This is a genomic window from Mesorhizobium sp. P2_E7 (assembly GCF_056403855.1).
The window spans coordinates 111,857-166,652 of sequence record NZ_JBFUER010000001.1; the positions used below are offsets into that span (position 1 = coordinate 111,857).

Consider the following 54,796-nt stretch of genomic DNA (forward strand, 5'->3'; position numbering starts at 1 on the left):
TCCGCGCCAACTGGAGCGGGCAGGCGGCGCCCAACCGGCCGCCGAAAAGCATGGGCCTGTTCGGACCGGTGGCGGATCTCCCGGAATTTCCCGACCATGTCGACCTGATCGAGGTGGCGGACGCCGAGCATCCGTTCCGGCTGACGACATCGCCGGCGCGCAATTTTCTGAATTCGACATTCTCGGAAACACCGGTGTCGCGGGCCAAGGAGAGGCGGCCGGAATTGTTGTTGCATCCGGACGATGCCGCAGCGCTTGGATTGGGCGATGGCGACCGCATCGAGGTCGGCAACCGGCGCGGCGAGGTGGTGCTGCACGCAAAACTGTTCGATGGCCTCAAGCGCGGCGTGGTGATCGCTGAGGGAATCTGGCCAAACAGCGCGCATGAGCGTGGCGAAGGCATCAACGTGCTGACCGGCGCCGATGCGCCGGCGCCCTATGGCGGTGCTGCCTTCCACGACAACAAGGTCTGGCTGCGGCCGGCCGACTAAGATTTATTGTCCCGGCAAGGGCACCGTCAGCCCGACCTTGACGCGGTCCATGGCAACGAAGGTGCGGAATTTTCGCACGTTCTTGCTGTCGAAAAACAGTTTGCGCGTCAGCGCCTCATAGGCGGCCATGTCGGCCACGGTGATGATCAGGATGAAGTCGGCCTCGCCGGTGACGTAGTAGCATTGCTGCACTTCGGGCGCCGCCGCGAATTGCCGCTTGGCCGCGTCGATCAGGTCCGAGCGTTCGCTCTCCAGTTCCACTTCGACGAAGATGGTGATGGGCTGGCCGACCGCCGGCGGATCGACGACAGCGACATTGCCGGCAATGACGCCGTTCTGCTCCATGCGCTTGATACGGCGTTGCACCGCCGGCGCCGACAGGTTGACGGCTTCGCCGATCAGCCGCTGCGGCGTGGTGTTGTCCCGCTGCAGGATGGCCAGGATGGCGAGGTCGAAACTGTCCAGTGAGGGCGATTGAGGCAAAGGCACTTTCCCGGCGAAACAAACTTGCATTTCCAAGCACCAATTACAGCGCATTTTGCGCCTTTGCTGCAATATGATTTCGTCCGATACCAAGGAGGCCGTCCGTGTTCCTGCTCAACAGCAATGCCTTGCACCGCCAGCCGCTCGATCCGATCGATGCCGAAACGCTGGGCCTTGCCGGCGCCGACACGGTCGAACGCTTTCTTTCCCATCGCGACAATCACCGGATAACGCCGCTGCATGCCTTGCCGGCGCTGGCCGGCGAACTCGGGCTCGGCGCCATCCACATCAAGGATGAAGGCTTTCGCCTCGGCCTCGGCAGCTTCAAGGCGCTGGGCGGCGCCTACGCCGTGTTCCGCCTGGTGCTGGAGGAGGCGAGCCGGTCACTCGGCCGCCCCGTCGATGTGGCCGATCTCAATCGGCCCGAAGTCCGCGCGGTCGCTGCCGGCATGACGGTTGCCTGCGCCACCGATGGCAATCACGGCCGGTCGGTTGCGCAAGGAGCGCAGCTCGTCGGCGCCAAGGCGGCGATCTTCGTTCACGCCGGCGTCAGCGAGGAGCGCATCGCCGCAATTGCTCGCTATGGCGCCGAGATGATCCGCGTCGACGGCAATTACGACGACTCGGTGAGGCAGGCAGCTGAGGTTTCCGCCGAGAAAGGCTGGACCGTGGTGTCCGACACCTCGTGGCCGGGCTACGAACGCATCCCCGGTTTGGTCATGCAGGGCTACACCGCGATCGTGCGCGAAGCCTTGCGCCAGTTGCCGCAGCCGCCAACCCATGTGTTCGTGCAGGCCGGTGTCGGCGGCATCGCCGCTGCCGTGGCAGGCCATCTCGCCATCGTGTTGGGCGATGCCAGGCCGACCTTCATCGTCGTCGAACCCGCTCGCGCGGCTTGCGTTGTCGCGGCCGCCCAGGCAGGTCGCGTGGTCAAGGTGGCACACGACCAGCCGACAGTGATGGCGATGCTGGAATGCTATGAGGCCTCGCCGGTCGCCTGGCGCGTGCTGGCGCGTGTTGCCGACGCTTTCATGACTGTGGACGAGGACGAGGCCGTCACGGTGATGCGCCGGCTGGCGCAGCCGGTTGGTGCTGATCCGGCGATCGTTTCCGGCGAAAGCGGCGGCGTCGGTCTTGCCGGGCTGATCCGGGCGATGGCCGACCACAAGGTCGAACTCGGGCTCGACGGCGAATCCCGCGTGCTGCTGATCAACACCGAAGGCGCCACCGACCCGTATCGCTATGCCGAGCTTGTCGGGCAAACCCCTGCCGATGTGTTGGGAGGCAAGCTGATGGCCGAGGCCTTGTCATGATCGGAGTTGATGCACAGCGCCTGCTTGGTCGCATCCAAGAACTCGGTGCCGTCGGCCGTGACGGGGAGGGGCGGCTGATCCGGCTCGCCGCCTCCGACACCGACAGACAGGGCCGCGACCTCTTCGTCGGCTGGCTCAAACAAGCCGGGCTCGATGTCGCCATCGACCGGGTCGGCAATATTTTCGGCATTTGGCAAAGCCCCGACAATGCCGGGCAGGCGCCGCTGCTCATCGGTTCGCACATCGACACCGTCATCGACGCCGGCATCTATGATGGCTGCTATGGCGTGCTCGCCGGGCTGGAGGTGATCGAGACACTGAAGGCTTCGGGCTTTTCGCCCTCTCGCCCGGTTGCGGTCGCCGCTTTCACCAATGAGGAAGGCGTGCGCTACACGCCCGACATGATGGGCTCGCTGGTCCATGCCGGTGGCGCCGGCGCGGACGCGATGTTGGCCGCCATCGGCACGGACGGCAGCATACTCGGCCAGGAACTTTCCCGGATCGGTTATGCCGGCGACCGCGAACCCGGCTTCCTCAAGCCGCACGCCTATCTCGAACTGCATATCGAGCAGGGGCCGGTTCTGGAGCGAGAAGGCGTGCCGATCGGCGCGGTCGAGAATTTGCAAGGCATTTCCTGGCAGCGCATCACCATCGATGGCGCCGCCAACCACGCCGGCACCACGCCGATGTCGATGCGCAGCGATGCCGGCCACGCCGCCGCTCGTATCATCACGTTCATGCATGACCGTGCGAAGGCTTCAAACGGGGCGACCGTGGTTACCGTCGGCACGATGCGCTTCGAGCCCAATGCCATCAACGTCATTCCTGGGCGCGCCGTCTTTACCATCGACCTGCGCGATCCCGACGAACAGCGCCTGCAGGCGCATGAGGCAGCCCTTGCTGCCTATCTCGATGAGCTTGCCGTTGCGGAGAACGTGTCGTTCTCGGTCGAGCAGCTCGCCCGCTTCGAGCCGGTGCTGTTCGATATCGGCATCGTTGAACGGATCGAGGCGGCCGCCAAAAAACGTGGTCTCGGCGTCAGGTGCATGACCTCCGGCGCCGGCCATGATGCGCAGATGATGGCCCGCATCGCGCCGGCGGCAATGATCTTCGTGCCGAGCGCCGGCGGCATCAGCCACAATCCGCGCGAACATACCGACGATGCCGAGCTTGTCGCCGGCGCCAACATCCTGCTTGATGTCGCCAGTGAGCTTGCAAAATAGGTCGAGGGAAAAAGATGGCTGAGCTCGATCGTGACGCGCTGAAGCAGGAGATGACTGGCTGGCGGCGCGACCTGCACGCGCATCCCGAATTCGGTTTCGAGGAAAAGCGCACCGCCGCCTTCGTCGCCGCCAAGCTGCGTGAATTCGGGCTGGACGATGTCACCGAGGGCGTCGGCGGCACCGGCGTCGTCGGCACGCTGAAGCGCGGCAGCGGCAACCGGGCGATTGCGCTCAGGGCCGACATGGACGCGCTGCGCATCACCGAGCAGTCGACGGCTGCCTATCTCTCGCAAAACCCCGGCTTCATGCATGCCTGCGGCCATGACGGCCACACCACCATGCTGCTCGGCGCGGCAAAACTGCTGGCCGCCGAGGGCGGGTTCGACGGCACCGTGCGCTTCATCTTCCAGCCGGCCGAGGAGTGGGGCAAGGGCGCGCTGGCGATGCTCGACGACGGGCTGATGCAGCGCTTTCCCTTCGACGAGATCTTTGGCCTGCACAATATGCCCGGCCTGCCCATCGGACACTTTGAAACCCGCGTCGGTCCGATCATGTCGGCCGAGGACAATTTCGAGATCGTGCTGAAGGGGATTGGCGGCCATGCGGCGCGGCCGCATTCGGGCAATGAGACGCTGGTCGCCGCCTGCGCGCTGGTCACCAATCTGCAGACCATCGTCTCGCGCCGGCTGAGCCCGGCCGACATAGCGGTGGTTTCGGTGACCGAACTGATCACCGACGGCACCCGCAACGCGCTGCCCGGTCTTGCCCGCATTCTCGGTGACGCCCGAAGTTTTCGCCCCGAGGTCAGCGCCGAGATCGAGCGGCAGATGCGGGTCATCACTGCGGGCACGGCTGCCGCCTACAACGTCTCCGCCGAGGTCACCTACAGCAGGGAATTCGTGCCGTTGCAGAATGATGCCGAACTTGTCGACGAGGCCTTTGCCGCCGCAAGGCGCGTGCTGGCCGAAAACGCAGTCGGCGTCGCGGCGGAGCCGATGACCGGCTCGGAGGATTTCGCTCGCTTTCTCGACCACGTGCCGGGCTGTTTCGTCTTCCTCGGCAATGGCGAGGCCTCGGCGCCGTTGCACAATTCCAGCTACGACTTCAACGATGACGGGCTGTTGCATGGCACCAATTTCCACGCCGCCATCGTCAGGCAAAGACTGGGTGGCCAAGCCGGGACGTGATGGCGGCCTGGTAGCGTCTCGACCTTGGCTGCTGGCCCAAGCGGCTGAGGTATCGCCAGCCAGCTCCCGGGTTTAGTGAGATTGCCTGTTGCCGGAGATCGCACGCCAATGGCCAGGGTTTCGCTTCTGGGAATACCGCATGACGACAACTCGTCCTATCTCAAGGGGCCGGCTGCCGCACCGGCTTTGATTCGCCGCGAGCTCGCCAGCGATGCGCACTCCTCATGGAGCGAAACCGGCTTCGATGTGGCGGACAGTTTTCTCGACCATGGCGACATTGATTTTTCTGGCGCCAGCGACCCGTGGGAGCGGATCGAGGCCGAGGTCGGCCGCGCCATGGATGCCGGCCATCCGCTGATCAGCCTCGGCGGTGACCATGCCATCGCCTGGCCGGTGCTGCGCGCCGTGCGCCGCCGCCACCCCAGGCTGACAATCGTCCAGATCGACGCCCATCCCGACATCTACGATGCCTATCAGGGCAACAAGCGCTCGCACACCTCGTCCTTTGCACGCATCCTGGAGGAAGGGCTGGCCGACCGGCTGATCCAGATCGGCTTGCGCACGCTCAACGACGAGCTTCGTGACCAGCTCACACACTTCGGCGTCGAGGTCTTCGAGGCGCGTCATTTCAGCCAGGATCTGCGGCTCGACCTCAGGACGCCGGTCTATCTCTCGGTGGATCTCGACGGCCTCGATCCGGCCTGTGCGCCCGGCGTGTCTCGCACCGCGAACCCGGTGGTCTTACAACCCGGCAAGTGATCAACCTGATCCAGCGAATCGACCAGCCGATCGTCGGTGCCGATGTTGTCGAATACAATGTGAACCAGGACGTCTCCAACCTGACGGCACTGGTTGCCGCCAAGCTGGTCAAGGAAATTGCTGGCATGATGGTCAAGACCAATGGCGCTGCTTGAATCAATCTGGCAAGGCGGCATGCCAGACCATTGTTCGGTAAAGCATTCCCAACGAAAGCGGCCATGCCGCACCCAGTGAAAATAGCCATAGCCGGCGCGCTTGGCCGTATGGGCAGGCAGATGGTGGAAGCCGTCGAGGCCGACCCCAGGCTGGCGCTTGTCGCCCGCTTTCACAGGCCGGGCAGCGCCGGTGAAGGCCTGGTCGAGCGTGACGAGGCGCTGGCGCTTGCCGATGTCGTCATCGACTTCACCACCCCGGCAGCCTCCGTCGAGCTGGCAAAGGCCTGCGCTGCTCGCGGTGGCCCAGCGCTGGTCATCGGCTCGACCGGCTTCGAGCCGGCCGAACTCGCCGCCATCGCTACCGCTTCGAAGTCCGTCGCCATCATGCGCTCCGGCAGCTATTCGCTCGGGCTCAACATGCTGACCGGGCTGGTTGAGCAGGCGGCGCGGTCGCTTGGTCCCGACACCGATATCGAAATCCTCGAAGCGCATCACCGCTTCAAGGTCGACGCTCCGTCGGGCACGGCGCTGATGCTGGGCGAGGCGGCCGCGCGCGGGCGCGGCGTCGGCCTCGACGATGTGGCAAGACGCGCTCGCGACGGCGTCACCGGTCCGCGGCCTGCCGACGAGATCGGCTTTGCCGTGCTGCGCGGCGGCAGCATCGTCGGCGAGCACAGTGTGAGCTTCCTTGCCGAAGGCGAGACGCTCACGCTTTCGCACTCAGCCGGCGACCGCTCGATGTTTGCGCGCGGCGCCATTGCGGCGGCACTTTGGGTGGTGGAACGTCCGCACGGCGAATACGACATGCGCGACGTTCTGGGGTTCGACAGAAGGGCCGGGCACTGACCCTGCCAATCCCTTGCAAGGCTGCGGGTGTCGCTGTTTTCCCGCCATCGACGCACTGTATCGTGATCGATGAACGCTGGCTCAGCGATTGGTCGCGCCATATAGCAAGTGCTATAGCTTAACTATCTGATATCACGATAGAAAATTGCAACCGCCACGTCATTCGGTGGATTTAAAGATCGAACTGAACGGTTCGGTTCACACATTTTAGTGATTGGAAATGGCAGCAAGACAGACCCAGTTCGGGGTGGTCCGAGCGACGCGAATTCCTCCCAAGGCACGCCACTAGACGGACAGGACCAGATATCTGGAGTACTTAAAATGACCAAGATCGCTCTTACCGCTGCTGCCCTCCTCGTTGCCTCCGGCACCGCTTTCGCAAGCAGCGACCACTACGGCTCTGACGGTGTCAACCAGCCTGCTGTGACCGCGTCGACCGCTCCGGCCGGCAACATAGACCACAGCTATACGGCCTCGATCGGCAAGCCGGCCACCTTCGGCGGCTTCACGATCAAGGGCGACTCTAACCAGCCGCAATCCGGCCAGGGCATCTGGGGTCGTTGATTTCCAGCGAGATCTACGACCACAAAGAGCGGTGGGCTTGGCCCGCCGCTCTTGTTTTTTGTGCAGCCGGCTTGGCTTCCGCGCGGTCTGAATCAACTCGGCAGCAATCTATTCTATCTTCTTGTTTGCACGGCATCTTTCTAGGCCAAGCTTGGCGACCTTCGTTCGCGGCCGGCCCGTTTGAGCGCTACTGATACAGGAGGGCGGCGGATTATCTCCCCCCTTGAGGGGGAGATGTCGCCGAAGGCGACAGAGGGGGGCGCTGCGCGTCAAGCGCCAGCATTTTTCGCAAGCGCTACGCCAAATCCTTCGGCCAGATGCAATGCGTCAGCCGGGCTGTGCCGAAGGCGAGGTCTGCCCACTCATCGTCGACGACAAAGCGGGCAAGGGCGCCGGTCGGGAATTTCTCTTCAAGCTTTCTGCGAGCCCCGGCATCCGAACGCGGCCCGGCAAGCCGGTGCGCCAAATCCTCCAGGCCCGGGTTATGGCCAAGCACCAGGAGACAGCCGGCCGATGCGATTGCCTGTTGCACCTCGGCCAGAATGTCTGCGGCAGTGGCTTCGAAGAGAGCCTCGGCAAACTCCGCCGGCACTCTCGCCGGCAGTTCGGCCGAGACCAGCCGCCATGTCTCACGCGTGCGCAGCGCCGGTGACACCAGCGCCAGATTGGGCAGCCAGTCGCGCCTGGCCAACTCGCGCCCCATCCGCGGCGCTGCCTTCAGCCCGCGCGGGGCAAGCGGCCGGTCGAAATCGGCAAGCGCCGGATCGTCCCAGCTCGACTTGGCGTGGCGCAGCAGGAGCAGGTGTTTCATCGGTTATCTCAGGATCAGGGAATGTTGAGCTGGAAATCTTTGCCATATCCGCCACCATACTTGGCGCCGGTAGCGACATCGAAAGCTGCCGACAAAGTGCCGAAGATGAACAGGCCGACGCGCTTCTCGTTTTTGTCCCATTTGACGGCAATATCCGCTTCCGCGATCGCCCAGGCGCCTGATCGAATATGAATCGCGCCGATGATCGTCCCAGCCGCCTGGCCGTTCACTTCGCACAGGTAAAAATACGCTGTGGCGTTTGGCGGTCCATCGGTATCGTCGTATTCAAAGACGCCGGCGAGGTCGCCTTTTCTTCGGATCGCGCTGTCAAAGATATCCAAGGGCTTCAGGTCCCGACCTGCGTCCTGAAATTCTTAAGGCGTGATCCGCGCCAGATGCTCGAGATCGCGTTCCTCGCGCAGCGGATCCGGTGCCATCACCACGGACATTCCGTTGTCGGCGTCGTCGGCGAAATGCGCCAGCACGGTGCGGCCGCCTTCCATGCGCGCCTTGCCGTCGGCGACCAGCCCGAGCGCCAGTGCGTAGAGCCGGTGCTCGGCCTTCAGCACACGGGCGGCAAGCGTGTCCTCATTGTCGCCGACCATCACCGGCACCGCGGCTTGCGCGATGATCGGGCCGTCATCCATCTCGGGCGTGACGAAATGCACCGTGCAGCCATGGATGCGCATGCCGGCGCGCAGGGCGCGCGCATGCGTGTCCAGGCCCTTGAAGGCCGGCAGCAGGGCAGGGTGGATGTTGAGCATGCGTCCTTGCCATTTCTCGACCAGGCCGCGCGAAAGGATGCGCAAATAGCCGGCCAGCGCCACGATCTCGGCATTGAACGCAACCAGCGCGGCATCGATCGCCGCATCATGGGCTTCCTTGCTGGCATGATCGGAGCGCACGATGACCTTGGTCGGGATGCCGCGCGCGGCTGCAATGCCGAGGCCGGCGGCGTTCACCCGGTCGGAAATGACGCCGACGATCTCGGCGGGATAGGCTGGATCGCTCGCCGCCGCGATCAGCGCCGTCATGTTGGAGCCGCGTCCCGAGATCAGAACAACCGCGCGTTTCCTGCTCATAGGCCGATCGAGCCCCGATAAATGACGCCGGCGTCGCGGCGCGGCACGATGCGGCCGATCGGCGTCACCGTCTCGCCGGCCTCCTGCAGCACGGCGGCGACCTGCGCGGCCTGGCCGGAGGCAACGACGAGGATCATGCCGATGCCGCAGTTGAAGGTGCGCATCATCTCTTCCGGCGCCACGCCGCCGGTTTTCGCCAGCCAGGAAAAGACCGGCGGCACGTCGATGGCGTTGAGGTCGAGCTCGGCGGAGAAATCCTTCGGCAGGACACGCGGGATGTTTTCGGGAAAGCCGCCGCCGGTGATATGGGCCAGCGCCTTGATGCCATGCGTGTTGCGGATCGCCTTCAGGATCGACTTCACATAGATGCGCGTCGGCTCGAGCAGTGCCTCTGCCAGCGTCGCCTCATCGTTGAACGGCGCCGGATCGCTCCATGCAAGGCCGCTGATGCCGACAATGCGGCGCACCAGCGAAAAGCCGTTCGAATGCAGGCCCGAGGAAGCCAGACCCAAAAGCACGTCGCCTTCGACGATATCGTCGGTCGGCAGCAGCTGGCCGCGCTCGGCCGCGCCCACGGCAAAACCGGCAAGATCATAATCCTTGTCGTGATACATGCCGGGCATTTCGGCGGTCTCGCCGCCGATCAGCGCGCAACCGGCCTGCCGGCAGCCTATTGCGATGCCACCGACGATCGCCGCCCCCTGGTCGGGGTCGAGCTTGCCGGTGGCGAAATAGTCGAGGAAGAACAGCGGCTCGGCGCCCTGGACGACGATGTCGTTGACGCACATGGCGACGAGGTCGATGCCGATCGTGTCGTGCTTGCCGGCATCGATGGCGATCTTCAGCTTGGTGCCGACGCCGTCATTGGCGGCGACCAGCACCGGGTCTGTGAAACCGGCGGCCTTGAGGTCGAACAGGCCGCCAAAGCCGCCGATCTCGCCATCGGCACCCGGCCGGCGCGTCGCGCGCACCAGCGGCTTGATCTTCTCGACCATGAGGTTGCCGGCATCGATGTCGACGCCCGCCTCGGCATAGGTGAGCCCGTTCTTGCGCTTGGCCTGATCGCCCTTGCTCATCGTCGGCGCATCCCTGTTTCCCTTGCGGGCTCTTCGCATGAATGGTTTCGGGGGGCAAGGAGGGTGACAGCCCAATCTCCCCCCTTGTGGGGGAGATCAGATGCTTCGCCGCCTCGCTACTTGCGCCCACCTGCCATCTCCCGCATCTATCTCCCAACAAGCCAAAGCGGGACACACGATTGACCATCCCCAATCTGATCACCATCCTGCGCTTCCTGCTGGTCCCGGCCGTGGTGCTGGCGATGCTGAACATGCGCTGGGACTGGGCCTTTGCCGGCTTTCTCGTTGCCGGCATTTCCGATGGCGTCGACGGCTTCATCGCCCGCCGCTTCAACCAGCAGTCGAAGCTCGGCGCCTATCTCGATCCGATGGCAGACAAGGTGCTGCTGGTCTCGGTGTTCGTGGTCATGGGCTTCATCGGGCAATTGCCGCTATGGCTGGTGGTGACCATGGTGTCGCGCGATGCGCTGATCATCTGCGCCGTGCTGTTGTCCACCGTCATGGCGCATCCGGTCGAGGTGAAGCCGCTCTATGTGTCGAAGGCCAACACCGCCGCCCAGATCGTGCTGGCGGCCGTGGTGCTGGGTGAACTCGCCCTTGGCCTCCACCTCGACCCGCTCAGGCCCGCCCTCATATTGCTGTCCGGGGTCTTGACCGTGGCTTCGGCCGCGGCCTATCTCGTGGCTTGGCTGAGGCATATGAGCGGCTATGGCGAAGGCTCCACCCCGGGCACCTGATCGAGAATCCATCGAAGTTGCGGCCGAGGCAGCGGCCGCCGGCGAAGCTGCGTCCCTGGCGTTCCGCCGCCAGATCTTTTTCTGGCTGGGCACCGCCGTCTTCCTGGCGCTGTTCCTCTACATCTTCTCCGGCATCCTCTTACCCTTCGTCGCCGGCATGGTGCTGGCCTATTTCCTCGATCCGGTCGCCGACCGGCTGCAGCGCCTCGGCCTCTCCCGGCTGATGGCGACGGTGGTCATCCTCATTACCTTCATCGTCCTGCTGGTGCTGGCCTTCGTCATCCTGGTTCCGGTGCTGGCGACGCAGATGGCCGACTTCGCCGGCAAGCTGCCGGAATATCTGACCCGGCTGCAGTCGTTGATCACCAGCTTCGACCCGAAATGGCTGGAGCAGAAATTCGGCGTCAATGCCAATGGCCTGCGCGACGGGCTGAATTCGCTGCTGACCTCGGGCTTCGGCCTGCTGAGCACCGTCTTCACCTCGATCTGGAGTTCCGGCGTGGCGCTGGTCTCGGTGGTCAGCCTGTTCGTCGTCACCCCGGTCGTTGCCTTCTACATGCTGCTCGACTGGGACCGCATGGTGGCGATCATCGACAGCTGGGTGCCGCGCGACTATGTCGGGACCGTCAGGGCGATCTCCAGGGACATCAACACCGCGACCGCCGGCTTCGTGCGCGGCCAGGGCACGCTGTGCCTGGTGCTGGGCGCCATGTACGCCACCGGCCTGACGCTGACCGGGTTGAATTTCGGCATCCTCATCGGCTTGTTCGCCGGGCTGATCTCCTTCATCCCCTATGTCGGCTCGCTGACCGGCCTGGTGCTGGCCGTCGGCGTCGCCTTCGTCCAGTTCTGGCCGGACTGGACCATGGTGGCGTTGGTGGCTTGCGTGTTCTTCGTCGGCCAGTTCATCGAAGGCAACATCCTGCAGCCCAGGCTGGTCGGAAAAAGCGTCGGCCTGCATCCGGTCTGGCTGATGTTCGCGCTGTTTGCCTTCGGCGCCCTGTTCGGCTTCGTTGGGCTGCTGATTGCCGTGCCGGCCTCAGCGGCGGTTGCCGTGCTGGTGCGCTTTGCCATCGCCCGCTATCTGGAATCGCCGCTCTACAAGGGGCACGCCACTGAGCCCGTCCCGCCGCTGCCCGCCGATCGCGGCGGCGGTCGCCGGACGCGGCGCGGCTGACCGTGGCCGACCAGAGAACCGAACCGCCGCGCCAGCTACCGCTCGATCTCGGCCACGGCACCGGCTATTCGCGCGATGAACTGGTGGTGTCGGCCACCAATCGCGAGGCGGCAGCCCTGGTCGACCGCTGGCCGGAGTGGCCCTCGCCGGTGATCGTGCTTGCCGGCCCGGCCGGTTCCGGCAAAACGCATCTGGGCTCGATCTGGCACGCACGGGCCAACGCCGTGGCGGTCGATGCAAGCCGCATCGGCAATGCCATCGCCGGGCTCGGCGGCAGGCCGGCGCTGATCGACGATGTCGACAAGGCAGCCATCGACGAGGCGGGCTTGTTCCATCTCATCAATGAAGTGCGCGGCGCCGGGTCCACCTTGCTGTTGACGGCGCGGCGTTTTCCCGCTGCCTGGGGTGTAAAATTGCCCGACCTTGCCTCGCGGCTGAAGGCGGCAGCGACCGTCGAGATCCACGAACCCGACGACCTGCTCCTGGCCGGCGTCATCACCAAACTGTTCGCTGACCGCCAGGTCGAGGTCGAACAGCACGTCGTGCAATATCTCGTGCGCCGCATCGAACGCTCGCTGGCCACCGCCATGCGGGTGGTCGAACGGCTCGATCGCACCGCGCTCGAACGCAAGATGCCGATCACCCGTGCGCTGGCCGCTGAGATCGTCAGTGCGATGGACGAGGGGCAGGGCGAGTTGGAGATTTAGCCCTGCAATCCGGCGACGAAGATTGTGTCAACTGGAAAGTGACATCATGTGCCACAATATGATATCAATCCAGTCAATGACATCGGAGAGATATCAATGCCGGCAGTGACCGTTCGAAATCTTCCGGAAGAGACGCATCGCGCCTTGCGTGTGCGGGCGGCCTTGCACGGCCGCAGCACCGAGGCCGAGATTCGCGACATCCTGGAAAAAGCGGTGCGGCCGGATGGGCGTGAGAAACTCGGCTCCGTTCTGGCCGACATTGCCCGCCGCGCCGGGCTGAGCAATGAAGATGTGGAGGCCCTTGAGCAGGCCCGCGACAACGCGCCGGCCGAACCGCTGGGGTTCGAATGATCCTCCTCGATACCAATGTCGTTTCGGAAGCGATGAAGCCCGAACCGCACCAGCTTGTTTTGACCTGGCTCGACAACCAGGCCGCCGAGACGCTGTATCTGTCCAGCGTGACGATCGCCGAAATCTTGTTCGGCATAGAGGCCACGCCCGCCGGTCGTCGCAAGGCTGCGCTCGCTGAAACCTTCGCCGGCGTGTGCGCAGTATTTGACCGCCGTATCCTGCCTTTCGATGCCGAGGCGGCTCGGCACTATGCGGACCTGGCGGTGAAGGCGAGGGCGGCCGGCAAGGGGTTTCCGGTGCCTGACGGCTACATCGCGGCAATCGCATCCGCAAAGGGCTTTCATGTCGCCTCGCGGGATACGGCGCCATTTCATGCGGCCGGCGTGCCTGTCATCGATCCCTGGCAACCGTAACACGGTACGGCAGGACGCAAGGCAACTGTCCCATTTCGGGAAACATATGCTGGCATCTGTCTTGCAGCGCCCAGTTTGCCGGCTGACCCCGGTCCTGATCGCGTTCCTGATCGGGTTGTAGGCTCGCCGGGAGTGATGATTGGGGTTCTCGCCCGGCGAGCTTACCATCACCTGGAGTGGTCGCCTGAGTGTCCTGTAAAAGGGCGCGCGGCTTCTACCCCCACAACGGCGCCAGATACCGGACCAGCAGGTAGACCGCTGTATGCGCCGCCACGTAGCAGGCAGCGACGACGACAAAGAAGGCCATGCTGGCGGGCCACGACCGGGGAGGGCCCTGCCTCTTGCTCGGCCGGTTGTTCCAAATCCACAGGGCAGCACAAATAATGGCCCAGACGACCACGAACGGAATCGCGATGCCGATATAGGCGAAGTAGGCAGGGCCTATCAGCGACAGCCATGCCTCGAGACCAAGCATCCAGAATCTCCCCTTTGCCAAAGTCCAGACCGCCGGCAGCGATGGACGCGAGGGGATTATCCGAGCGGAGCGCCTTGCGTCAAATCTTCAGCACGGGCCGAACGGCCGCTTCTCGATGAGATACCGCAAGCCTTCGGCGACATCCTCCAGCGCTACGACCTTCGCCACGACCGACCAGGCTGCTTGCCAGGCCGACGCGCTTTCGGTGAGCAGCAAAAACCCTTGATGTCCGTGCGGCGCTCAAGATCTTACGCCGACGCCGTCGATGACGGCGCCATGGCCTTCGCTGATACGATTGACCCCCTCTGCCCAAATGCGGATGCCAGATGGTTTCAATGAGGGCTGGATCGCATTCCCGGCCAATGGCGAGAGGATGGGGATGGTCAAAGGCGCCATCAGGCTGGCCGACGTGGTTGCGGGCCCCATTGCCGGTGCGGGCGCCTAGGTCAGCCTAGGCTCCGGCCGACAAACCCGGCCGGAGCATGTCTAAAGCGATCAGATCAACCGCAGACCCTGACCTGCTCGATGACCCTGTGGTGATGGCGCCAATGCTTGACCAGTTCGATGTGGCAGCGGTGATGGCGGTGGTGGCGGCGCCACTGACCGTCATAGCCCTGGTTGTCGCTATACTCATCGTCGTCGTAGATTTTTTGGCGGTCGTGATGGCGGCGAATTCGTATTTGATCATTGTCCGATGAATATTGGTCGCCGTCATCGGACTGGATGATCAGGCTGGTGGCTTGTGTCGGTGCAATCAAAGCTGCCGTTCCGGCAAAAGCGATCATGGAAGCGATTATCAGGGTTTTCACTATGGCTCTCCTTGGGTCGAATAATACTCAACTCGCGGGAGAGCTTCGCGTTCCAATGCAAATTGCAGGGTTCAACCGAAGCGGGCCTGCTGGCTGCGAATGCGTACGGCCACGCGCCGGCTGCAAGGCAGCCATTGGCGACCTTGGCCACAGACAAATCTTGCGGGGGGAGAAAAATGGTCGGAGTGGAGAGATTCGAACTCCCGACCCTCTGGTCCCAAACCAGATGCGCTACCAGGCTGCGCTACACTCCGAGGCCCTGCGGCGTATAAGGTTCCGGGCCCTGCCGCGCAACCCCTAAAACGTCAAACCGGAGTTGGCGGTCTGCGCTCTCGCGCAATCCTGGCAGCGATCGCCTTGGCCTGGATGCGGGCATTGGCGAAGCAGCCGCGGATGCTCGGCCGCATCCCGGTGAACCAAAGGCCCGGCAGCTTCGGGTCCTGGTCGGCGCCGTTGAACAGCGGCACGCCCTTTTCGTCGAGCACGCCGAGCTTGCCCAACATGGTCTCGAGCCCAGTGCGGTAGCCGGTCGCCGCGATCACGATATCTGGCTGGATCGTCGCACCATTGTCGAAAATGATCGAGTCGCGGGTGAATTCCCGCACGGTCGGCAACACGATGATCCGGCCGTCCTTGATGGCGTCGACGGCGCCGTCATCCGTGGCGATGGCGGTATAATCCGACGCCAGCCGGCTTGCCCCGCCCGAAGGCGTCGGCGGCAGGCCGAAGGCGGCGAGGTCACCGAAGACCAGCCGCTGCGTCGCTGCCATCACCGCATCGGCAAGCTTGAACGGCAGCCGCGCCAGCATCGGCGAGAAGCGGTGGACGGCGATCTGGCCGATGCGCTTGGGCAGCAGCGCCGGGCCGTTTCGCGTTGACAGCCAGATCTGCGCCGTATCCACCCGCACCAGATGGTTGAGCGCGTCGAAACCGGAATTGCCGGCGCCGACGACCAGCACTTTCCTGCCGGCATAGTCACTTGCTTCGCCGAACTCTGCCGAATGGATGATGCGCCCGGCAAAGGCCTTCATCCCCTTCCAGGCCGGAATGACGGGCTGCCGGTCGCGCCCGGTGGCGATGACGACATGGCGCGCCAGTCGCGGTCCGGCGCCGGTCCGCACAAGCCAGTGGTCACCGTCGAAGGCGACCTCATCGACCGAGACGCCGAACTCGACCGGCAGCCGGTGCATGGCGCGGAATTCGTTGAGATGGCGGATGACCGCGCTTCGGTGCGGAAAGGCAAGGGTGCCGGCGGGAAACGAAACGCCCGGAAGTGCCGAGAGATCGCGATGCGTGTTGAGGTGAAGCTGTGCGTGGCGCTTGTGCCATGGCTCGGCCAGCCGGGCTTCCTTTTCCAGCACCATCACTGGTACGCCGGCCTTGAGCAGCGCGTGGGCTGCGGTCAGCCCGGCCCCGCCGGCGCCGATGACGATCACGCCGTCGAAAATCGCTTGCTGGCCGGCCTCAGCGTGCAAAATCCCCGCGTCCATGCCTCTATGGGTCGCTATCATGACCATGACTTTTGATGCCACGCCAGTGTATCGGGCCTATGCCGCTTCCGAAGCGGCGCCGTTGCAGGCCGCTTCGGCCTTGCCGTCGGCAGTTTTGCACAGTATTGACTGAAATAAGGCGGCGCTGCCGCCAACGCAGCCACGAGGTGCCCATGTCCGCGCGTATTTTCAGCCCAGCCAAAACCGCGATGCAGTCCGGCAAGGCCAAGACCGGCCATTGGGTGCTGGAATTCGATCCCGCCCAGCGCAAGAAAATCGACCCGCTGATGGGCTACACCACATCGGGCGACATGCTGAGCCAGATCCGGCTCACCTTCGACACCAGGGAAGAGGCGGTGGCCTACGCCGAAAAGCAGGGACTGGCCTTCCGTGTCGAGGAGCCGAAGGAGACCAAGCGTCGGCAGATTTCCTATGCGGAAAATTTCCGCTATGACCGCAGGATTCCCTGGACGCATTGACCGGCATTGCCGGGTAGCGTCCGGCGCAAAGACATCAGCCGGCCAAGATATAAAATGGCTTGTCCGGCCAGCGGTCCCGTAGCTCAGCTGGATAGAGCACCGGCCTTCTAAGCCGATGGTCACAGGTTCGAATCCTGTCGGGATCGCCAATAATTCAACGGCTTAGCTCAGGCGCTGTTCCACCAAATCCCACATCTCACCCTTTGTTTCCGCGGGGCGCGAAGTGGCCGTTGGCGCCATCCCTGGGGTGCCTGAAAAGCAGTTTTGCCGGTAGTAACGTTATGGTCTTGTGGAAAGAACGCGACGCTGGTAGGCTTTGGTCCGAAGTTGGCTAGGACTTTAGTCTGGTTATTTGGCTGGATTTTTGGCTTGTGCCAGCTGGGACTTGGCGCTGGTTTTGTGTATGTCGCCCCGGTTGAGTGGGCATGACGCGACGAAATCATCGCAAAGGTGGGTTTATGGCTCTGCTGGCGCCTTTGCCCCATGGCGCCGGGTGAGCGCAAAAATATGTGGGATCGATGATTTCGAAAAAACTTGCCGCCAATGCGGAAACCGCCGCCGCCTTTCTCAACTTGCTGGGAAATGAGAAGCGGCTTTTGATCATGAACCATCTGGCCGGCGGCGAACTTTCGGTCGGTATCCTTGCCGAGAGAGTTCAACTCAGCCAATCGGCCCTGTCGCAGCATCTTGCCAAGCTCCGCGCCTTCGGCCTTGTCGACACCCGTCGCGACCGCCAAATGGTCTACTATTCCTGCTCGTCCGGTGCGGCGCGCGAACTGCTTGCCATGCTGGATGGCTTCCTGGCGACAGAAAGACCGCTTGCGGGGCCGGGACCGCATTACGTCGCCGAAAGGCTGCGCCGGGCGCGAGCAGCCTGAGGGCAGGCATCGGCCTGGATTGATTGACCCTTATGGCCGGGCTTCATTGTCGCTGACGCGCGAGTCGATGTCGGCGCCATCCCGGCGCTGATCGCCAGTATTTTCCACGTTTTTGCGCCTCTCCAGCGTTGGGTCGTCCATGCTGGCCAGACCGCATGTCGTTGGGCGCCAACATGGGCGCAGCGCCGGTCCGCGCCGAACTTGCGCGATTTCTAATATAAGAGCACAGTTCGAAGCGTCGGGGGGAGAACGGCTCACAAGCAAAAATCGGGAGGAAACCATGAACAGCATGAGCCTCACCACGCTTGAACGCGGCAAGACGACCGTCGACGCTGCGGTCCTTGAAGCGCTTTCGGCACAATTGCGCGGCACACTGCTTCAGGCGGGCGACGCCGCCTACGACGAAGCGCGCACCGTCTGGAATGCCACGATCGACCGGCGCCCCGGTCTCATTGTGTGTTGCGTCGGCGCCTCCGACGTCGTCAGTGCCGTGAATTTCGCGCGGGAAAACAGGCTTCTCGTCTCCGTGCGCGGCGGCGGCCACAACATTGCTGGCAGTGCCGTCTGTGACGGCGGCCTGATGATCGATCTGTCGGCGATGAAGTCGGTGCGGGTCGATGTCGTGGCGCGGCGGGTATGGGTCGGGCCCGGTGCCACGCTCGTCGATGTCGACCGGGAAACGCAGGCTTTTGGCCTGGTGGTGCCGACGGGTATCAACTCGACCACCGGCATATCAGGCTTGACGCTGGGTGGCGGCTTCGGCTGGATCACCCGCAAATTCGGCCTGACCATCGACAATCTTGTTTCAGCCGATGTGGTCACCGCCGATGGCAAGTTGCTGCGCGCCAGCCAGAAGGACAATCCGGACCTGTTCTGGGCGCTGCGTGGCGGCGGCGGTAATTTCGGCATCGTCACGGCGTTCGAGTTCCAACTCCACCAGATGGGTCCGCAGGTTCTGTCGGGGCTCGTCGTCCATCCCTTCGCCGATGCCGAAAACGTGCTGCGGGACTATCGAAAGGCGCTCGAAACCGCGCCCGACGAATTGACCTGCTGGGTGGTCATGCGGCAGGCACCGCCGCTACCGTTCTTGCCGACCGAATGGCATGGCAAGGAGGTGCTGGTTTTGGCCATGTGCTATTGCGGCGACATCCAGGCGGGCGAAAAGGCCACGCAGAAGCTTCGCGCCATCGGCACGCCGATTGCCGATGTCGTCGGCCCCAACCCGTTCACCGGCTGGCAGCAGGCCTTCGACCCGCTGCTGACGCCCGGCGCCCGCAACTACTGGAAGAGCCATGACTTCACGGAGCTTTCCGACAGCGCGATCGAGATCACGACAGCGGCGATATCCCGGCTTCCGGGTCCCGAATGCGAAATATTCTTCGGCCATGTCGGCGGGGCGGCGGGTCGCGTCAAGGCGGATGAAACGGCGTTCCCACAGCGCAACTCGCATTTCGTCATGAACGTCCACGCCCGCTGGCGCGAACCGGCAATGGACAAGGCCTGCATCGACTGGGCCCGCGGCATCTATGAAGCGGCAAGGCCTTATGCCGCCGGCACGGCCTATGTGAACTTCATGCCGGAGGACGAGGTCGACCGGGTCGAAGCGGCCTACGGCGGCAACTATCGCCGGCTGCTGGAGGTCAAGCTGCGCTACGACCCGCAGAACCTGTTCCGTATGAACCAGAATCTGCGGCCGAAGGAAGGCCTGCGCGCCGCTTGAGGCGGCAGCGCGTGATCCCGAACCGGAGATCCGTGCGTGCGAATATCGGAATCGATTTTGCTGCATTGACCTTCGGTTCGGAGCGGGTTGAGGTCGGTATCGGCTAGTCCCATTTGCACCCTCTGGCCGTGGCTTCTGGTTGTCGCCTATGGCGCCGGCCTGGACTGGGTGGCCGGCCTCAAGGCCCGGGTCTCAATACCCCCTGAAGCGCAAAGTCGACCTCAGTGCGATCGACGCTGCACGCTGCCTAATGCGCTGCGATACATTGTCGGTCCCGGCAACGGGCCAACGGTTCCGTAGCGGATTAGAGCACCTGACTTCCGAGCCGATGGTCGCAGGTCCCAATCCTGTCGGATCGTCGACAATTTTAAAGAGATAGTGGAGGCCTGAGTGGGAATTGAACCCACTACGTCGGTTTTGCAGACCGATGCGTCACCGTCCCGCCCTCAGACCATGACGCGTTGTGCATGCACCGCGACATCCAGTCAAGTTGGCCGACCTTCCGCCGGCTGCCGTCAGCCAGGATGTTCGGAACGCGGCTCGCGCTCAGGTGTTTATGAGAGATGACGCCGAAAACTCCGACCATCGCCCGCATCTGGCGCGGCAGGACCTTGCCCGACAAGGCCGATGCTTATGAGCGTTACAATTACGAGGCCGGCATCAAGCCGCTGATCGAGAAGGCGCTTGCCGTCCAGACCTTTCGCGAGGACACGCCGACCCATTCGGAATTTATCACCATTTCCCACTGGGAGAATGTCGAGGCGATGGCGGCGTTCACCGGCGGCGACCCGAGGGATATCCACCATCTCAACCGGGACAAGGAGTTCCTGATCGAATTGCCGAAGGCTGTACAAGTGCTGCGCATCCGCTCCAGCCACGGATTGGTTGGCGGCACCTGATGTTTGCGGGTTTTGATGCCAGGACCGTAAAAGTCGAGGAGACGTTGATCTTCGTCAGGCTCGGTGGGTCGGGTCCGCCGCTGCTCCTTCTGCACGGCTTTCCCGAAACGCATGTGATGTGGCGCGACATTGCCGTGGCTTTGGCGCAGCACTTCAGCGTTGTCGCCGCCGATCTCAGGGGCTACGGCCGCAGCGGTTGCCCGGCTTCCGACGCTGAGCATGCGGCTTACTCCAAACGGGCAATGGCGCGGGACATGGTGCAAATGATGCATGCGCTCGGCTACGACCGCTTTGCTGTTTCCGGCCATGACCGCGGTGGCCGCGTTGCTTACAGGATGGCGCTCGACCATCCCGACACCCTGTTGAAGGTCGCCGTCCTCGACATCATTCCGACGGCCGCAGCTTGGGATCACGCCGATGCCAGGCTGGCGCTCGCCTTCTGGCCATGGAGCCTGCTTGCCCAGCCCGAGCCGCTGCCGGAGCGTTTGCTGGCCGCAGCACCGGATGCCGTCATCGACAATGCGCTCACCGGGTGGGGATCGACCGCGGAGGCTTTTCCGGCTGAGGTGAGGGCGGCCTACATCGACGTGCTGCGCGATCCCGCCCATATCCACGCCATCTGCGAGGAGTATCGCGCCGCCGCCGGCATAGACCGCGAGCACGACGCGCAGGACGAGGCTGACGGCCGTCGCATCAAATGTCCGCTGCTTGCGCTGTGGAGCGGCGAGGGCGGCTTGCAAAACTGGTATGCGGACGAAGCCGGCCCGCTGGCGATCTGGCGGCAATGGGCCGACAGCGTCGAAGGCGGGCCGGTCCAGGGCGGACATTTTTTCCCGGAGGAGAATCCCAAGGACACCGCTGCTGCGCTGTCAAAATTCTTCGCAGCGTGAGGTCGCGCTTCCGGCCTACTGCGCGCCGCGCACCTTTACCACCACACTGCGCACCGCCAGCACCAGCACGGTGATGATGATCAGGATCACCGACAGCGCGGCGATCGCCGGGTCGATGTTGTCGCGCAGGCCCATCCACATCAGCCGCGGCAGCGTGATGGCATTGACCGAGGTGATGAACAAAGTGACGCCGATCTCTTCCCAGGACAACACAAAGGACAGCAGGGCGGCGGTGACGATGCCGAACTTGATGTTGGGCATGATGATGCGCGTCGCGCGCTCCCACACGCTGGCCCCTAAGCCCCGTGCAGCGAGGTCGATTCGGCGGTCGAGCTGGCTGAGCGAGACCAGAATCAGCACCGTGGCGAAAGGCACTGTCATCACCGAATGCGCCATGGCGACGCCGAGCCAGGTGTCGTAGCCGAAGAACGAACTCATGCCGGAGATCGAGGTCAGCAGGAAGTAGAGCGTGATCGCCGACACCACCGGCGGCACCACCATCGGCAACAGCACAAAGCCGACCAGTGCTGCGGTAAAGCGCGGCTGGAACATCCACACACCCAGGCTGAAGCAGAGCGCCAGCACGGTGGAGATGACGCTGCTGACGATGCCGATGCGGATCGACAGCAGGATGGCGTCGAGCCAGCGCGGATCCTCGATCAACGAGCGGTAATGGCGCAGCGATAGTTCGCCCGTCGGCATCGCCAGCATGCGGCTTGGCGTCAGCGACACCGGAATGACCGCGAGCAGTGGCAAGAGCAGGAACAGCGCCACCAGCACGGCGAGGATCAGCGAGACGGGACCGGGGCGATAGGTCGGCATCAGATCAGCTGCTTCGGTCTGACATAGCGGAACAAGAGCGCCATCAGCGCGCCGACGAACAGCACCAGCACGACACTGATTGCCGCGCCCAGCCCCCAGTCGGGGCTCTGGAAGATACGGAGATAGATCAATTCGGCGATCATCACGCTGCGGCCACCGCCGAGGATCGCCGGCGTGACGAAGAAGCCGAGCGAGAAGACGAAGACGATCATCGCCGAGCCGATGATGCCGGAGCGCGTCATCGGCACGAACACGGTCCAGAAGGTGCGCATGCGGCTGGAGCCCAGCCCGCGCGCCGCAAGCAGCACGCGCTCGTCGAGGCTGCGCATGGCCGACGCCAGCGGAAACACCGCGAAGGGGATGAGGAAATGCGTCATGCCGACAATCACGCCAAATTCGTTGCGCACCAGCGCCAGCGGCTCGGAGATGAAGCCGATCGATTGCAGCCAGGTGTTGATCAGGCCGCGATTGGAAAGCAGCGCCACCCAGCCGAAGGCGCGCGTCAGCACCGAGATCCAGAAGGGGACGAGAATGCAGAATTCAGCGATCACGCGCTGCGCCGGGCTGCCACGCACCCACACCATGGTAATCGCATAGGCCGCCGCCACAGACACCACGGTGACGATCAGCGCAATGCGCAGCGTGCGGATGAACACCGACTGCACCAGTGCGTCGGTGGCGAGCGCGCCATACTGGCCGAGCCCCGGCGTCGGCAGCGTGACGCTCCATTTGACGACGCCGAGGAACGGCCAGGCATAGGCCAGCACAAGGAACAGGAGCAGCGGCGCCATCAACAGCGCCGCGCCCATCCTGTCGGAGAGGGTGCCTCTCATCTCGGTCCGATCGTCCCGGCCTGATCAGGCCGAGATGATCTTGGTATATTCGTCGAGCGCTGCGCCGTAATTCTTGGCGTACCAATCCATGTCGAGCGCGATCTGCTTCTTCATGTTTTCGGGGTCGACCGGGTTGATGCGCTTCTTGTCGGCGGGGATCAGCGCGTCGGTGGCCGGATTGGCCGGACCCTGTCCCAGCTTGTCGAACATCACCAGCTGCTTTTGCGGATCCTGGGCGCTGGCGATGAACTTCATCGCCGCGTCCTTGCCGCCGGGGTTGCCCTTGAGCACGGCCAGCGCGCCGGGCGAGATCAGGCCCTGGTCCCAGATGAACTTGATCTTGCCGCCGGAATCCTGCTCGATCAGCGAGGCGCGGGTCGACCACACGATGGCCATCGAGGCCTCGCCGTTGAGCAGCACGCTCTGGCTCTCTGCGCCGCCGCCCCAATAGGCCACGACATTTTCCTTGAAGGCGGCGATCTTGTCATGCGCGCGCTTCAGGTCGAGCGGGTAGAGCGAGGCCGGCGCGATGCCGTCGGCGAGAAGGGCTGCTTCCCAGCTCGACACGCCCCATTTGTAGAGCGAGCGCTTGCCCGGGAATTTCTTTACGTCGAAGAAATCGGCCATGCCGGTCGGCGCGTCCTTGCCGTATTTCTCCGAGTCATAGGCGATGACATAGGAGAAGAAATAGGTCGACGCCGCGTATTCCCAGCCAAAACCTTCACGCATCTTTTTCTTGTCGACGATGGCGTAGTCGATCGGCTCGAGCGCGCCCTGGGCGCCGAGCGTGATGGCCGAGAACGGGTCGACGTCGACGAGATCCCAGGTCGGCGCGCCGCTCTTGAACTGCGCGGCAATCGCGCCTTCGGTCGGGCCCGAGCCGTCCATCTTGACGGTGATGCCGGTGTCCTTGGTGAAGGCCTGGCCGTAGGCGGCGTCGTAAGCCGTGAGCGCATCGCCACCCCAATTGACCAGCACCAGTTCCTTGGCCTGCGCAAAGGCGCCGGTCGAGCGCAACAGCATCGGCGTGCCGGCCAGCACGAGAGCCGCAAGCTGCGTGAATTGCCGGCGCGAAATCTCGCCACGGACTGCCCTGCCGGACAGGCTGTCGATCGCTTGTTTTTTGGTTTCGTTTGTCATGTCACTTCCCCTTTTTTCGTTGGTAGTTCCGGTGGTTGTGGCGTGCTCCAGATTCTTTGCTGGAAGACTTCGCCGGTGTGGTCGTCATCCTCCGTCCGGAAGGAGGAAACCTTTTTCCGCCGGCCAGGTCAGCCAGACGGAATTGCCTTTGCTCAGCGCCGCGGCCGCAACCTCGTTCGGCACCGACACCGTCACCTTGGCGCCCTGGCGCGTTGTCAGGTCGAGCTTGGTCGCCGCACCGAGATAGGTCGAGCCGACGGCGGTGGCGGCAATGCCGTTCTCGCCGGCGGCCGCTTCGCGCGCGATCGACATATGCTCGGGGCGGATTGCCAGAATGGCGTTGCCGTTCACCGCTTCGGCATTGCCGCGCAGCGTGATCGCACGATCCTCGCAAAGTGCGGTGGCGCCATCATCGGCGCGCTTGACGCCCTTCAGCGGCAGCATGTTGATTTCGCCCAGGAACTCGGCGACGAAGCGGTTGGCGGGCCGGTCATAGACCTCGTCCGGCGCGCCAACTTGCAACAGTTTGCCGTGGTTGAAGATGGCGACGCGCGACGACAGCGCCAGCGCCTCGCTCTGGTCGTGGGTGACGAAGACGAAGGTGGTGCCGGTCTCCTGGTGCAGCCGCTTCATCTCGGCCTGCATCTGGCCGCGCAGGCTCTTGTCCAGCGCCGAGAACGGCTCGTCGAGAAGCAGCACGCCGGGCTCGAACACCAAAGCGCGGGCCAGCGCCACGCGCTGCTGTTGGCCGCCGGAAAGCTGCGCCGGCAGCTTGGTCTCATGGCCCTTCAGGCCGACGCGCTCGATCATCTCGGCGACGCGGCGCTTGATCTCGGCTGCGGACTTCTTGCGCACCTTGAGCGGGAAGGCGATGTTGGCCTCGACCGACATATGCGGAAACAGCGCATAGCCCTGGAACACCATGCCGGCGGCCCGTTGCTCGGCCGGCCGCTCGGTGATGTCCACGCCGTCGCTGAAAAGCTTGCCGACGGTCGGCTGCACGAAACCGGCCAGGATCATCAGGAAGGTGGTCTTGCCCGAGCCCGAGGGGCCGAGCAGCGTCAAAAACTCGCCGCGGCCGATATTGAGCGACAGATCGTCCAGTGCACGGAACGAGCCGAAGCTCTTGCCGATCCCGATTGCCTTGATCTCTGCGGCCCGGCCGGGTTGCTGCATCCTGCCTCTTCCTTGGTCGTACCTTGAGCGTAGGGCAGGGCGCCGGCTCACCGCAACCGAATAGTTTTCGCCTGATCGGCAAATTTGATTCACGGATGGCGCCAAATCTCCCCCCTTGAGGGGGAGATGTCGCCGAAGGCGACAGAGGGGGTCGCATCGCATGGAGCGCCAACCCCTTCTTACCTTGAAGAAAAGACAGACCAGGTCGAGCCCAGTCTGACCGACCCCCTCTGGCCTGCCGGCCATCTCCCCCTCAAGGGGGGAGACTAGCTAACTTCCGACAGTTTCGCCCTCAACCACCCCGCAAACGCCTCCAGCACCGGGTGACTTGCCTTGGCATGTTCAGAAACCAAAAAGTACGAGCGCGGCGAGGGGATCGCGATGTCGAACGGCTTCACCAGCCGGCCTTCGCTCAATGCCCGGCGGCTGGTCAGTTCGTCGCCCATGGCGATGCCTTGGCCGGCGATCGCCGCCGAGAACACCAGGTTCATGTCCGAGAAGAAAATACCGCCTTCAGTGTCGGGGTTTTCCACCTTGGACAGCGCCAGCCAGCGCGACCAGTCCTCGGTGTCGCCGAGATGCAGGAGGTTGGCGCGCAGCACGTCGGCCGGCTTGGAAAAGCCGCCGACCTTGTTGAGCAAGGTCGGGCTGCAGAGCGGTGTGAACGAGATTTCGCACAACAGTTCGGCTGCCCGGTTCGGCCAGTTGCCGACGCCGAAGGCGATGAAGGCGTCGGCGTCGGGATTGCTGACGTCGTCCAGCCGCCTGGGCGTCAGGATCGACAGAGCCACATCCGGATACATCTGCCGGAACTCGCCGATATGGGTGCATAAAAACAGTGAGGCGAAGCCCGGTGTGCAGGAGACGGCAAACGAGCCGCCGACGCCGGTGCCGGCCTGGCGCGTCACGGCATCGCCGAGCACGGTCAGCGCCTTCCTCACATCGGCCGCATAGCGCTGGCCGCGCGGGGTGAGGGCCACGCCCTTGCCGATGCGCTCCAAGAGCTCGAAGCCGAGATCGCGTTCGAGCAATCGCAGCTGATGGCTGACGGCGCTGCGGGTGAGGTGCAGTTCGTCTGCGGCGCGCCACACGCTGCCGTGACGGGCAAAACTGTCGAGGGCGCGCAGCGCCTGTGTGGAGGGTATTCGCAAGAAGCCTCAGGTGAACCGAATTTGCACGAACCGGGAAAACATATCACTTTTTGCAAGGCCGCTTCACTGCTTTCTTGGGCTGCATGGAGAAACCGGTGACGACCTCGGCGCAAGCCACCGCGCTTGCCTGCCTCGATGGCATCCAGCTGTCGCTGTCGGCGTGGACGCGCACCATTTTCGATTTCGGCGAGACAGCCTGGCGCGAATACCAGTCGGCAGCCTGGTATGTGGCGCGGCTGAAACATGAGGGCTTTTCGGTCGAGGAAGGCTCGGCCGGCATGCCGACCGCCTTTTGCGCCCACTGGACGAACGGCCCAGGTCCGACCATCGGCATGTACGCTGAATACGACGCCGTGCCCGGCAACTGCCAGGACGCGGCGACGGTGAAACGGCCACGCCCGGGCCTTGGCGGCGAGGCCGGCGGCCACACCGATCCGCATTCCGGGCTTGGCGTCGCCAGCCTCGGCGGGCTTCTGGCCACCAAGGCTGCAATGCAGCGCCACGGCATCGAGGGCACGTTACGCTTCACTGGCGAGCCGGCCGAGAAGGTCAGGGGTTCGAAACCGATCCATGCGGCAAAAGGCTATTATGACGGGCTTGCCGGCATGATCTCCTTCCACCCCTTCTACATGCTGCCGCTCTGCAACACGGCGCGCTGGGACACACATTGCGGCGCGGCCTATGCGATGATCTACCGCTTCATCTGCGACGAACCCGAAAACTGGGTTCGCGCCGGCGATGGCGCGCCGATCCCGCAGGCGCATTCGGCTGTCAGGGCGCCCGGCGCCAACGATGCGCTGATGACAATGTACATGGCCTCCAAGGCGCTTCGCGATTCGATGTTGCCGCACCAGGGCGGCTGGTCGATCAGCGAGGCGATCCTGACAGCAGGGCAGGCCACGGCCGACAATCTGCCGGCCGGGCTCTCCGAGATCCAGTACATGATCCGCGTGCCGACCATTGCCATGGCCGAGCAGGTTACCGCGGTGCTCGACCGCAACGCGCAAGCCGCTGCTACGATCAGCGGTTGCCGTTACGAGCGCCATTGGGTGTCGAAGTCGCGTCCCGGCCTCGCCAACCACGCGATGGCAGGGATTGCCTATGAAGCGCTGTCCGCGGTCGGCCCGCCGCACTGGGACGAGACAGCGAAGGCGATCGCCCGCGAGGTGCAGGTCAATGCCGGCGGCACGGCGACCGAAAACCCGTTCATCGACGAGATGGAGCGGCTGATCGCGCCGCAAGAGGCCGAAGCCATCCTGCGCCGCGATTTGCCACCGTCGCAGATCAACTCGACCTCCGACGACTACACCGACATGTCGTGGCACGCCCCGACGGCCCGTTTCTATGTCGCCCGCCCGGCGCTGCGTTCCGCGAACGGCCATGCCTACCCGTCCTGGGCGATGAATGCGCTGGGTGGCATCTCGGCCACCATCGATCCGATGGTCATGTGTGCTGCGAAGACTGTTGCGCTTGCGGCGCTGCGCCTGCTCGAGGACAAGACCGCGCGCGATGCGGCGATGGACGAATTCGTCACCCGCACCGGCGGCGGCGTCGGCGGCACGAACTGGATCGCGCCGCTTTGCGATTATGACCCGCCGATCAATTTCCGCTGGCCGGAATATGTCACCACCGCGCGCGGGCGCGACTGGTGGATTCCGTCCGCCGGCACCGCATGAACTGACCACATTGCTATCACCACGAGGAGAAGCCCATGACCGTCCATGACCGCATCGTCGCCGAGCCGTTTTCCTTGCAGCGCCGCAACCCCGCCGGTGGCACCAAGCCGCTGACCGCATGGGGTTTTGCTAACGAGACCGATGTCTTGACCGACGTTCTGCTCGGCTCGCCCAATTTCCTGCGCCACCTCTCGACCAGTTCGCTGTCGCGCAAGCATCTGCGCGAGGCGCCCTGCAACGTCCAGATCGCGCAGGCGCAGCACAAGGATCTCGTCGCCGCCTACGAGCATTTCGGCGTCAACATCCACTGGCACGAGCCGACGCCGGAACTGCCGATGCAGGTCTATTCCCGCGATTCCAGCGTCATGACGCCCTACGGCGCCTTTATCACCGCCATGGCCAACTGGTGGCGGCGCGGCGAGAATTATGCCGCCATCCGCACCTATGAAAAGCTCGGCATCCCGATCTACGACATGGTCACCGCAGGCACCTTCGAGGGCGGCGACTTCAACGTCATCGAGGAGGGGGTGGTGCTGATCGGCTGCGGCGGCGCCCGCACGCAGGAAGAGGGTGCGCGACAGGTCCAGGCCTGGTTCGACAAGGAAGGCTGGGAAACACGGCTAGCCTTCATCGACGAATATTATGTCCATATCGACCTGATGGTGGTGCCGATCGCTGAAAAGCTCACCGCGGTCTGCCTCGCCTGCACCGAGCCCGGCATCGTCGACTGGCTGAAGGGCAAAGGCCACGAGATCATCGACGTTCCATTCCAGGACACGATGGCGCTTGGCTGCAACTTCATGTCGCTCGGCAAGGACAGGGTGATCGCGCCGACCTCAAGCCAGACGCTGATCGGTCAGCTCAAGGCGCGCGGCTTCGAGGTCGCGGCCGTCGACATGAGCGAGATCTCCAAGACCGGCGGCGGCATCCACTGCATGGCGCAGGCACTGAAGCGCGAGCCGGCGTAAGAGCCGCATTTGACAAAACAGGCCCGAGAGGGGAAATTGATTCGATCAATTGAAGGGGGATTCTGTGAAAAAAGCCTATGAAAAGCCGAGCCTGGCCAAAGCAGGCAAGCTCGGATCGGTGGTCGCTTTCATCTCGTCGAAGCCCGCTCCCTGAGCGCCTGCGGCCGCTGCAGGCCGAAATTCGGCTGTCCTGGCTAGCGACAATCGGATCGAAGTGCATGATTTTATGTCAGCCCGCCGACTTTGAACGGCGGGCTTTTGCTTTGCGCCAGAGCGCTGTCGCGCCGCTAACCCATCGCCGCGTATCAGCCGGCTAGTCCGGTCTATCCGAACCTGAATTGAACTTGCGCCGGGCATTTTCCAGATGCGCGCGCATCGCTTGCCCGGCGGCTTCCGGGTCATGGCGCTCGATCGCCTCGAACATCGCCTGGTGGCCGGCAAAACTCTTGCGATTCTCGATCTCGGTGTTGGCCATGTGGATGCGCTGATTGATCAGCCACTCGACCAGCGCCTCATGCGCGGCGAGGAAGATCGGATTGCCGGGGATGACGGTCAGGGCGCGGTGAAACGCGACGTCGGTGACGGCGAAGGCTCGCGCCCGGGCGATGGAACGCTCGTTTTCGGCCAGCGCGGCGGCCAGCGCGTCGATCTGTTCGCGTGTCGCCACCTCGGCGGCATGGCGCGCGATCGAGACTTCGAGAAACAGCCGCAATTGCTCGAAATGGCCGATCCCGTCGGGCTGATCCATCAACAGATGCGCTGTCCCGGTCAGTTGCTCCAGCATGTTCTTCGGCGTCGGCCGCGTCACCTTCGGCCGCTCACCGCTGTTGATCTTCACCAGCCCCATCTTTTCCAGCGCAAACAGCGCCTCGCGCACCGACGGGCGGCCGACATCGAACATCGACATCAGGTCGCGCTCGGACGGCAGCGAGGCGCCGACCGGATAGACCTCGTCACGGATCATCGCCTCCAGGCGGAGGCGAACTTCATCCGACAATTTTTTTCGTACCGGCATATTGTGCATGGTCTACCTTTTAAGCTATTAGACCAGTCGCCGCAAGCGAGGATCTTGCGCAACCGAAGGGATGGAGGTCGCCGTTTGCCGATGGGCGCGGCGGTCGCGCGACAGGCGAGGACCTGGCGCGAAATCGGCCTGAGGCATGGCCTCGATTTCGGCCGGCGAAAGCAACGGGAGGAAAATTCCATGAGAAGACTGCTGATGAGCTTTCTGTCGGCGCTGGCGCTGACCTTTGCCGCCGGCGCCGCGAAGGCCGCGGATGGTGGCACGTTGCGCTCGGCCATGCGCACCGGCTGCATCGAGATGGGCACGCTGCACACCACTTGTGGCCACAGGCTCGACGAGACGGTCCTGCAGGGCCTCGTCCACATCAAATGGACGGGCGAAGGCGTGCAGCCGATGCTGGCCGAGAGCTGGAAGACGCCCGACGGCGGCAAGACTTACATCTTCAACCTGCGCCATGGCGTCAAATGGCATGACGGCACCCCGTTCACCGCCAAGGACGTGGTGTTCAGCCTCAACCTCTACGCCAACCCCAAGGTCGGCTCGCCCTGGGCGCAGAAGCTTGGCGCGGTCGCCGGGTACAAGGCTTTCCAGGATGGCTCGGCCTCCTCGCTTGCCGGAGTGAAAGCACTCGATGACATGACCGTCCAGATCGAGCTCGACAGCGCCAAGCCGCTCTGGGTCGAGCTGCAGCTTATCGCTATCTCGATCTTTCCCGAACACATTCTGGGCAAGGTCGCACCCGGCGATATCAAGGGCAACGGCTTCTGGGTCAACCGCGTCGGCACTGGCCCGTTCATCTGGAAGAAATATGAGAGCGACCAGTATGTCGAGGTCGACCGCAACCCCGACTATTTCCTCGGCGCGCCGAAGCTCGACCGCATCATCTACCAGATCTACAAGGACGTGCCGCCGATCATCGCCGCACTCGAGACCCAGGAAGTCGACGCCATGTCCTATGAGGGCGGCGGTGTGCCGGTCTCCGAACTCGCCCGCCTGCAGAAGCTCGACTATCTGACGGTGCTGCCGAAATTCTCCGCCGGCCTGCCGACCTATCTGCAGTTCAACCTGGAGAACAAGCGTTTCGCCGATGTGCGCGTGCGCCAGGCGATGCTCTATGCCATCGACCGCAAGGCCATCATCGAGACGGTCAAGCAGGGCGCTGGAGAGCTGTTGAACACGCTGTTCCCGCAGGATTGGGCACGCGCCAAGGATCTCGAGCCCTACGACTACAATCCCGATAAGGCCAAGCAGTTGCTGACCGATGCCGGCTGGGACACCAGTCAACCGGTCGACTTCATCTACTACTATTCCGACCAGATGAACGTCGACACCGTCACCGCCATCCAGAGCTATCTGGCCGCCGTCGGCGTCAACATCCAGCCGCGCCTGCTCGATCCGGCGGCGATCAACCAGGTCTATGCCGACGGCAGCTTCCAGATGGGCTTCTTCGCGCAAGGCATGGGCCTCGATCCCTCGCTCGGCTCGCCGCTGGTCGTCTGCGGCGCCAAGCCGCTTGCCATGGGCTATTGCAACCCCAAGGTCGACGAACTCTTCAACAAGGGGCTGGAGTCCAACGACCGCGCAGTACGCGCCGCGAGCTACCAGGAGGCCTCGCGCATCCTCAACCAGGACCTGCCAAAAGCCTGGCTGTGGAACGAGGTGCGGCCGCTGGCCTTCAACAACCGCATCGTCGGCCTTGCCCAGCACTTCAAGGAGCAGCCGCTCGTGATCTTCAATCACCCGGTCTACAACGAAGTCGAGAAGTGGGAAGTGGCGAAGTAGCCACCGCGCAAACCCTTGCAGATCGTGAGGCTCCGCCGGAGCCTCACGATCTGATGTCTCAGAACCGCCTTCAACCATAGGAGAGGCCGGTGCTCAGCTATCTCCTGCGAAAACTGCTGTTCAGCGTTCCGGTGCTGTTCGGCGTCACCGTGATCGTCTTTGCCATTGCGCATGCCATGCCTGGTGACGCCGTGCTGGCAATGATCACGGCGGAGGCGCCGTCGAGCGAGGCGCTGATCGCCATGCGGCGCGGCGAGCTCGGCCTCGATCAGCCGGTTTACATCCAGTACCTCAACTGGATCGGCCAGATCCTGCACGGCAATCTCGGCCGCTCCTTCGTCAATGGCCGTAGCGTCGGCGACATCATAGCAGAACGGCTGCCGATGACGCTGGAACTGATGGGCGCGGCACTTCTCGCAGCCTTCATCATCGGCACCACGCTCGGCGTGATCTCGGCGCTGCGGCAATACAAGGCCACCGACTATTCGCTGACGCTTGCCGGCTTTGTCGGCGTCTCGATCCCGGATTTCTTCATGGGGCTGCTGCTGGTCTATGTCTTTGCGCTGGAGCTGCGTTGGCTGCCTTCGTCGGGCATTTCCACGGCTGGCGACAGCTTCTCGCTCGTCGACAATCTCAAGCACCTGATCCTGCCGGCGGCAGCACTCGCTTTGTTCCGCGCCGCCATCTTCATGCGTTATGCCCGCGCCGGCATGCTCGAAGTGCTGAACCAGAGCTATATGCGCACCGCCAAGGCCAAAGGCCTGCGCCCGAGCACGATCACGCTTCGCCATGGTCTGCGCAATGCACTGATCCCGCTGGTCACCGTCTTCGGCCTCGCGCTGCCGACACTGTTCGGCGGCTCGGTGGTGATCGAGACCATTTTCCAGTGGCCGGGCATCGGCCTGATGTTCATCGATTCCGTGGTCAACCGGGATAGTCCCGTCATCATGGGCTACGTGCTGATCACCGCCATCATCGTCATGCTGGCCAATCTTGTGACCGACCTTGCCTACAGCGTGCTCGACCCCAGGGTGAGCTATGACTGACGCCACCGCCGCCGACATCGCGGTCACGGCAAGCGCCTCGCGTGGCCTGTGGGGCGAGGCGGCGCGCCGCTTCCTGCAGCACCGGCTGGCGACGCTCGGCCTGATCATGCTCGCCATCATCGTGCTCGCTTGCGTGCTGGCGCCGCTGATTGCGCATTACGGACCGAACGACATCGACCTCAGGGGCCGCAACCAGCCGCCCGGTGGCATGCATTGGCTGGGCACGGACGGCACCGGCAGGGATATCTTTGCCCGCATCCTCTATGGCGGCCGCATTTCGCTGACGGTCGGGTTCGTCGCCGTGGCCATCTCGGCGGCCATCGGCATCTTCATCGGCTGCGTCGCCGGCTATTTCGGCGGCAAGGTCGATCTCGTGCTGATGGGCCTGATCGACATGGTGCTGACCTTTCCGCGCCTGGTCATCATCATCGCTTTCGTCGCTGTCGTCGGCCCCAGCATCTTCAACACCATGGTGGTCATCGGCCTGCTCAGCTGGCCGTCGATCGCCCGACTGACGCGCGGCGAGATCCTGGCGCTGCGCAACCAGGAATTCATCCTTGCCGCGCGCTCGCTCGGCACCTCGCCATCGGTCATCATCCTCGAACACATATTGCCCAATGTGCTGAGCCCGATCCTGGTGGCGATCACGCTCGATGTCGCGACCGTCATCCTGCTCGAGGCGTCGCTCTCCTTCCTCGGCCTCGGCGCGCAGGCGCCTGCGGCAAGCTGGGGAAACATGCTGCGCGACGCGCGCACGCTGTCGATCCTGGAAAGCCAACCCTGGATGTGGATCCCGCCCGGCGCCATGATCGCCATGGCCGTGCTCAGCATCAACTTCGTCGGCGATGGCCTGCGCGATGCGCTCGACCCGCAGCACATTATGGGCGGGGGCGGCAAATGACAGGCGCCGACGCACTTGCAGTCGAAAGGGCCGCCAAGGGGATCGGACAGCAGTCGGTGCTTTCCGTGCAAGGGCTGAGCGTTCAGTTCGGTCCGCACGGCAATTCCGTCTATGCCGTCAACGATGTCTCCTTCGAGCTTGCCGAGAGCGAGTCGCTGGCCATTGTCGGCGAGAGCGGCTCCGGCAAGTCCGTCACCGTGCAGACATTGATGGGGTTGATCCGCAAGCCGCCCGGCCGTGTGACGTCAGGCCGTGCACTCTTTCGCGACCGCGATCTGCTGGCCATGCCCGACAGTGAGTTGCGCCAGATCCGCGGCCGCGACATCGCCATGATCTTCCAGGACCCGATGTCGTCGCTGAACCCCGTGCTGACCATCGGCCTGCAACTCACCGAGGCGCTGCGCGAGCATCAAAGCCTGAGCGAGGCCGAGGCTGAACGCCAGGCGCTCGACATGCTGGCGCTCGTCGGCATCGCCAACGGCCCGCAGCGCATGCGCACCTTTCCGCACCAGTTCTCCGGCGGCCAGTTGCAACGCATCGGCATCGCCATGGCGCTGGTCTGCAAGCCGTCGATCCTGATCGCCGACGAGCCGACGACGGCGCTCGACGTCACCATCCAGGCGCAGATCGTCGAACTGGTCGCGCGCCTGCAAAAACAGCTCGGCATGGCCATCATCTGGATCAGCCATGACCTCAGCCTGGTCGCCGGCTTCGTCGACCGCGTCGCGGTGATGTATGCCGGCTCGATCGTCGAATGCGCGCCGGTCGACGCCCTGTTTTCGGTAACGACCCATCCCTACACGATCGGCCTGTTGAACTCGATCCCGTCGTTGACCGCCGACAACGCCAGGCTGGTGCCGATCAAGGGCGCGCCGCCCAATGTCACGCTGCCGCCGACCTTCTGCGCCTTCGCGCCGCGCTGCGACTATGCCGAGGCACACTGCCGCGAACAGAAGCCGCCGCTGGAAGCGGTCGACGCCGGCCACACCTCCGCTTGCTGGCGCTGGCGCGAGATTGACCATCTGCCACGGCCGACGGCCGCGGCACAAAGCGCGAAGCCTGCTGCCGCGGCCGGGAAGGACGCGCTGCTCTCCGTCACCGATCTCAAAGTGCATTTCCCGATCCGGCGCGGCGTGCTCAGGCGGCAGGTCGGCGCGGTGCATGCCGTCGACGGCGTCAGCTTCGAGGTGCTGCGCGGCGAGACCCTGGCGCTGGTCGGCGAAAGCGGCTGCGGCAAGTCGACGACCGGCCGCGCCGTGCTTGGCCTCGAGCGGCCAAGTGCCGGCCGCATCGTGTTCGAGGGCAGGGACTATGCCGGCGCAACCGGTGAAGAATTGAAGCAGCGCCGCCGCGATATGCAGATGGTGTTCCAGAACCCGTTCGGTTCGCTCAACCCGCGCATGACCGTCGGCCGCATCATCGGCGAGGGGCTGCGTGCGCAGAAGATCGGCACCCGCGCCACGCGCGATGCAAGGGTCAGCGAGTTACTGGCGCTGGTCGGCTTGCGGGAAGCGCTGCGCAACCGCTATCCCTTCGAGCTCTCCGGCGGCCAGCGCCAGCGCGTGGGCATTGCCCGTGCGCTGGCAGCCAATCCGAAATTCATCATCGCCGACGAGCCGATCTCGGCGCTCGACGTCTCCATTCAGGCGCAGATCGTCAACCTGCTTGATGACCTCAAGACACGCCTTGGCCTGACCTATCTGTTTGTCGGCCACGATCTGTCGATGATCCGCTATCTCAGCGACCGTGTCGCGGTGATGTATCTTGGTCGCATCGTCGAGATCGGTATCACCGCCATCGTGTTCGGCAGCCCGCTGCACCCCTATACGCGCGCGCTGCTGTCGGCGATCCCGGTGCCCGACCCGAAGGCCGGCGGCACGCGCCGGCGCATCGTGCTCGGCGGCGGCGTGCCCGATCCGTCGAAGCCGCCATCCGGCTGCCATTTCCATCCGCGCTGTCCGAAAGCGACCGACATCTGCAGCAAGGTGGACCCGCAACCGCGCGATTTTGGCTCGATCGCATCGGGCCGGCACCTCGTTGCCTGCCACCACGCCGGAGAGGCCTGAGCGATGCAGCGAAACCCGAGCCGGCTGTCGAAAAAGATGATGCCGAAACAACGCCATAGAGCCGAAACCGGAATCAGCGGTTCAGGCTCAGATTTCCCCGAGACAATCCTGGCAGCACCGAGGACTTAAGCAATGACCAGAGAATTGGCGGGCATGTATGCCGCCTTGATGACCGGGCTCAGCGATGCCGGCGAGTTCGACCCGCAACGCCAGCGCAACATCAATGATTACGTCCTGCGCCAGGGCCTGGCCGGCCTCTATGTCGGCGGCTCAAGCGGCGAGTCCGGCCTGCTGACGGTGGACGAATTGTTGGCGCAGCAGGAAGTGGTCTTTGCAGGCGCCGCGGGGTCGGACGTTAATCTGATCGCCCATGTCGGCATGCCGAACCTTCGTGATTCCATCCGCCTCGCGCGGCACGCGAAAAAGCTCGGCTATCACGCGCTGTCGGCGCTGCCGCCGCATTCCTATCCGTTCTCCGACGAGGAGGTGTACGGCTATTACCAGGCGCTGGCGGCGGCGACCGACCTGCCGCTGATCGTCTACGAGATCCCGTTGCGCACTGGCCGTCCCTTGCCGCTGGCGCTGCTGGTCAGGCTGCTCGACCTCGGCAATGTCGTCGGCATCAAATACACCTCCACCGACCTGTTCAAATATTCGCTGCTGCGCAAGCGGCAGCCGCAAAAACTGTTCTTCTACGGCTTCGACGAGATCTACGCCGCCGCCGGCATGCTCGGCACCGAAGGCGGCATCGGCACCACCTACAATCTGCTCGGACGGCTCTATGTGGCGGTTGATCAGGCGGTCCGTGCCGGCGATCTGGTGCAGGCGAAAACCTTGCAGATGGTGTCGCAGGATTTCGTCGAAGCGCTGCTGGAGACCGGCGTGCTGCCGGGCATGAAAGCGGCCTTCCGTGTCATCGGCGTCGATTGCGGCCCGACCCGCGCGCCGATGGCGCCAGCCGTCAAGGACGCCGAGGATCGGATGCGCGCCGTTCTCGCCCGCCCGGCAATCAAGAACTGGCTGGCGTGATAGGCAGCCTCACTCGGCCCTCTGCCGGAACTTCGAATGACAGGCCGAGCAATCCTGCAGGATAAGGTGCAGAATATGCTCCGCCGGCAGTTTGGCCGGATCCGCTGGGGTCGAGCGCTTGCCGAGCAGGCTGCCGCCGCCCATCGCCAGACCGGCACCCATGCGCATGTCGTCGGTGATGACGGCGGGAGCGCTTTCGGCCTTGGCGGAGAGCGCGGCGGCGAGCAGGCCGATATGGCGGGCGAGAGCCTCGAATTCCGGCCGTGCTTGGTCGATCTCCTCCTTGGCGCCGGATGGCGCGCCGAGCGAGTTGTTAGGAAATTCAGCGATCAGGGCGCCACCGGTGCGATCGCGCAGCGCCGCGGCCGCGGCCTTGAAGCTTTCGGGCTGATAGGCGCGCTTGCCGTCGAACATCTCGGCGATCGTCCTTGCCGCCGCCGCCATCTTCTTCATCGAGGACTGCCGTGCAGGCACGATGGCATCGCCCGAGGCCATTGCGGTTGTCGAGGCGAGCACCAGAGAAGCGGCGAGCGCCAGGATTGCTGTCCGGGGCGCGATGGCGGCCTTCATGCTCGTACGTCGACGATGCCCATCATGCCGAGCTGTTCATGCTCGAGAATATGGCAGTGATACATGCGCGGCCCGGGCTGTTCTTGACGAAGCAGCAACCGCACGGTCTCGCCGCGCGCCACGTTGACCGTATCCTTCCAGGCAAGATAGGGCGGCTTTGAGATATTGCCGTCACGTTCGTGCTCGAACACTTGGAATTGTGTGCCGTGGACGTGGAACGGGTGGTCCATGTCGGCCTGATTGGCGATCTCCCAAAGCTCGGTCTCGCCGACTTTCGCCTCGATGTCGACGCGAGCCATGTCGAAGGTTTTGCCATTGATCAGGAAGCCCATTTCCATGCCGGTGGCGTTCATCGCCATGGTTTCGGTAAGGACTAAGCGGCGGCTGACGGAGGGAGCACCAAGCGGCGCGATCGGCCGCAGGCGTTCAGGCAGCGGCGGCAAGGCTGCCGCTGCCTTCTCCGAGACATCGACCGTGAGCAAGGCGAGACCGGCATCGGCCGGCCGGCCCGGCCCCATCCAGCCACGGTCGTAGTCGAGCGTGGTGAGCGTGGCGACTCCCGGCCTGTCGAAGGCGACGACCAGTTCCACGCGTTCGGCCGGGCTAAGCAGGATCTCGTCCGCCGCCTCGGGCTTTTCCAACAGGCCGCCGTCGGTGCCGATCACCGTCATAGCGGCATTGGCGAACGCAAGTCTGAGGAATCGCGCATTGGTGGCGTTGTACAGCCGCAGACGCCGCTTCGTGCCCATTGCCACCGCCAGTTTGGGGTTCTTCTGGCCGTTGACCAGAACATGGTCGCCGACGCGGCCGTTCATCAGGTCGGCCATGGTGCTGTCGGGCATTGAGCCGTCGGCGGCAAGCCGCAGATCGGTGAACATCAGCACCGTGTCGCCATAGGCTGCCGGAACAGGGTCCGCCTTGGCCTTGACCACGAAGGCTCCGGCAAGCCCGCGATAGACCTGCTCGGCCGTCCGGCCATGCGGATGCGGGTGATACCAGTAGGAGCCGGCACTGCCCTCCGGCAGCTCGAAGCTATAGATGCGTTTGCCACTCTTCTTGACCGGGTCCATGGGGTTGCCGTCCTGGTCGGCCGGCACCGGCATGCCGTGCCAGTGGATGGTACTCGCCTCGCCGATCCGGTTGGTGAAGGCGATCTCCACGCGGTCGCCCTCGAAGGCTTCGATCAGCGGTCCGGGGCTCGTGCCGTTATAGGCAAGGATCCGTGTATCTTGTCCCTCGACAAACCGGACCGTGGCCGGTTCGGCGACAAGTCTTGCCTTGAAAAGGCCTGGCCCGCTAGCCTTGTTGGCAAGCGGCTGCAGTTCGCGCAACGCCTCGCCTTCAGTCAGCGCGGGAGCGTGTTGGTTGTTCATGTCGCCCATGTCCATGCCGGGCATGGAGTCCATGTTCGACATGTCATTCGTTTTCATACGCGCCAACGCACGCGAGCCCGTCAGGGCCGTCGCTAGGCCTGCAACCAGAAAACCACGTCGATCCATATCGTTCTCCTTGTTGTGACAGCAAGGCCACTCGGCGGCTTTCCTTCAGGCTAAGGTTTCCAGTAACTGGAAGGTCAAGGGAGATTCGTGTGGCTTGAGCAGTTCTGACTGAAGTGACTTTCTTTGGTGGGATTGTCCAAATGGAGCAAAGGAAGTGACCGGGAACCGCCAGGGAGCGGTCGCAATTTGACCCAAATCGGCCTCTAACGGGCAGAACATGCTGCGGTTCCAGCCTTCACGGTTTTCTTGACAGGGGCTGGAAAAACAGGCAGCAAAGCGGGTGAGGGAGAGCATTTCTACCGTGGCAGAGACCATGGAGAGCTCTTTTTTCGTATCGGGCACCGTATAATCGGTGGCTGATGGAGGGATTGGTTAACCAACTTTGTCCATCTTTTGATTCAATCGGCAACAGACGCGAAAGGTGCAGGGGGCACCAGCGAACTGTGGATGTCACGGATGCGAGGGTCGCAAGCCTGCATGCCGATTGAGAGTGGTTGTATGGCGTTTTTGCGTTTGAAAAACCGGGGCGACAATCCTGAACGGGATTTGACTTCGAAGAGATCCGGCCAGCGCTGGGTGGTGGTGCCGGTCGTCGGCGCGGCCCTTGCGCTGTGGTCGGTGGCGACCATGGCCGGCCTCTATTCGCTGGGCACCTCGCTCACCGCCGCGTCCAGCAGCCTTCCGCAAAGCCTGCTTCTGCCAAACGCTGCACTTGCCGATTCGCGCCGCAGCCTCGCCAATTCGTGGGCGCCGCGGCTTTCGGCGCAAAAGTTCCAGGCCTCGCTGCTCAGCCAATGCGACGCCGGCTGCAGGCGCGCTGCCGCCAGCTTCGCGCATGACGGTAAGACGGCGCGGCTGCACCTCGCCGCCCACGATGCAGCGCCGGCCGCCACAAACACGATCGCTGCAAACACCGGCGCGGCACCAAACACCAGCATCGCATTTGTCACCCCGCGCGATGTGCGCTTTGACGGCGTGGTGGCCAAGGCAAAGCTGTCGCCGCAAAAGCTGGCTGCTGCCTTCGCCAAGGCCTCGAACGCGCCCTTCATGCTTGCCAGGCTTCCAGCCGCTGCCCGTTTCGCCGAAACCCGCATGCCCGACCAGCATGGCCCGGCCTCGGAGCGCTTTGGGCCGGAAGTGGCCGAGATCGAACGCTCGTCCCGCCTGGCGCTCGCGCTCGCGAACAGTCTGCCGGAAGGCGCTGATATGCTGGCGCCGCCGCCGGCCGTCGCGGCAATCGCCAGTGCGCAAGATCCTGAGCAGGCTGAGGTTCAGGTCGCTTCGTTGCCGCCGCAGGACGATCTGCCGGGCAGCATTGCGCTGCCGGGTCGGCGTCCGCGCGCCGAAACCGCTCAGCCTGCCGAGGCGCCCAGCAAACCCAGGGCACAAGCGGCCAAGCCTCAGGCGGCCAAGCCACAGACCGACAGGGCGGCCGAGACCGCGGCACCCCAGTCGCCGGGCTTTGTGTCGCCGCGCTCACCGCGCAATTCCCAGGACGTCGCCGCACTGCCGGGCGTGCCAGGCAGCGAGACCATCCGCGCCAAGCCGGGCAAGCGGGTGAAGACGCAGGCCGGCGAGATGTTGGCCTATGCCAAGCCCGATGTCCCTGCCGGCGGTGTCGGCCGGGCCTTCAAGGATCTGTTTGCCACGCCCGGAATGGGCGGCGGCGTTGCCGTCTACGACATCTCGGCCAAGACCGTCTACATGCCGGATGGATCGCGGCTCGAGGCCCATTCGGGGCTGGGTTCGATGGTCGACCAGCCGCGTTTCGTCCATAAGAAGAATGTCGGGCCGACGCCGCCCGACACCTATGATCTGAAGCTGCGCGAATCCCGCTTCCACGGCGTCGAGGCGCTTCGTCTCACCCCGACCGACGGCCGCAACAAATACGGTCGCGACGGCCTGCTCGCCCACACCTATATGCTGCGCGGCGGCCGTGCCGAATCCAATGGCTGCGTCGTCTTCAAGGACTACGCCCGCTTCCTCGCCGCCTACAAGAGGGGCAAGATCAAGCGCCTCGTCGTCGTGCCGCGGCTCTCGAAGCCGCTGACGCAGGTCGCCCAGGATGGGCGGGGAGCGTAGGCAGTAGGCAGTAGGGGCTGGAAGCCTCATCTGCCTTGTTCCCTGTTTCTGCCCCTATTGCCTATTCCCCACTGCCTATTCCCTTTTCCCCCTCCGGCAGACTATGACTGACCCCTGCGGTCGGCTTCATCACGAGGACATCATGACAATACGCGCTGTCGTTTGGGGCGAGAACATCCATGAGCGGACCAATGAGGTGGTCGCCGCCCTCTATCCCGAGGGCATGCACACGACCATCGCCAAGGCGCTGAATGCCGACAAGGCGATCTCCGCCTCGACCGCCACGCTCGAACAGCCCGAGCATGGCCTGCCGGCCGATCGTCTGGCCGAGACCGACGTGCTGGTCTGGTGGGGCCACAAGGACCATGGCGCCGTTGCCGACGAGGTCGTCGAGCGCGTTGCCCGCCGCGTCTGGGAAGGCATGGGGCTGATCGTTCTCCATTCCGGCCATTTCTCGAAAATCTTCAAGCGGCTGATGGGCACCCCCTGCACGCTGAAATGGCGCGAGGCGGGCGAGCGCGAGCGGCTCTGGGTGACCAGCCCCAGCCATCCGATCGCCGAAGGCGTCGGCGAGTTTTTCGAGCTCGAGAACGAAGAAATGTATGGCGAGCAGTTCGCCGTGCCGGAGCCGCTGGAGACGGTGTTCATCTCCTGGTTCCAGGGCGGCGAAGTGTTCCGCTCCGGGCTGACCTATAGGCGCGGCGCCGGCAATGTCTTCTACTTCCGTCCGGGTCACGAGACCTATCCGACCTATCACGACGCCAATGTGCACAAGGTGCTGCGCAACGCGGTGAAATGGGCGCACAACCCGCAAGGCACAAAGTCAGCCATTCTCGACGCGCCGAATGTGCCTGTGGAGAAAGCGCTGGAGCCGATCGTCGAGCGCGGCGGCAAGCTGCATGCCTCCGGCGAGGCCGGCTTCCGCTAAAACAACCCCAGGAAAAAGGCGCGGCGGCTTCCCTATGGATTCGCCTAGGCCGCGTTTGTCTCATATGTTTGAATCGAACCAATTCGCTCGGAGTGTAAGAAAATGCGGCTTTTGATACTCGGTACCGGCTGGATGGCGCAGGAACATGCCCGGCAGTTCGGCAAGATCAAGGGCGTCGACCTCGTCGCCGCCGTCGATGTCGACGCCAAGCGTGTCGGTGAATTCGCCGACGGCTTCAAGATTCCGAAACGCTTCACATCGCTGGAGGAAGCGCTTGCCTGGGGCGGCTTCGATGCCGTGGCCAACGTCACGCCCGACCGCATCCACCATCCGACAACCATGGCGCTGATCGCCGCCGGCAAGCCGGTGCTGTGCGAAAAGCCGCTGGCCGAAAACTTCGGCAAGGCGAGCGAGATGGCTGACGCGGCGCAAGCCGCTGGCATCGTCAACATGGTCAACCTCACCTATCGCAACGTCGCTCCCCTGCAGAAGGCGCGGCATATGGTGCTGGCTGGCGACATCGGCACCGTCCGCCATGTCGAGGCGTCCTATCTGCAGAGCTGGCTGGTGTCGAAATTCTGGGGCGACTGGCGCACCGATCCGAAATGGCTGTGGCGGCTGTCGCGCAGCCACGGCTCCAACGGCGTGCTCGGCGATGTCGGAATCCACATCCTCGATTTCGCCAGCTATGGCGCCGCACTCGACATCGACCACGTCTTCTGCCGGCTGCGCGCCTTCGACAAGGCGCCGGGCAACCGCATCGGCGAATACGACCTCGACGCCAATGACAGTTTCGCCATGACGCTGGATTTTTCCAACGGCGCCTTTGGCGTCGTGCATGCCAGTCGCTGGGCGACCGGCCATATGAACGAACTGCGCCTGCGCATCTATGGCGACAAGGGCGGCATCGAGGTCGTGCACAATCTGGAGGGCTCGGAGCTGAAGGCGTGCATCGGCGAGGATATCGAGACCGCCAAATGGCAGGTGATCGACGCCGGCACCGTGCCGACCAACTACCAGCGCTTCGTCGATGCGGTCGCAAGCGGCGTGCAGACCGAACCGTCATTCCATCATGCCGCCGAACTGCAGAAGGTGCTGGATCTGGCTATGATGTCGGAAGAGAAAAGGACCGAGCTCAGGGCCGGCGCCGACACGCAGTAACGTCCTTCGAGGGAGGAGCAAGCCATGGTCACGCGCCGCGCGCAATGTCTCTGCGGCCAGTTGTCAGCCGTCTGTTCGGGCGAGCCGGTGCGCATCTCGGTCTGCCACTGCCTGGACTGCAAGCGCCGCACCGGCAGCGCCTTCAGCTACAATGTCCGGTTTGCCGAAGCCGATGTAACGGTCGAAGGAAAGTCGACGCAGTTCATCCGCACCGGTGAGCAGGGCGGCCGCGTCATCTACGATTTCTGCCCGCAGTGCGGCGCCAGCGTCCACTACCGGATCGACACGCAGCCCGGTGTGATCGCCATTCCCGTCGGCGCCTTCGCCGATCCGTCCTTCCCGCCGCCCTTCCAGTCCTTCTATCACGACAGCCGGCGCTGCGACTGGGTCGAGATCAAGGCAGAGCCGCTGTCGACGTTTGACTGAAGACGCAGTCAACCCGGCGGTGGGACCGCGACCCCGGCGTAGTGACTTCCCAGCTGCCAGAAGAGCAGCGGAAATCGCCGGCGCTCCTCATGGACGAGCCGAAAGCCGGCCCCGCCGACCAGACGCAATGGATCGCGATTGAGCTGGCAGCCGCCGGCGAGCACTCCCCACATCCGGTTCAGGCGCTCCTGCCACCTGCGGCAGCGCGGCCCCTCGGCCTGGCCGTGCTCGATGAAGATCAGCCGGCCCGTTGGCTTCATGATGCGCCGGATTTCACTCAGCGCCGCTTCCGGGTCCGGAATGGTGCAGAACGCGTAGGTGACGACGACGGTGTCGGCAAAGTCATCGGCCAATGGCAGGGTTTCGCCGCGGGCCCGCAGGCATTCGACATCGAAAGGCATGGAACGGCTCTTCGGTTCGGCCAGGCCGAGCATCGTGCCGTCGGGATCGACGCCCACCAGCCGCTCCACTTTGGCCGGGTCGTAGTAGGGAAGGTTCAGGCCAGACCCGAAGCCGACTTCCACAACAACGCCCGCTGCCTGCGGGATCATGCGCCTTCGCATGTGCGCGAATGCGTTGGCTGAACAGCCGGCGTGGACGAAGTAGGGAGCAACGCAGCGTGCATACCAGGAGAGACAGGATTGGCACATGTCTCAGCCTCCTTGCCCGGTGTTCGATACCCCGACAGGGCCGCCAGCCTCGGGTATGCGTTGACAGGTGAGAGTATTGACCAGTGACATTTATCGCTCCAAGTCTGTCTTCAGACGGGCCAAATCGGCCCAACGTCGTAGGGATGGATAGAAGGCCTGCGTCCCCTCAACGTCCCCGCTCGACGCATACGGATCGATGGAGCGATTAGAGTTCCGACTTCTGGGTTTTCCGGAGTTCCGTCTGAACGGGCGGCGGGTGGAGCTTGCCTTGCGCAAGGCAGCTGCGCTCCTCATCTACCTTGCCGAGGCCGGTAGGCCCGTGGCACGCGAGGTTGCCGCTACACTGTTGTGGCCCGAAACCGACGAGGAAGCCGCACGGGCACGGCTTCGGCGCACGCTGTATAAAACCCGCATCGCATTCGGCAGGGATGTTATCGCCGCCAGCGGCACATCGCTCAGCCTGCACCCGGCGCTGTCCGTCGAGGTCGACTCCAGGGTTTTCGAGCATGCCTGTGATGTCGGCCCTCTCGACGCGGCCGCCGACACCTATAAGGGCGACTATCTCGCCGGCTTCTCACTGCCGGATTGTCTGGAATTCGAGGAATGGGTCTACTTCAGGCGCGAGGCCCTGCGCAGCCGGTTGGTACAGGCGCTGGAGCGGCTCGTCGAAGCCAAGATCGCCGGCGGCGAGCCGCGCAGCGCGGTCGTGCACGCGACGCGCCTTGCGGCACTGGACCCTTTGAGCGAAAGCGCGCACCGCCACCTGATCCGCGCCCACCTGGCGGCCGGAGACAGGGCGGCAGCCGAGCGCCAGGCCGAGACCTGTGTTCGCCTGCTGCACGAAGAACTCGGCATAGCGCCGGACTCCGCCACGCTTGCCCTGCTGCACGAGCCAACGCGCGATATCAGCCTGGACGTGCCCAGAACCCGCTATGTCGACGTGGACGGCGTCCATATCGCCTACCAGATCGTCGGCAGCGGCCCGATCGATATCGTGGTTGTTCCGGGGTTCATTTCGCATGTCGAGCGGGTTTGGGAAGACAGAAGCTGCCGCTCCTGGATCACTGCGGTTTCGCGTCTCGGCCGCCTTATCCTTTTCGACCGGCGCGGCATGGGACTTTCCGATCGCGTCGGTGCCCGCCCGACTGTTGAAGCGACGGCGCAGGATATTCTGTCGGTCATGGATGCAGGCGGTAGCCGTAGGGCCTTGCTCATCGGGGCATCGGAGGGTGGGCCGGGTTGTGTCCGCTTCGCCGTGGACCACCCCGATCGCCTGGTCGGCCTTGTTCTGTGGGGGTCCCTGGCGAAGGGCAGCCGCACACCCGACTATCCTTTTGCGCTGACCGCCGCGCAATACGATTTGTGGAAGCAACGCCTGCTCGCCGGCTGGGGTGGCCCGGCGGAAATCCAGACATTCGCACCGAGCCTGGCCGAAGACCGCCAGGCGCAGAGCTGGTGGGCCGGCTTGCTCAGGGCAGCCTCCAGTCCCGGCGCGGTCGCGGGCCTGCTCGAAGCGCTGCGTGATACCGATGTCCGCCATCTCCTGGCAAAAGTCTCGGCGAGGACGATGGTTCTGCACCGCTCCGGCGACCGCGCCGTGCGCATCGAGGCCGGACGGTTCCTCGCAGCCAAAATCCCGGACGCACGTTTCATCGAGCTTGCCGGTGACGACCACTGGTTCTGGGTCGGCGACCAGCAGCCGCTGCTCGACACCATCAGCGCGTTTGCACGAAACAGCTGACGCGCAGCCGGGGACGATCAGGGGACACACCCTGTGCAGGGTGATGCTCACAACTCTCGATGTCGGTTGTGAAGCACAGCGCTCTACAAAGGAATGATCATGTTTGTTGTCTCGGAAGACGGAACCCGCATTGCCTATGAGGTGGTCGGGGCTGGAAGACCGCTTGTGCTGCTGCACGGCTTTACGGCAGATCTCACGATCTGGCGTGAGACAGGCTACGTCGAGCGGTTGGCAGGGCGGCAACTGATACTGATCGACGGTCGCGGTCACGGGAGAAGCGACAAGCCGCATGCGCCCGAAGCGTATGACCTCGCACGATGCGCGGCAGATGTCGCGGCTGTTCTGGATGACATCGGCGCGGTGGATGCGGACATCTATGGGCATTCCTTGGGCGGCACGATTGCCCTGGCGTTTGCCGCCCACCACCCGAACCGGGTGCGCTCACTTGTCGTCAACGGCGCACATCCCTTCGGTCAGGATCTGAGTCTGCTCAGGGCGGTCACGAGCGTCGACATGGAACCCTGGATCTCGTATCTGCGCGCCCAGAACTGGCCGTTGACAGACGGGAACGTCAGGCAACTCAGAAGCAATGATCTTGAGGCCTTGCGGGCATCCGTTGCACTGGACCGGCCCGATCGGTCGGCACCGTTTGTCGGCTTTGATCGACCCATTCTTGCGATCATCGGCGAGGCGGATTCGATGTGTCCGAGCGTCCGTGATTTTGCCGCCCTTGCCGGCGCCGACTATCTCGAACTCGTCGGATGCAATCATTTCCAGGCGTTTTTGGCGGTCGACCCGGTATGCGCGCGCATGGAAGAGTTTTTGTCTCTCCTCTAGTGCCTCAAAATCTTGCTGAGAAAAGCCCGGCTGCGGTCGGTCTTGGGCGCTGAGAAAAACGCCTCCGGCGTGCCGCTTTCGACGATCGCGCCGGCATCCATGAACACCACGCGTTGCGCCACCTTGCGGGCAAAGCCCATTTCGTGCGTCACCACCATCATGGTCATGCCTTCTTCGGCCACCGCGACCATCACGTCGAGCACTTCGGAAATCATCTCGGGGTCGAGCGCCGAGGTCGGCTCGTCGAACAGCATGATCTTCGGCCGCATGCCGAGGCAGCGCGCGATCGCCACGCGCTGCTGCTGGCCGCCGGAGAGCTGTGAGGGATAGGCATTGACCTTGTCGGCGAGACCGACCTTGGCCAGCAGTTCGCGCCCGGCCTGCTCGGCTTCAGTGCGAGGGATCTTGCGCACATGGATCGGCGCCAGCGTGACGTTCTCCAGCGCTGTCTTGTGCGGGTAGAGGTTGAACGACTGGAAGACGAAGCCGATCTCGGTGCGCAGCTGCGTCATGTTGGTTGCGGGGTCGCCGAGGCGCTGGCCGTCGACGATGAGATCGCCATCCTTGATCGCCTCCAGGCCGTTGATGCAGCGGATCAGCGTGCTCTTGCCCGAGCCGCTCGGCCCGCAGACGACAACCACTTCGCGCGGCTCGACGCTGAGCGTGATGTCCTTCAGCACATTGAGCGCGCCGAACCATTTGTTGACGCCGCGAAAATCGATCATGCCGGTTTTCGTCGAGGTTGGGTTGGTCATGTTGGCCGGCCCTTCGGGGTTCGATGTCACAGCTGCACCTCGCCATGCGCCGCACCCATGCGGCGCTCCAGCCGGCGGGCGAGCATGATCAGCGGATAGCAGACCATGAAATAGCCGACGCCGACGAGGAAGAAGACCAGCAGGCCGTTGGGCACGCGCTGCACCACCAGCCAGCCGACGCGGGTGAGGTCGGTCAGGCCAATGGCGGAGACGACGGAAGAATCCTTGATCAACAGCACATATTGCCCGACCAGCGGCGGCAGCACGATGCGCATCGCTTGCGGCAGCACCACCTGGCGCATGCGCTGCCAGCGTGACAGGCCCGACGCCAGCGCCGCCTCGACCTGGCCGGTCGGCACCGAGCGAATGCCGGCGGCGACGATCTCGCAGATGAAGCACGCCGCCAGATTGGTCAGCGCGATGATGCCGGCGGTGAAGGCATCGAGCTCGATCCCGAATTCCGGCAGAATGAAGAAGATCAGAAAAATCTGCACCAGGAACGGCGTGCCGCGGATCAGGTCGACCCAGGCGCCGATGACGCTTGAGATCAGCCGGTTGCCGCCGGTGCGCAATATGCCGAGGCCGAAGCCGAGAGCCGTGCCCAGCACCAGGCTGATCAGCGACAGCATCACGGTCATGCCGAGGCCGCGCAAGGCGAGGGGATAGCTGCCGGCCAGGCTTTGCAGCTGCTGCCAGATCATGTGCTGCTCCTTGCCGGCTGCAAGCCGAGCCAGCGACTGGACAGCGCCGCCAGTCCTTTCAGTCCGTAGTAGAGCAGCAGATAGAAAGCGGCGATGGTGAGAAAACCTTCCGCCGGCATGAAGCGGTCGGACGCGAGCAACTGGCCGGCGCGCGTCAGCTCGGACACCGAGATCAGCGACAGCAGTGCGGAATCCTTGACCAGTACGATCGCCTGGCCGAGCAGCGGCGGGATCGTCACCTTGAACGCTTGCGGCAGGATGACGAGGCGCATGCGCTGGACATAGGTCATGCCCGAGGCGACACCCGCTTCGACCTGGCCGCGCGGGATCGACAGGATGCCGGCGCGAATGATTTCGGCGACATAGGCGCCGCTGTTCAGCGACAGAGCGATGATGCCGACAACCAACTCGGGCAGGACCAGGCCGAGACGCGGCAGGCCGAAATAGAGGAAATAGAGCTGCGCCAGCAAGGGCGTGGCGCGCACGGCGTCGATATAGGCCTTGGCCGCAATCCGAAACAGTTGGCCGCGTTGCAGGTTCATGGCGGCGAGAACGATGCCGACTGCAAGTGCACCGGCAAAGGACAGCGCCGACAGCCATACGGTCGTGATCAGACCCTGCCCGAACAGCGGCAGATATTCGATGATGGTGCGGAAGCTGAAGTTTTCGAGCATGGGCGGTGAATGGGGAATAGGCAGTGGGCAGTAGTGAGTAGGGTGTCAGGAACGGATAATTACTGCTCCCTACTGCCTACTCCCTACTGCCCAATCCCTATTCCTCAGTGATCCTTCTTCCAGGCGTCGGAGTTGACCCAGTAGTCGAGGTTCTTCTGCAGGCGGCCGTCGATGCTGACCTGGTTGAGGAACAGGTTCATCCAGATCAACAGATCCGCCTCGTCATACCGGGTGGCGAAGGCAAGCGGCTCCTTCGACAGGAGATCCGGCATGATGGTGAATGTGCCGGCGGGATAAGCGGTCGACTGACCCTTGACCGCTGAGACGTCATTGACGCCGCAATCGGCCTGGCCGTTGTTGACGGCGTCGAGCAGCAGCGGGCCGCCGCCCTTGTAGCTCTTGATGTCGGCGTCCGGGAAAGCGTTCTTGGCTTCCTTCTCGCCGGTGGCGCCGAGCAACACGGCGATCTTGGTGCCCTTGGCCTTGCAGTCCTCGGTGGTCTTGAACTTGCTGTCGGCCTTGGTGAAGACGGTGCTGCCCGTATACATATAGGGCGTGGTGAAGGCGACCTTCATGCCGCGCGCCAGCGTCGGCGTCATGTCGGCGACCAGCAGATCGGCCTTGCCCGAAAGCAGCGCCGGGATCAGCCCGTCCCAGTCATAGTCGAGGAAGGTGACCTTGACGCCCATTTCCTTGGCCATCAGCTCGGCGAGTTCGACCGAACTGCCGGTGCGTTCGCCATTGGCGCCGACCAGCGAGAAGGGCGGTCCCTGTGTCTGCACGGCGACACGCAATTCGCCGCGCTTGGTGATCTCGTCAAGGGTTCCGGCACTGGCCGCCGTGGTGAGCCCGGCGAGCGCAAGTCCGGCGATAAAAAGCTTTGCAATTTTCATGTGGCATTCCTCCCGTTGTGGTTGTCATTTTCCGCCCGCGAATTCCCGTGGGCTCTTTTTGAGCGGCAGCACCGTTGCCGGCGGCGCCACCGTTCGAAAATCTCCTCCTCAGTCCCAGGCCACCGTTTCGGAAACCTTGATGCCGCGCCTGCCCAGCTCATCGAAGAAGCTGGTGTCGGGCACATGCTGCAGCGGGTTCAAAAGCCCTGGTGTGGTGATCTCGCGCCTTGCCAGCATCTGCGCCACGATGCTGGCGGGATAGCCGACGCCGAGGCTCATGCCGAACAGCCCCGAGGCAAGATCGCGTTCGATGATCAGGTCCGATGTCACCGTCTTGCGGCGACCGCCTTCGAGACCGGAAAAGACATTGCGCATCACGCACAGATCTTTCTCGCCGGCGCCATACTGGAGTTGCGGGCCGAGCAGCCGGCCGAGAAATTCGCGCGGGCTGGCGCCGGTGCCGGGCACCTTGTCTTCGGAGAGGAAGCCGAGTTCTTTCAGCGGCGCCCAGAACGCCGACCAGCCCGGCCAGCGCAGCGTGTAGCGGCCCGAGCGCCGCAAGCCTTTGGCCGCGGGAAGCATCTCGACATAGTGCAGCGCGTCGCCATTGGGGAAAGCTTCCAGCCGGCCGAGCCTGGCGACGTCGATCTCGTGGATGAAGCGGTTGTCATGCTGCTGGCCGGCCGACACTTCGACGCGTTCGCCATCCTCGATCATCACGCTGTCGCGGTTCTGGCTGACCAGAACCATGTCGAAGTTCCAGCTCACCTTGTAGCAGAGCGGCTTGGCCATCGCCTTCGGCTCGGGGATGCCGCCGCAATAGGAATCGATCGAGGAAATGCTGTCGAACTGCTTTGCGGCGCGCGCGTAGAGCACGAGGTCGATGCCGGGGTCGAGCCCGCATTCGGTCATGATCGAAACGCCGGCCTGTTCGGCTGCGGGGGCCAGATCGGCGATTGCCTTGCTGTAATTGGTGGTGACCAGCGGCGTGCGCGTCGCGATCGCGGCCTGCACCGCTTCGCGCATCAGCGGTTGCGGCAAGAGATCGATGACGGCGTCGATATCGGCCAGCGCGGTGGCCAGCGCCGGACCGATGGCGCCTTCGGGCGCCACGAAACGCACGCGAGAAAGATCGGTCAGGCCGGCAAGCCGGGCAGGGCCGTCAGCGGCTGTGTCGACGCAGACGATTTCCCCGACGCCGGCGCTGGCGACGAGATCGGCGATGGCTGCCCGGCCCTGCAGGCCGAGGCCGCCGAGAACCGCTATTCTCATGCCGGCTCCTTGCGCGCCGGGGCGTCTTCCGACCAGCAGCCTTCGGGAAGGCTGACCCATTTGTTGCAGGAGGCCATGACGACGAAGGTCTCGCTGCGCACGACTTCGCCGGGAATACCCGCGCCCGGGATCAACTCGCTTGTGATGCGATAGAGGTCGGCGACGTCGCCGGCGACGGTCACGTCGACAATGATGTCGAAGCGCCCGGTGACCACCGAGGCCGAGTTGACGAAAGGAAGTTCCGAGATTCGCTGCGCCAGCTCGCGGGCGCGGCCTCGGCCCTGCGCGTTGATGCCGACAATGGCCGAGATCAGCTCCGGGCGCTCGGTCAAATTGAGCAGCCCGACGATTTTCAGCAAATTGCGGTCGAGCAGATTGCGCAGCCTTGAGCGCACCGTCGGCACCGAGATCGCCATCGTCTCGGCGAGCTTGTTTATGCCCGGCTGGGCATCCTGCGACAACAGCTTGACCAGCCGTCGATCGGTTTGATCGAGATGTTCACGCAAAGGCTAGGCTTTCATAAAGGAGAAAAATAGGAGGAAATTTCTTCCAGATATGAAAACAACTTATGAGAAATTTCTAATAACAGCAAGGGGGAGTTGCGGCTCGCCGTTGTGCCAGCTTCGGAAAGATGGCGATCTCCCCGCGAGGGCGAGGTCAGACGCTATCGACGCATTCGTCAGCCGCTATGCCGATCGGCTGGCCCGGAAGATCGCCACCGCGGCCGCCACCAGTGCCGCATTGCCGGAGGCCACCGTGCCATCCGGAAGGTCCCGGCCGTCTTCCAGCCCGATGCGCGTCGACCAGTTGCGCGCCGCCGCACGCCGCACGAAAGGCCACACCGTGGCGTCGGATCCATGCAGCAGGATGGCGCGCCTGATGCCGGCGCGCTCGAGCACCTGTTCGATGCCGTCGGCGACGGCGAACGCTTCGTCCAGCGTCTGCTCGGAAATCTCGATCAGCACACGCAGCACGCGTCCGCCATGGTCGAGGCCGACGAGGCGCTCGGCGTCGGCGACCGAAGCCAGACCGGCCTCGATGCCAATGCCGCGCTGGCGCAGGCTCTCCATCACGATGGGTGCCGCCGTCTCGCTGAGATTGACCGAGGCATAGTCCGGCAATTCGCGCCAGCCGGCAATGGCGACCAGCGTGCTGGTATCGTCGTTCTCGATCCAGGCGCCGGTGGAGGCGCCGATCAGCGTGCCGGGGCAGGCGTGGCGCAGCGCCGTGATCGTCGGATCCATCGCTGCCGGCGAAAGGCTCTCTCGCTTGTCGGCTCCGCGCGCATGGACATGCAACTCGGCAGCACCAGCGGCAATCGAAGCCGCACCGTCGCGCGCCATGGCTTCGGCGTCGAGCGGGAGGGCAGGGTGGAAATCGGCGGCACGCGCGCCGTTGATGCAGGCCTGGACGATCATGGTTCTCGCGATCCTGTTGCGGATGAAGCGAGCCTAGCAAAGGGCAGGGCAGAGAGGGAACGGGCGAGGGGAAGGCTCCTGACAGGCGCATCGGCAATTTGAGCCAGGTAGCGTTCCTTCGCGCCCCCCTCTGTCCTGCCGGACATCTCCTCCACTTGGGGGGAGATTAGCAGCTTCGGCGCGCGGCCATCTTCTTGCAACGCTGATGATTAAGGGCGATCACCGCATCGAAGTCGGCCATCGCGTGGTCGTCATCGCCTCTAGCGCCGAAGACGCTGCCGCGCTTGTAATAGGCGGTTGCGCGGTTATCCGGCGGCTCGGTCGGATCCTCGATCATGCGCGTGCATGCGGCGATCCGCACCGCCGGCTCGACCTCGTAGTCGCTGACGCAGTCACTGCTGGCGGCAAGCGCGGGAAGCGTAGAGACAACTAGGACAGCAAGGCCGGCCGGCGCCAGCCGCCGCCTGCGCCATTCCTGAACCAGACGACCCAACGCGCCCTCCCAATTCATCAAAAGTCCGGCTTCTGTCTCACGGCGCCCGGAGCGCAGCTTCGGCGGCGATGTATTCGTAATAGTCCCTGGGGCAATCGCTGGCAGCGAGCCGGTAGAGCCGCAAGGCTTCGACGTTGTTTCCCTGCAACCGGTTGAACTCGGCGGTGAACAGGTTCGCTTCGCACAGATTGCCGCGCTTCGTGATCGGGTCCGGATCGTCGGCAGCCGCCTCCATCTCCGCCGGCGTCTGTTGGCCAAGCAGCATACGGACAACCGGCGCCGGCCATTTCGTCATGTCGAGCTTGTCTGCTGCCCGCTGCAAATGGCCGGCCACGCCGTTGCGCCGCTCGGCCATTTCAAGCCAGATCGCAAGATAGGCATTGTCGGGCTCGATCGCTGCGCCCTGTTCGAAGTCGGCCTGTGCGTCGGACAAAGCGCCTGAATAGAAACGGACAATGCCTCGACCGAGATAAGCGTAGATGTGTTTTGGATCGAGGCCGATTGCCTGATCGTAGTCGAGAGCTCCGCGGGCGTAGTCGCCTTTCGTCGACCAGACATCGCCCCGGCCGCTGTAGGCAACGGCGTTTTTCGGGTCGAGCAGGATCGCCTGGTCATAGTCGGCGATAGCGTGCTCTAGATCGCCCTTTCTCTGCCAGATGCGGGCTCGGCTTCGGTAGGTTGCGGCATCCGCCGGATCGATCGCGATCGTCTGGCTGAAATCGGCAAAAGCGCGGTCGTACTCGCCCTTATGCGTCCAGGCGATTCCACGGCTGTCATAGGCGTTGGCGTGTTTCGGGTTGAGGCTGATGGCTTCCGTGTAGTCGGCGATGGCGCGATCATAGTCCCGCTTTTTCGCCCAAATGTTGCCTCTATTGTAGAAGGCGCTGTCGTCTTTCGGGTCGAGGTCGATTGCCTGCGTGTAGTCGGCGATGGCGCGGTCATAGTCTCGCCTTTTCGCCCAGCTGTTGCCTCTGTTGTAGAAGGCGCCGGCGTCTTTCGGGTCGAGGCTGATTGCCTGGTTGTAGTCTTCGATGGCGCGGTCATGCTCGCCCTTGCGTGCCCACGCCAGTCCGCGATTGTTGTAAGCGCTGGCGTCATTCGGATCGAGGCTGATCGCCTGGTTGGAATCGGCGAGGGCGCGGTCGTAGTCACCCTTGGCTTTCCAGGCCAGGCTTCGATTGTCATAGGCATCGGCGTTCTTCGGATCGAGACTTATCGCCCGGCCGTAGTCGGCGATCGCACGGCCGTAGTCGCCTTTCTTTTTCCAGGCCAATCCTCTGTTGACGTAGGCTCTGGCGTTTCGGGGATCGAGGCTGATCGCCTGGTCGTAGTCGGTAATGGCGCGGTCGTAGTCACCCTTGCGCGCCCAGGTTGCGCCTCGTCCAATGTAAGCGTCGGGATCCTTGGGATCGAGACTGATCGCCTGATCGTAGTCGGCGATGGCGCGATCATTGTCTCCCTTCCTTCTCCAGGTCAGGCCTCTGTTGTAATAGACGTTGGGGTCTTTCAGGCCAAGGCTGATCGCTCGATCGTAGTCGGCAATGGCGCGGTCATTGTCACCCTTGTGCGACCAGGCGATGCCCCGCTTTGCATAATTATAGGCATATTGGGGATCGAGGCTGATCGCTTGATTGTAATCGGCAATGGCGCGATCGTAGTCGCCCTTCTGCTCCCAGGCCGTGCCGCGATTGCTATAAGCCCTGGTCTGTTTGGGATCGAGACTGATTGACTGGGTGTAGTCGGCGATGGCGCGGTCGATATCGCCCTTTTTTCTCCAGACGATGCCGCGATTGTTGTAGGCATTGGAATATTTCGGATCGAGGCTGATGGCCTTATCATAATCGGCGATAGCTCGGTCGTAGTCGCCCTTGTTCTCCCACGCTCCGCCCCGGCTGTTGTAGGTGCTGGCATATGTGGGATCGAGACTGATCACCTCCCCGAAATCGGCGATGGCACGATCATTGTCGCCCTTGTCCATCCATGTGAAGCCTCTCACATAATAGGCGCCGGCAAGTTTCGGATCGAGCTCGATCGCCTGGTCGAGATCGGCAATCGCCCGGTCGTAGT

Annotated in this window: 59 protein-coding genes and 3 tRNA genes (2 of these 62 cut by a window edge); 32 read left to right on the forward strand and 30 right to left on the reverse strand. The window is 63.8% G+C overall.

Annotated elements, in window-relative coordinates; genetic code table 11:
- Positions 1-491: the final stretch of a molybdopterin-containing oxidoreductase family protein gene (locus AC1DYC_RS00560; protein ID WP_477403062.1), read on the forward strand. The gene continues 1,618 nt to the left of window position 1, outside the view; only the last 491 of its 2,109 coding nucleotides appear in the window; its start codon lies off the left edge, out of view; its stop codon occupies positions 489-491.
- A gap of 3 nt (positions 492-494) precedes the next feature.
- Here AC1DYC_RS00560 and AC1DYC_RS00565 read toward each other — a convergent pair whose 3' ends face one another.
- The gene (locus AC1DYC_RS00565; protein ID WP_477403064.1) at positions 495-1,004 is read right to left on the reverse strand and encodes an Lrp/AsnC family transcriptional regulator; all 510 of its coding nucleotides are present in this window, start codon (positions 1,002-1,004) and stop codon (positions 495-497) included.
- Between the two features lie 74 nt (positions 1,005-1,078).
- Here AC1DYC_RS00565 and AC1DYC_RS00570 point away from each other — a divergent pair, with 74 nt between their 5' ends.
- The 7 genes from AC1DYC_RS00570 to AC1DYC_RS00600 all read left to right on the forward strand — a co-directional run bounded on the left by AC1DYC_RS00570 (position 1,079) and on the right by AC1DYC_RS00600 (position 7,021).
- Positions 1,079-2,287 carry a diaminopropionate ammonia-lyase gene (locus AC1DYC_RS00570; protein ID WP_477403066.1) on the forward strand — a complete coding sequence of 403 codons (1,209 nt, stop codon included), beginning with the start codon at positions 1,079-1,081 and terminating at the stop codon, positions 2,285-2,287.
- Positions 2,284-3,510: an allantoate amidohydrolase gene (locus tag AC1DYC_RS00575; RefSeq protein ID WP_477403068.1), complete on the forward strand. Its 1,227-nt coding sequence runs from the start codon at positions 2,284-2,286 to the stop codon at positions 3,508-3,510. Before AC1DYC_RS00570 ends, AC1DYC_RS00575 begins: the two co-directional genes overlap by 4 nt.
- Before the next feature lie 14 nt (positions 3,511-3,524).
- The gene (locus AC1DYC_RS00580) at positions 3,525-4,697 is read left to right on the forward strand and encodes an amidohydrolase (protein ID WP_477403070.1); all 1,173 of its coding nucleotides are present in this window, start codon (positions 3,525-3,527) and stop codon (positions 4,695-4,697) included.
- 108 nt (positions 4,698-4,805) lie between these two features.
- The gene (locus AC1DYC_RS00585; protein ID WP_477403072.1) at positions 4,806-5,456 is read left to right on the forward strand and encodes an arginase family protein; all 651 of its coding nucleotides are present in this window, start codon (positions 4,806-4,808) and stop codon (positions 5,454-5,456) included.
- Positions 5,453-5,611, forward strand: a complete 159-nt coding sequence (locus AC1DYC_RS00590; protein WP_477403074.1) for an arginase family protein — start codon at positions 5,453-5,455, stop codon at positions 5,609-5,611. Before AC1DYC_RS00585 ends, AC1DYC_RS00590 begins: the two co-directional genes overlap by 4 nt.
- 63 nt (positions 5,612-5,674) lie before the next feature.
- Positions 5,675-6,457 carry a 4-hydroxy-tetrahydrodipicolinate reductase gene (gene dapB, locus AC1DYC_RS00595; protein WP_477403076.1) on the forward strand — a complete coding sequence of 261 codons (783 nt, stop codon included), beginning with the start codon at positions 5,675-5,677 and terminating at the stop codon, positions 6,455-6,457.
- A 321-nt stretch (positions 6,458-6,778) separates the two neighbouring features.
- On the forward strand, positions 6,779-7,021 hold the full coding sequence (locus AC1DYC_RS00600; RefSeq protein WP_477403078.1) for a DUF680 domain-containing protein: 243 nt from the start codon (positions 6,779-6,781) through the stop codon (positions 7,019-7,021).
- Between the two features lie 295 nt (positions 7,022-7,316).
- Here the strand turns inward: AC1DYC_RS00600 and AC1DYC_RS00605 are convergent, their stop codons facing one another.
- Genes AC1DYC_RS00605 through purM form a run of 4 tightly spaced genes read right to left on the reverse strand, consistent with a single transcriptional unit; the run spans position 7,317 to position 9,990 of the window.
- Positions 7,317-7,832, reverse strand: a complete 516-nt coding sequence (locus AC1DYC_RS00605; protein ID WP_477403080.1) for a SixA phosphatase family protein — start codon at positions 7,830-7,832, stop codon at positions 7,317-7,319.
- A 14-nt stretch (positions 7,833-7,846) separates the two neighbouring features.
- Complete coding sequence (locus AC1DYC_RS00610; protein WP_477403082.1) at positions 7,847-8,173, reverse strand: hypothetical protein; 327 nt, start codon at positions 8,171-8,173, stop codon at positions 7,847-7,849.
- Positions 8,174-8,206: 33 nt separating this feature from the next.
- A complete protein-coding gene (gene purN, locus AC1DYC_RS00615) occupies positions 8,207-8,914 on the reverse strand; it encodes a phosphoribosylglycinamide formyltransferase (RefSeq protein WP_477403084.1) in 708 nt (235 codons plus the stop codon).
- Positions 8,911-9,990, reverse strand: a complete 1,080-nt coding sequence (gene purM, locus AC1DYC_RS00620; RefSeq protein WP_477403086.1) for a phosphoribosylformylglycinamidine cyclo-ligase — start codon at positions 9,988-9,990, stop codon at positions 8,911-8,913. The genes purN and purM overlap by 4 nt, the downstream gene beginning before the upstream one ends.
- A gap of 179 nt (positions 9,991-10,169) precedes the next feature.
- Here purM and AC1DYC_RS00625 point away from each other — a divergent pair, with 179 nt between their 5' ends.
- From AC1DYC_RS00625 to AC1DYC_RS00645, 5 genes are all read left to right on the forward strand, one after another.
- Positions 10,170-10,727 carry a CDP-alcohol phosphatidyltransferase family protein gene (locus tag AC1DYC_RS00625; protein ID WP_477403088.1) on the forward strand — a complete coding sequence of 186 codons (558 nt, stop codon included), beginning with the start codon at positions 10,170-10,172 and terminating at the stop codon, positions 10,725-10,727.
- A complete protein-coding gene (locus AC1DYC_RS00630; RefSeq protein WP_477403090.1) occupies positions 10,699-11,904 on the forward strand; it encodes an AI-2E family transporter in 1,206 nt (401 codons plus the stop codon). Before AC1DYC_RS00625 ends, AC1DYC_RS00630 begins: the two co-directional genes overlap by 29 nt.
- Positions 11,905-11,906: 2 nt before the next feature.
- On the forward strand, positions 11,907-12,611 hold the full coding sequence (gene hdaA / locus AC1DYC_RS00635; protein ID WP_477403092.1) for a DnaA regulatory inactivator HdaA: 705 nt from the start codon (positions 11,907-11,909) through the stop codon (positions 12,609-12,611).
- A gap of 96 nt (positions 12,612-12,707) precedes the next feature.
- Positions 12,708-12,962 (forward strand): FitA-like ribbon-helix-helix domain-containing protein, encoded by a 255-nt coding sequence (locus AC1DYC_RS00640; RefSeq protein ID WP_477403094.1) that lies wholly within the window; start codon positions 12,708-12,710, stop codon positions 12,960-12,962.
- Positions 12,959-13,375, forward strand: coding sequence for a PIN domain-containing protein (locus AC1DYC_RS00645; RefSeq protein WP_477403096.1), 417 nt, complete (start codon positions 12,959-12,961; stop codon positions 13,373-13,375). Before AC1DYC_RS00640 ends, AC1DYC_RS00645 begins: the two co-directional genes overlap by 4 nt.
- A 214-nt stretch (positions 13,376-13,589) precedes the next feature.
- On the opposite strand, the gene AC1DYC_RS00650 is transcribed toward AC1DYC_RS00645, so the two are convergent.
- The 5 genes from AC1DYC_RS00650 to AC1DYC_RS00670 form a co-directional block, all read right to left on the reverse strand.
- On the reverse strand, positions 13,590-13,850 hold the full coding sequence (locus tag AC1DYC_RS00650) for a hypothetical protein (RefSeq protein ID WP_477301763.1): 261 nt from the start codon (positions 13,848-13,850) through the stop codon (positions 13,590-13,592).
- Between the two features lie 87 nt (positions 13,851-13,937).
- A complete protein-coding gene (locus AC1DYC_RS00655; protein WP_477403098.1) occupies positions 13,938-14,066 on the reverse strand; it encodes a hypothetical protein in 129 nt (42 codons plus the stop codon).
- A 284-nt stretch (positions 14,067-14,350) separates the two neighbouring features.
- Entirely contained in the window at positions 14,351-14,659 is a 309-nt protein-coding gene (locus AC1DYC_RS00660) for a hypothetical protein (RefSeq protein ID WP_477301757.1), read from the reverse strand.
- A 177-nt stretch (positions 14,660-14,836) separates the two neighbouring features.
- Positions 14,837-14,913, reverse strand: a tRNA-Pro gene (locus AC1DYC_RS00665).
- A 51-nt stretch (positions 14,914-14,964) separates the two neighbouring features.
- Positions 14,965-16,149: a flavin-containing monooxygenase gene (locus AC1DYC_RS00670; RefSeq protein WP_477408102.1), complete on the reverse strand. Its 1,185-nt coding sequence runs from the start codon at positions 16,147-16,149 to the stop codon at positions 14,965-14,967.
- Between the two features lie 173 nt (positions 16,150-16,322).
- On the opposite strand from AC1DYC_RS00670, the gene AC1DYC_RS00675 reads away from it, so the two are divergent.
- The 4 genes from AC1DYC_RS00675 to AC1DYC_RS00690 all read left to right on the forward strand — a co-directional run bounded on the left by AC1DYC_RS00675 (position 16,323) and on the right by AC1DYC_RS00690 (position 19,226).
- Complete coding sequence (locus AC1DYC_RS00675; protein WP_023670294.1) at positions 16,323-16,628, forward strand: ETC complex I subunit; 306 nt, start codon at positions 16,323-16,325, stop codon at positions 16,626-16,628.
- Positions 16,629-16,700: 72 nt separating this feature from the next.
- Positions 16,701-16,777 (forward strand) — tRNA-Arg (locus AC1DYC_RS00680).
- Positions 16,778-17,146: 369 nt separating this feature from the next.
- Positions 17,147-17,506, forward strand: a complete 360-nt coding sequence (locus AC1DYC_RS00685) for an ArsR/SmtB family transcription factor (protein WP_477403100.1) — start codon at positions 17,147-17,149, stop codon at positions 17,504-17,506.
- Positions 17,507-17,786: 280 nt separating this feature from the next.
- Entirely contained in the window at positions 17,787-19,226 is a 1,440-nt protein-coding gene (locus AC1DYC_RS00690; protein ID WP_477403102.1) for an FAD-binding oxidoreductase, read from the forward strand.
- A 379-nt stretch (positions 19,227-19,605) separates the two neighbouring features.
- Here AC1DYC_RS00690 and AC1DYC_RS00695 read toward each other — a convergent pair.
- Positions 19,606-19,679, reverse strand: a tRNA-Cys gene (locus AC1DYC_RS00695).
- A gap of 110 nt (positions 19,680-19,789) precedes the next feature.
- On the opposite strand from AC1DYC_RS00695, the gene AC1DYC_RS00700 reads away from it, so the two are divergent.
- On the forward strand, positions 19,790-20,125 hold the full coding sequence (locus AC1DYC_RS00700; RefSeq protein WP_477403103.1) for a hypothetical protein: 336 nt from the start codon (positions 19,790-19,792) through the stop codon (positions 20,123-20,125).
- Positions 20,125-21,015: an alpha/beta fold hydrolase gene (locus AC1DYC_RS00705; protein WP_477403105.1), complete on the forward strand. Its 891-nt coding sequence runs from the start codon at positions 20,125-20,127 to the stop codon at positions 21,013-21,015. Before AC1DYC_RS00700 ends, AC1DYC_RS00705 begins: the two co-directional genes overlap by 1 nt.
- Positions 21,016-21,030: 15 nt before the next feature.
- On the opposite strand, the gene AC1DYC_RS00710 is transcribed toward AC1DYC_RS00705, so the two are convergent.
- The 5 genes from AC1DYC_RS00710 to AC1DYC_RS00730 form a co-directional block, all read right to left on the reverse strand.
- A complete protein-coding gene (locus AC1DYC_RS00710; RefSeq protein WP_477403107.1) occupies positions 21,031-21,837 on the reverse strand; it encodes an ABC transporter permease in 807 nt (268 codons plus the stop codon).
- A complete protein-coding gene (locus AC1DYC_RS00715; RefSeq protein WP_477403109.1) occupies positions 21,837-22,670 on the reverse strand; it encodes an ABC transporter permease in 834 nt (277 codons plus the stop codon). Before AC1DYC_RS00715 ends, AC1DYC_RS00710 begins: the two co-directional genes overlap by 1 nt.
- Before the next feature lie 24 nt (positions 22,671-22,694).
- Positions 22,695-23,810: an ABC transporter substrate-binding protein gene (locus AC1DYC_RS00720; RefSeq protein WP_477403111.1), complete on the reverse strand. Its 1,116-nt coding sequence runs from the start codon at positions 23,808-23,810 to the stop codon at positions 22,695-22,697.
- Positions 23,811-23,894: 84 nt separating this feature from the next.
- Positions 23,895-24,986 (reverse strand): ABC transporter ATP-binding protein, encoded by a 1,092-nt coding sequence (locus AC1DYC_RS00725; protein WP_477403113.1) that lies wholly within the window; start codon positions 24,984-24,986, stop codon positions 23,895-23,897.
- Positions 24,987-25,252: 266 nt separating this feature from the next.
- Entirely contained in the window at positions 25,253-26,137 is an 885-nt protein-coding gene (locus AC1DYC_RS00730; protein ID WP_477403115.1) for a LysR substrate-binding domain-containing protein, read from the reverse strand.
- 83 nt (positions 26,138-26,220) lie between these two features.
- On the opposite strand from AC1DYC_RS00730, the gene AC1DYC_RS00735 reads away from it, so the two are divergent.
- A complete protein-coding gene (locus AC1DYC_RS00735) occupies positions 26,221-27,813 on the forward strand; it encodes a zinc-binding metallopeptidase family protein (RefSeq protein ID WP_477403117.1) in 1,593 nt (530 codons plus the stop codon).
- Between the two features lie 35 nt (positions 27,814-27,848).
- A complete protein-coding gene (locus AC1DYC_RS00740) occupies positions 27,849-28,781 on the forward strand; it encodes a dimethylarginine dimethylaminohydrolase family protein (RefSeq protein ID WP_436259184.1) in 933 nt (310 codons plus the stop codon).
- A 313-nt stretch (positions 28,782-29,094) separates the two neighbouring features.
- Here the strand turns inward: AC1DYC_RS00740 and nanR are convergent, their stop codons facing one another.
- A complete protein-coding gene (nanR, locus tag AC1DYC_RS00745) occupies positions 29,095-29,805 on the reverse strand; it encodes a transcriptional regulator NanR (RefSeq protein ID WP_477403119.1) in 711 nt (236 codons plus the stop codon).
- A gap of 180 nt (positions 29,806-29,985) precedes the next feature.
- Between nanR and AC1DYC_RS00750 the strand changes: the two genes are divergently transcribed.
- The 5 genes from AC1DYC_RS00750 (at position 29,986) to AC1DYC_RS00770 (ending at position 36,629) form a co-directional block, all read left to right on the forward strand.
- Positions 29,986-31,587: an ABC transporter substrate-binding protein gene (locus AC1DYC_RS00750; protein WP_477403121.1), complete on the forward strand. Its 1,602-nt coding sequence runs from the start codon at positions 29,986-29,988 to the stop codon at positions 31,585-31,587.
- 89 nt (positions 31,588-31,676) lie between these two features.
- Complete coding sequence (locus AC1DYC_RS00755; RefSeq protein ID WP_477403123.1) at positions 31,677-32,633, forward strand: ABC transporter permease; 957 nt, start codon at positions 31,677-31,679, stop codon at positions 32,631-32,633.
- Positions 32,626-33,534 carry an oligopeptide ABC transporter permease gene (gene opp4C / locus AC1DYC_RS00760; protein WP_477403125.1) on the forward strand — a complete coding sequence of 303 codons (909 nt, stop codon included), beginning with the start codon at positions 32,626-32,628 and terminating at the stop codon, positions 33,532-33,534. Before AC1DYC_RS00755 ends, opp4C begins: the two co-directional genes overlap by 8 nt.
- On the forward strand, positions 33,531-35,600 hold the full coding sequence (locus AC1DYC_RS00765; RefSeq protein ID WP_477403127.1) for an ABC transporter ATP-binding protein: 2,070 nt from the start codon (positions 33,531-33,533) through the stop codon (positions 35,598-35,600). The genes opp4C and AC1DYC_RS00765 overlap by 4 nt, the downstream gene beginning before the upstream one ends.
- Before the next feature lie 132 nt (positions 35,601-35,732).
- Positions 35,733-36,629 (forward strand): dihydrodipicolinate synthase family protein, encoded by an 897-nt coding sequence (locus AC1DYC_RS00770; RefSeq protein ID WP_477403129.1) that lies wholly within the window; start codon positions 35,733-35,735, stop codon positions 36,627-36,629.
- Positions 36,630-36,638: 9 nt separating this feature from the next.
- On the opposite strand, the gene AC1DYC_RS00775 is transcribed toward AC1DYC_RS00770, so the two are convergent.
- The 3 genes from AC1DYC_RS00775 to AC1DYC_RS00785 all read right to left on the reverse strand — a co-directional run bounded on the left by AC1DYC_RS00775 (position 36,639) and on the right by AC1DYC_RS00785 (position 39,013).
- On the reverse strand, positions 36,639-37,199 hold the full coding sequence (locus AC1DYC_RS00775; RefSeq protein WP_477403131.1) for a cytochrome c: 561 nt from the start codon (positions 37,197-37,199) through the stop codon (positions 36,639-36,641).
- Positions 37,196-38,614, reverse strand: a complete 1,419-nt coding sequence (locus AC1DYC_RS00780) for a multicopper oxidase family protein (protein ID WP_477403133.1) — start codon at positions 38,612-38,614, stop codon at positions 37,196-37,198. Before AC1DYC_RS00780 ends, AC1DYC_RS00775 begins: the two co-directional genes overlap by 4 nt.
- 129 nt (positions 38,615-38,743) lie before the next feature.
- Positions 38,744-39,013, reverse strand: a complete 270-nt coding sequence (locus AC1DYC_RS00785) for a hypothetical protein (protein WP_477403135.1) — start codon at positions 39,011-39,013, stop codon at positions 38,744-38,746.
- A gap of 312 nt (positions 39,014-39,325) precedes the next feature.
- Here AC1DYC_RS00785 and AC1DYC_RS00790 point away from each other — a divergent pair, with 312 nt between their 5' ends.
- From AC1DYC_RS00790 to AC1DYC_RS00805, 4 genes are all read left to right on the forward strand, one after another.
- Complete coding sequence (locus AC1DYC_RS00790) at positions 39,326-40,780, forward strand: DUF2778 domain-containing protein (protein ID WP_477408104.1); 1,455 nt, start codon at positions 39,326-39,328, stop codon at positions 40,778-40,780.
- Between the two features lie 142 nt (positions 40,781-40,922).
- Positions 40,923-41,708 (forward strand): ThuA domain-containing protein, encoded by a 786-nt coding sequence (locus AC1DYC_RS00795; RefSeq protein ID WP_477403137.1) that lies wholly within the window; start codon positions 40,923-40,925, stop codon positions 41,706-41,708.
- Positions 41,709-41,810: 102 nt separating this feature from the next.
- Entirely contained in the window at positions 41,811-42,869 is a 1,059-nt protein-coding gene (locus AC1DYC_RS00800; protein ID WP_477301715.1) for a Gfo/Idh/MocA family protein, read from the forward strand.
- A gap of 24 nt (positions 42,870-42,893) precedes the next feature.
- Positions 42,894-43,295, forward strand: coding sequence for a GFA family protein (locus AC1DYC_RS00805; protein WP_477301713.1), 402 nt, complete (start codon positions 42,894-42,896; stop codon positions 43,293-43,295).
- 8 nt (positions 43,296-43,303) lie between these two features.
- Here the strand turns inward: AC1DYC_RS00805 and AC1DYC_RS00810 are convergent, their stop codons facing one another.
- Entirely contained in the window at positions 43,304-43,846 is a 543-nt protein-coding gene (locus tag AC1DYC_RS00810) for a class I SAM-dependent methyltransferase (RefSeq protein WP_477403139.1), read from the reverse strand.
- Between the two features lie 295 nt (positions 43,847-44,141).
- Between AC1DYC_RS00810 and AC1DYC_RS00815 the strand changes: the two genes are divergently transcribed.
- On the forward strand, positions 44,142-45,686 hold the full coding sequence (locus AC1DYC_RS00815; RefSeq protein ID WP_477403141.1) for a bifunctional AfsR/SARP family transcriptional regulator/alpha/beta hydrolase: 1,545 nt from the start codon (positions 44,142-44,144) through the stop codon (positions 45,684-45,686).
- Positions 45,687-45,785: 99 nt separating this feature from the next.
- A complete protein-coding gene (locus AC1DYC_RS00820; RefSeq protein ID WP_477403143.1) occupies positions 45,786-46,523 on the forward strand; it encodes an alpha/beta fold hydrolase in 738 nt (245 codons plus the stop codon).
- Here the strand turns inward: AC1DYC_RS00820 and AC1DYC_RS00825 are convergent.
- The 9 genes from AC1DYC_RS00825 to AC1DYC_RS00865 all read right to left on the reverse strand — a co-directional run.
- Positions 46,520-47,278, reverse strand: a complete 759-nt coding sequence (locus AC1DYC_RS00825; protein ID WP_477403145.1) for an amino acid ABC transporter ATP-binding protein — start codon at positions 47,276-47,278, stop codon at positions 46,520-46,522. The genes AC1DYC_RS00820 and AC1DYC_RS00825 overlap by 4 nt on opposite strands.
- A gap of 26 nt (positions 47,279-47,304) precedes the next feature.
- Entirely contained in the window at positions 47,305-47,979 is a 675-nt protein-coding gene (locus tag AC1DYC_RS00830) for an amino acid ABC transporter permease (RefSeq protein WP_477403147.1), read from the reverse strand.
- A complete protein-coding gene (locus AC1DYC_RS00835; RefSeq protein WP_477403149.1) occupies positions 47,976-48,653 on the reverse strand; it encodes an amino acid ABC transporter permease in 678 nt (225 codons plus the stop codon). Before AC1DYC_RS00835 ends, AC1DYC_RS00830 begins: the two co-directional genes overlap by 4 nt.
- Before the next feature lie 104 nt (positions 48,654-48,757).
- A complete protein-coding gene (locus tag AC1DYC_RS00840) occupies positions 48,758-49,546 on the reverse strand; it encodes an ABC transporter substrate-binding protein (protein WP_477403151.1) in 789 nt (262 codons plus the stop codon).
- A 108-nt stretch (positions 49,547-49,654) separates the two neighbouring features.
- Positions 49,655-50,818: a saccharopine dehydrogenase family protein gene (locus AC1DYC_RS00845; RefSeq protein ID WP_477403153.1), complete on the reverse strand. Its 1,164-nt coding sequence runs from the start codon at positions 50,816-50,818 to the stop codon at positions 49,655-49,657.
- Entirely contained in the window at positions 50,815-51,324 is a 510-nt protein-coding gene (locus AC1DYC_RS00850) for an Lrp/AsnC family transcriptional regulator (RefSeq protein WP_477403155.1), read from the reverse strand. The genes AC1DYC_RS00845 and AC1DYC_RS00850 overlap by 4 nt, the downstream gene beginning before the upstream one ends.
- A gap of 180 nt (positions 51,325-51,504) precedes the next feature.
- Complete coding sequence (locus AC1DYC_RS00855; RefSeq protein ID WP_477403157.1) at positions 51,505-52,236, reverse strand: 3-keto-5-aminohexanoate cleavage protein; 732 nt, start codon at positions 52,234-52,236, stop codon at positions 51,505-51,507.
- 166 nt (positions 52,237-52,402) lie between these two features.
- Complete coding sequence (locus AC1DYC_RS00860) at positions 52,403-52,729, reverse strand: hypothetical protein (protein ID WP_477403159.1); 327 nt, start codon at positions 52,727-52,729, stop codon at positions 52,403-52,405.
- Positions 52,730-52,766: 37 nt separating this feature from the next.
- A protein-coding gene (locus AC1DYC_RS00865) for a tetratricopeptide repeat protein (RefSeq protein WP_477403161.1) crosses the window boundary here: on the reverse strand, positions 52,767-54,796 show its 3' portion. Its footprint extends 235 nt past the window's final position; the window shows 2,030 of its 2,265 coding nt (coding positions 236-2,265); its start codon lies off the right edge, out of view; its stop codon occupies positions 52,767-52,769.

Coding starts and splice junctions, on each gene's coding strand:
- AC1DYC_RS00585 (WP_477403072.1), top strand. CDS start 4,806: ATGGCCAGGGTTTCGCTTCTGGGAATACCGCATGACGACAACTCGTCC.
- AC1DYC_RS00715 (WP_477403109.1), bottom strand. CDS start 22,670: ATGAGAGGCACCCTCTCCGACAGGATGGGCGCGGCGCTGTTGATGGCG.
- purM (WP_477403086.1), bottom strand. CDS start 9,990: ATGAGCAAGGGCGATCAGGCCAAGCGCAAGAACGGGCTCACCTATGCC.
- purN (WP_477403084.1), bottom strand. CDS start 8,914: ATGAGCAGGAAACGCGCGGTTGTTCTGATCTCGGGACGCGGCTCCAAC.
- AC1DYC_RS00565 (WP_477403064.1), bottom strand. CDS start 1,004: ATGCAAGTTTGTTTCGCCGGGAAAGTGCCTTTGCCTCAATCGCCCTCA.
- AC1DYC_RS00810 (WP_477403139.1), bottom strand. CDS start 43,846: ATGATCCCGCAGGCAGCGGGCGTTGTTGTGGAAGTCGGCTTCGGGTCT.
- AC1DYC_RS00770 (WP_477403129.1), top strand. CDS start 35,733: ATGACCAGAGAATTGGCGGGCATGTATGCCGCCTTGATGACCGGGCTC.
- AC1DYC_RS00750 (WP_477403121.1), top strand. CDS start 29,986: ATGAGAAGACTGCTGATGAGCTTTCTGTCGGCGCTGGCGCTGACCTTT.
- AC1DYC_RS00830 (WP_477403147.1), bottom strand. CDS start 47,979: ATGATCTGGCAGCAGCTGCAAAGCCTGGCCGGCAGCTATCCCCTCGCC.
- AC1DYC_RS00845 (WP_477403153.1), bottom strand. CDS start 50,818: ATGAGAATAGCGGTTCTCGGCGGCCTCGGCCTGCAGGGCCGGGCAGCC.
- AC1DYC_RS00735 (WP_477403117.1), top strand. CDS start 26,221: ATGGAGAAACCGGTGACGACCTCGGCGCAAGCCACCGCGCTTGCCTGC.
- AC1DYC_RS00775 (WP_477403131.1), bottom strand. CDS start 37,199: ATGAAGGCCGCCATCGCGCCCCGGACAGCAATCCTGGCGCTCGCCGCT.
- AC1DYC_RS00650 (WP_477301763.1), bottom strand. CDS start 13,850: ATGCTTGGTCTCGAGGCATGGCTGTCGCTGATAGGCCCTGCCTACTTC.
- AC1DYC_RS00790 (WP_477408104.1), top strand. CDS start 39,326: ATGGCCGGCCTCTATTCGCTGGGCACCTCGCTCACCGCCGCGTCCAGC.
- opp4C (WP_477403125.1), top strand. CDS start 32,626: ATGACTGACGCCACCGCCGCCGACATCGCGGTCACGGCAAGCGCCTCG.
- AC1DYC_RS00675 (WP_023670294.1), top strand. CDS start 16,323: ATGTCCGCGCGTATTTTCAGCCCAGCCAAAACCGCGATGCAGTCCGGC.
- AC1DYC_RS00840 (WP_477403151.1), bottom strand. CDS start 49,546: ATGAAAATTGCAAAGCTTTTTATCGCCGGACTTGCGCTCGCCGGGCTC.
- AC1DYC_RS00765 (WP_477403127.1), top strand. CDS start 33,531: ATGACAGGCGCCGACGCACTTGCAGTCGAAAGGGCCGCCAAGGGGATC.
- AC1DYC_RS00645 (WP_477403096.1), top strand. CDS start 12,959: ATGATCCTCCTCGATACCAATGTCGTTTCGGAAGCGATGAAGCCCGAA.
- AC1DYC_RS00740 (WP_436259184.1), top strand. CDS start 27,849: ATGACCGTCCATGACCGCATCGTCGCCGAGCCGTTTTCCTTGCAGCGC.
- AC1DYC_RS00825 (WP_477403145.1), bottom strand. CDS start 47,278: ATGACCAACCCAACCTCGACGAAAACCGGCATGATCGATTTTCGCGGC.
- AC1DYC_RS00705 (WP_477403105.1), top strand. CDS start 20,125: ATGTTTGCGGGTTTTGATGCCAGGACCGTAAAAGTCGAGGAGACGTTG.
- AC1DYC_RS00630 (WP_477403090.1), top strand. CDS start 10,699: ATGGCGAAGGCTCCACCCCGGGCACCTGATCGAGAATCCATCGAAGTT.
- AC1DYC_RS00640 (WP_477403094.1), top strand. CDS start 12,708: ATGCCGGCAGTGACCGTTCGAAATCTTCCGGAAGAGACGCATCGCGCC.
- dapB (WP_477403076.1), top strand. CDS start 5,675: ATGCCGCACCCAGTGAAAATAGCCATAGCCGGCGCGCTTGGCCGTATG.
- AC1DYC_RS00855 (WP_477403157.1), bottom strand. CDS start 52,236: ATGATCGTCCAGGCCTGCATCAACGGCGCGCGTGCCGCCGATTTCCAC.
- AC1DYC_RS00700 (WP_477403103.1), top strand. CDS start 19,790: ATGACGCCGAAAACTCCGACCATCGCCCGCATCTGGCGCGGCAGGACC.
- AC1DYC_RS00805 (WP_477301713.1), top strand. CDS start 42,894: ATGGTCACGCGCCGCGCGCAATGTCTCTGCGGCCAGTTGTCAGCCGTC.
- AC1DYC_RS00835 (WP_477403149.1), bottom strand. CDS start 48,653: ATGCTCGAAAACTTCAGCTTCCGCACCATCATCGAATATCTGCCGCTG.
- AC1DYC_RS00815 (WP_477403141.1), top strand. CDS start 44,142: ATGGAGCGATTAGAGTTCCGACTTCTGGGTTTTCCGGAGTTCCGTCTG.
- AC1DYC_RS00785 (WP_477403135.1), bottom strand. CDS start 39,013: ATGGTCTCTGCCACGGTAGAAATGCTCTCCCTCACCCGCTTTGCTGCC.
- AC1DYC_RS00690 (WP_477403102.1), top strand. CDS start 17,787: ATGAACAGCATGAGCCTCACCACGCTTGAACGCGGCAAGACGACCGTC.
- AC1DYC_RS00580 (WP_477403070.1), top strand. CDS start 3,525: ATGGCTGAGCTCGATCGTGACGCGCTGAAGCAGGAGATGACTGGCTGG.
- AC1DYC_RS00795 (WP_477403137.1), top strand. CDS start 40,923: ATGACAATACGCGCTGTCGTTTGGGGCGAGAACATCCATGAGCGGACC.
- AC1DYC_RS00820 (WP_477403143.1), top strand. CDS start 45,786: ATGTTTGTTGTCTCGGAAGACGGAACCCGCATTGCCTATGAGGTGGTC.
- AC1DYC_RS00800 (WP_477301715.1), top strand. CDS start 41,811: ATGCGGCTTTTGATACTCGGTACCGGCTGGATGGCGCAGGAACATGCC.
- AC1DYC_RS00725 (WP_477403113.1), bottom strand. CDS start 24,986: ATGCAGCAACCCGGCCGGGCCGCAGAGATCAAGGCAATCGGGATCGGC.
- AC1DYC_RS00605 (WP_477403080.1), bottom strand. CDS start 7,832: ATGAAACACCTGCTCCTGCTGCGCCACGCCAAGTCGAGCTGGGACGAT.
- nanR (WP_477403119.1), bottom strand. CDS start 29,805: ATGCACAATATGCCGGTACGAAAAAAATTGTCGGATGAAGTTCGCCTC.
- AC1DYC_RS00720 (WP_477403111.1), bottom strand. CDS start 23,810: ATGACAAACGAAACCAAAAAACAAGCGATCGACAGCCTGTCCGGCAGG.
- AC1DYC_RS00670 (WP_477408102.1), bottom strand. CDS start 16,149: ATGGACGCGGGGATTTTGCACGCTGAGGCCGGCCAGCAAGCGATTTTC.
- AC1DYC_RS00575 (WP_477403068.1), top strand. CDS start 2,284: ATGATCGGAGTTGATGCACAGCGCCTGCTTGGTCGCATCCAAGAACTC.
- AC1DYC_RS00685 (WP_477403100.1), top strand. CDS start 17,147: ATGATTTCGAAAAAACTTGCCGCCAATGCGGAAACCGCCGCCGCCTTT.
- AC1DYC_RS00710 (WP_477403107.1), bottom strand. CDS start 21,837: ATGCCGACCTATCGCCCCGGTCCCGTCTCGCTGATCCTCGCCGTGCTG.
- AC1DYC_RS00600 (WP_477403078.1), top strand. CDS start 6,779: ATGACCAAGATCGCTCTTACCGCTGCTGCCCTCCTCGTTGCCTCCGGC.
- AC1DYC_RS00780 (WP_477403133.1), bottom strand. CDS start 38,614: ATGTCGAACATGGACTCCATGCCCGGCATGGACATGGGCGACATGAAC.